54 protein-coding genes and 1 tRNA gene (1 of these 55 cut by a window edge) are annotated in these 46424 nt (G+C 63.5%); 46 read left to right on the forward strand and 9 right to left on the reverse strand.

Going from position 1 to position 46424, the window contains the following annotated elements; genetic code table 11:
• The 4 genes in view from AC0GNO_RS16105 to AC0GNO_RS16120 are tightly spaced (at most 57 nt apart) and all read left to right on the forward strand, a layout consistent with a single transcriptional unit that may run on beyond the window.
• A protein-coding gene (locus AC0GNO_RS16105; RefSeq protein ID WP_472904675.1) for a YiaA/YiaB family inner membrane protein crosses the window boundary here: on the forward strand, positions 1-205 show its final stretch. Its footprint begins 296 nt before the window's first position; 205 of the gene's 501 nt are visible here — the last part of the coding sequence; its start codon lies beyond the left edge, outside the window; its stop codon occupies positions 203-205.
• Positions 206-262: 57 nt separating this feature from the next.
• Positions 263-721, forward strand: coding sequence for a hypothetical protein (locus tag AC0GNO_RS16110; protein WP_472904676.1), 459 nt, complete (start codon positions 263-265; stop codon positions 719-721).
• Positions 722-734: 13 nt separating this feature from the next.
• Positions 735-1544 carry a DUF2145 domain-containing protein gene (locus AC0GNO_RS16115; protein WP_472904677.1) on the forward strand — a complete coding sequence of 270 codons (810 nt, stop codon included), beginning with the start codon at positions 735-737 and terminating at the stop codon, positions 1542-1544.
• Positions 1545-1590: 46 nt separating this feature from the next.
• On the forward strand, positions 1591-2667 hold the full coding sequence (locus AC0GNO_RS16120; RefSeq protein ID WP_472904678.1) for a serine endopeptidase: 1077 nt from the start codon (positions 1591-1593) through the stop codon (positions 2665-2667).
• Positions 2668-2670: 3 nt separating this feature from the next.
• Here the strand turns inward: AC0GNO_RS16120 and AC0GNO_RS16125 are convergent, their stop codons facing one another.
• The 5 genes from AC0GNO_RS16125 to AC0GNO_RS16145 form a co-directional block, all read right to left on the reverse strand.
• Positions 2671-3855 (reverse strand): MFS transporter, encoded by a 1185-nt coding sequence (locus AC0GNO_RS16125; protein WP_472904679.1) that lies wholly within the window; start codon positions 3853-3855, stop codon positions 2671-2673.
• A gap of 48 nt (positions 3856-3903) precedes the next feature.
• Positions 3904-5070, reverse strand: a complete 1167-nt coding sequence (gene tgt / locus AC0GNO_RS16130) for a tRNA guanosine(34) transglycosylase Tgt (RefSeq protein WP_472904680.1) — start codon at positions 5068-5070, stop codon at positions 3904-3906.
• A 150-nt stretch (positions 5071-5220) separates the two neighbouring features.
• Entirely contained in the window at positions 5221-5592 is a 372-nt protein-coding gene (locus AC0GNO_RS16135) for a c-type cytochrome (protein WP_472886825.1), read from the reverse strand.
• A 57-nt stretch (positions 5593-5649) separates the two neighbouring features.
• Positions 5650-5949: a hypothetical protein gene (locus AC0GNO_RS16140; protein WP_472904681.1), complete on the reverse strand. Its 300-nt coding sequence runs from the start codon at positions 5947-5949 to the stop codon at positions 5650-5652.
• A gap of 10 nt (positions 5950-5959) precedes the next feature.
• The gene (locus AC0GNO_RS16145; RefSeq protein WP_472904682.1) at positions 5960-6877 is read right to left on the reverse strand and encodes a LysR family transcriptional regulator; all 918 of its coding nucleotides are present in this window, start codon (positions 6875-6877) and stop codon (positions 5960-5962) included.
• A 110-nt stretch (positions 6878-6987) separates the two neighbouring features.
• On the opposite strand from AC0GNO_RS16145, the gene AC0GNO_RS16150 reads away from it, so the two are divergent.
• Genes AC0GNO_RS16150 through AC0GNO_RS16160 form a run of 3 tightly spaced genes read left to right on the forward strand, consistent with a single transcriptional unit; the run spans position 6988 to position 9109 of the window.
• Positions 6988-8289, forward strand: coding sequence for an aromatic ring-hydroxylating dioxygenase subunit alpha (locus AC0GNO_RS16150; RefSeq protein WP_472904683.1), 1302 nt, complete (start codon positions 6988-6990; stop codon positions 8287-8289).
• The gene (locus AC0GNO_RS16155) at positions 8286-8777 is read left to right on the forward strand and encodes an aromatic-ring-hydroxylating dioxygenase subunit beta (RefSeq protein ID WP_472904684.1); all 492 of its coding nucleotides are present in this window, start codon (positions 8286-8288) and stop codon (positions 8775-8777) included. Before AC0GNO_RS16150 ends, AC0GNO_RS16155 begins: the two co-directional genes overlap by 4 nt.
• Before the next feature lie 14 nt (positions 8778-8791).
• Complete coding sequence (locus tag AC0GNO_RS16160) at positions 8792-9109, forward strand: non-heme iron oxygenase ferredoxin subunit (protein ID WP_472904685.1); 318 nt, start codon at positions 8792-8794, stop codon at positions 9107-9109.
• Here the strand turns inward: AC0GNO_RS16160 and queA are convergent.
• Positions 9089-10204: a tRNA preQ1(34) S-adenosylmethionine ribosyltransferase-isomerase QueA gene (gene queA / locus AC0GNO_RS16165; protein WP_472904686.1), complete on the reverse strand. Its 1116-nt coding sequence runs from the start codon at positions 10202-10204 to the stop codon at positions 9089-9091. The two genes, AC0GNO_RS16160 and queA, sit on opposite strands and share 21 nt — an antisense overlap.
• Positions 10205-10283: 79 nt before the next feature.
• Between queA and recG the strand changes: the two genes are divergently transcribed.
• The 3 genes from recG (at position 10284) to AC0GNO_RS16180 (ending at position 14559) form a co-directional block, all read left to right on the forward strand.
• On the forward strand, positions 10284-12383 hold the full coding sequence (gene recG / locus AC0GNO_RS16170) for an ATP-dependent DNA helicase RecG (protein ID WP_472904687.1): 2100 nt from the start codon (positions 10284-10286) through the stop codon (positions 12381-12383).
• Positions 12384-12555: 172 nt separating this feature from the next.
• A complete protein-coding gene (locus tag AC0GNO_RS16175) occupies positions 12556-13515 on the forward strand; it encodes a hydrogen peroxide-inducible genes activator (RefSeq protein WP_305359907.1) in 960 nt (319 codons plus the stop codon).
• A 120-nt stretch (positions 13516-13635) separates the two neighbouring features.
• Positions 13636-14559: a 4-hydroxybenzoate octaprenyltransferase gene (locus AC0GNO_RS16180; RefSeq protein ID WP_472904688.1), complete on the forward strand. Its 924-nt coding sequence runs from the start codon at positions 13636-13638 to the stop codon at positions 14557-14559.
• A 136-nt stretch (positions 14560-14695) separates the two neighbouring features.
• Here AC0GNO_RS16180 and proC read toward each other — a convergent pair whose 3' ends face one another.
• Genes proC through AC0GNO_RS16195 form a run of 3 tightly spaced genes read right to left on the reverse strand, consistent with a single transcriptional unit; the run spans position 14696 to position 17848 of the window.
• Positions 14696-15523, reverse strand: a complete 828-nt coding sequence (proC, locus tag AC0GNO_RS16185) for a pyrroline-5-carboxylate reductase (RefSeq protein WP_472904689.1) — start codon at positions 15521-15523, stop codon at positions 14696-14698.
• 22 nt (positions 15524-15545) lie between these two features.
• Positions 15546-17039: a glycerol kinase GlpK gene (glpK, locus tag AC0GNO_RS16190; protein ID WP_472904690.1), complete on the reverse strand. Its 1494-nt coding sequence runs from the start codon at positions 17037-17039 to the stop codon at positions 15546-15548.
• Between the two features lie 26 nt (positions 17040-17065).
• Entirely contained in the window at positions 17066-17848 is a 783-nt protein-coding gene (locus AC0GNO_RS16195; protein ID WP_472904691.1) for a DeoR/GlpR family DNA-binding transcription regulator, read from the reverse strand.
• Between the two features lie 155 nt (positions 17849-18003).
• Between AC0GNO_RS16195 and AC0GNO_RS16200 the strand changes: the two genes are divergently transcribed.
• The 36 genes from AC0GNO_RS16200 to AC0GNO_RS16375 all read left to right on the forward strand — a co-directional run.
• Entirely contained in the window at positions 18004-19086 is a 1083-nt protein-coding gene (locus AC0GNO_RS16200; RefSeq protein ID WP_472904692.1) for an ABC transporter ATP-binding protein, read from the forward strand.
• Positions 19083-20153 (forward strand): ABC transporter ATP-binding protein, encoded by a 1071-nt coding sequence (locus tag AC0GNO_RS16205; RefSeq protein WP_472904693.1) that lies wholly within the window; start codon positions 19083-19085, stop codon positions 20151-20153. Before AC0GNO_RS16200 ends, AC0GNO_RS16205 begins: the two co-directional genes overlap by 4 nt.
• Before the next feature lie 61 nt (positions 20154-20214).
• On the forward strand, positions 20215-21108 hold the full coding sequence (locus AC0GNO_RS16210) for a carbohydrate ABC transporter permease (protein WP_177137277.1): 894 nt from the start codon (positions 20215-20217) through the stop codon (positions 21106-21108).
• Entirely contained in the window at positions 21101-21913 is an 813-nt protein-coding gene (locus AC0GNO_RS16215; RefSeq protein ID WP_472904694.1) for a carbohydrate ABC transporter permease, read from the forward strand. Before AC0GNO_RS16210 ends, AC0GNO_RS16215 begins: the two co-directional genes overlap by 8 nt.
• Positions 21914-22034: 121 nt before the next feature.
• A complete protein-coding gene (locus AC0GNO_RS16220) occupies positions 22035-22343 on the forward strand; it encodes a DUF2160 domain-containing protein (RefSeq protein ID WP_420047810.1) in 309 nt (102 codons plus the stop codon).
• 107 nt (positions 22344-22450) lie between these two features.
• Positions 22451-24184: an ABC transporter substrate-binding protein gene (locus AC0GNO_RS16225; RefSeq protein ID WP_472904695.1), complete on the forward strand. Its 1734-nt coding sequence runs from the start codon at positions 22451-22453 to the stop codon at positions 24182-24184.
• A gap of 69 nt (positions 24185-24253) precedes the next feature.
• A complete protein-coding gene (locus tag AC0GNO_RS16230) occupies positions 24254-25873 on the forward strand; it encodes a glycerol-3-phosphate dehydrogenase/oxidase (protein WP_472904696.1) in 1620 nt (539 codons plus the stop codon).
• Between the two features lie 171 nt (positions 25874-26044).
• Positions 26045-26413, forward strand: coding sequence for a 50S ribosomal protein L14 (rplN, locus tag AC0GNO_RS16235; RefSeq protein WP_472904697.1), 369 nt, complete (start codon positions 26045-26047; stop codon positions 26411-26413).
• Between the two features lie 9 nt (positions 26414-26422).
• Positions 26423-26743 carry a 50S ribosomal protein L24 gene (gene rplX / locus AC0GNO_RS16240; RefSeq protein WP_226464751.1) on the forward strand — a complete coding sequence of 107 codons (321 nt, stop codon included), beginning with the start codon at positions 26423-26425 and terminating at the stop codon, positions 26741-26743.
• A 2-nt stretch (positions 26744-26745) separates the two neighbouring features.
• Positions 26746-27285 (forward strand): 50S ribosomal protein L5, encoded by a 540-nt coding sequence (gene rplE / locus AC0GNO_RS16245; protein ID WP_177137283.1) that lies wholly within the window; start codon positions 26746-26748, stop codon positions 27283-27285.
• A gap of 8 nt (positions 27286-27293) precedes the next feature.
• Positions 27294-27599, forward strand: a complete 306-nt coding sequence (gene rpsN, locus AC0GNO_RS16250) for a 30S ribosomal protein S14 (protein WP_226466970.1) — start codon at positions 27294-27296, stop codon at positions 27597-27599.
• Positions 27600-27617: 18 nt separating this feature from the next.
• Positions 27618-28013, forward strand: coding sequence for a 30S ribosomal protein S8 (gene rpsH / locus AC0GNO_RS16255; RefSeq protein WP_177137285.1), 396 nt, complete (start codon positions 27618-27620; stop codon positions 28011-28013).
• 23 nt (positions 28014-28036) lie between these two features.
• Entirely contained in the window at positions 28037-28570 is a 534-nt protein-coding gene (gene rplF, locus AC0GNO_RS16260) for a 50S ribosomal protein L6 (RefSeq protein WP_177137286.1), read from the forward strand.
• An 11-nt stretch (positions 28571-28581) separates the two neighbouring features.
• Complete coding sequence (gene rplR / locus AC0GNO_RS16265) at positions 28582-28947, forward strand: 50S ribosomal protein L18 (protein WP_472904698.1); 366 nt, start codon at positions 28582-28584, stop codon at positions 28945-28947.
• 18 nt (positions 28948-28965) lie between these two features.
• Complete coding sequence (rpsE, locus tag AC0GNO_RS16270; protein WP_177137288.1) at positions 28966-29484, forward strand: 30S ribosomal protein S5; 519 nt, start codon at positions 28966-28968, stop codon at positions 29482-29484.
• Positions 29485-29495: 11 nt separating this feature from the next.
• Entirely contained in the window at positions 29496-29678 is a 183-nt protein-coding gene (gene rpmD / locus AC0GNO_RS16275) for a 50S ribosomal protein L30 (RefSeq protein ID WP_056268982.1), read from the forward strand.
• 16 nt (positions 29679-29694) lie between these two features.
• Complete coding sequence (gene rplO, locus AC0GNO_RS16280) at positions 29695-30126, forward strand: 50S ribosomal protein L15 (RefSeq protein WP_304923490.1); 432 nt, start codon at positions 29695-29697, stop codon at positions 30124-30126.
• 23 nt (positions 30127-30149) lie between these two features.
• Complete coding sequence (gene secY, locus AC0GNO_RS16285) at positions 30150-31469, forward strand: preprotein translocase subunit SecY (RefSeq protein ID WP_177137290.1); 1320 nt, start codon at positions 30150-30152, stop codon at positions 31467-31469.
• Between the two features lie 9 nt (positions 31470-31478).
• Complete coding sequence (gene infA, locus AC0GNO_RS16290) at positions 31479-31697, forward strand: translation initiation factor IF-1 (protein WP_177137291.1); 219 nt, start codon at positions 31479-31481, stop codon at positions 31695-31697.
• A 44-nt stretch (positions 31698-31741) separates the two neighbouring features.
• On the forward strand, positions 31742-31855 hold the full coding sequence (rpmJ, locus tag AC0GNO_RS16295; protein WP_084236402.1) for a 50S ribosomal protein L36: 114 nt from the start codon (positions 31742-31744) through the stop codon (positions 31853-31855).
• Positions 31856-31877: 22 nt separating this feature from the next.
• Entirely contained in the window at positions 31878-32243 is a 366-nt protein-coding gene (gene rpsM, locus AC0GNO_RS16300) for a 30S ribosomal protein S13 (RefSeq protein WP_177137292.1), read from the forward strand.
• 18 nt (positions 32244-32261) lie between these two features.
• Entirely contained in the window at positions 32262-32666 is a 405-nt protein-coding gene (gene rpsK / locus AC0GNO_RS16305; protein WP_066091821.1) for a 30S ribosomal protein S11, read from the forward strand.
• Positions 32667-32829: 163 nt separating this feature from the next.
• The gene (gene rpsD, locus AC0GNO_RS16310) at positions 32830-33453 is read left to right on the forward strand and encodes a 30S ribosomal protein S4 (RefSeq protein ID WP_177137293.1); all 624 of its coding nucleotides are present in this window, start codon (positions 32830-32832) and stop codon (positions 33451-33453) included.
• 93 nt (positions 33454-33546) lie between these two features.
• Positions 33547-34533, forward strand: coding sequence for a DNA-directed RNA polymerase subunit alpha (locus AC0GNO_RS16315; RefSeq protein ID WP_177137294.1), 987 nt, complete (start codon positions 33547-33549; stop codon positions 34531-34533).
• Between the two features lie 73 nt (positions 34534-34606).
• Complete coding sequence (rplQ, locus tag AC0GNO_RS16320; protein ID WP_177137295.1) at positions 34607-35002, forward strand: 50S ribosomal protein L17; 396 nt, start codon at positions 34607-34609, stop codon at positions 35000-35002.
• Between the two features lie 17 nt (positions 35003-35019).
• Positions 35020-35096, forward strand: a tRNA-Met gene (locus AC0GNO_RS16325).
• Positions 35097-35752: 656 nt separating this feature from the next.
• Entirely contained in the window at positions 35753-36199 is a 447-nt protein-coding gene (locus AC0GNO_RS16330; RefSeq protein WP_472904699.1) for a hypothetical protein, read from the forward strand.
• Between the two features lie 540 nt (positions 36200-36739).
• Positions 36740-38104 (forward strand): M41 family metallopeptidase, encoded by a 1365-nt coding sequence (locus AC0GNO_RS16335; RefSeq protein WP_472904700.1) that lies wholly within the window; start codon positions 36740-36742, stop codon positions 38102-38104.
• A 307-nt stretch (positions 38105-38411) separates the two neighbouring features.
• Complete coding sequence (locus AC0GNO_RS16340; protein WP_472904701.1) at positions 38412-39443, forward strand: helix-turn-helix transcriptional regulator; 1032 nt, start codon at positions 38412-38414, stop codon at positions 39441-39443.
• Positions 39444-39477: 34 nt separating this feature from the next.
• Entirely contained in the window at positions 39478-39921 is a 444-nt protein-coding gene (locus AC0GNO_RS16345) for a hypothetical protein (protein WP_472904702.1), read from the forward strand.
• A 101-nt stretch (positions 39922-40022) separates the two neighbouring features.
• Entirely contained in the window at positions 40023-40655 is a 633-nt protein-coding gene (locus AC0GNO_RS16350) for a hypothetical protein (protein ID WP_472904703.1), read from the forward strand.
• Positions 40656-40681: 26 nt separating this feature from the next.
• Complete coding sequence (locus AC0GNO_RS16355; protein WP_472904704.1) at positions 40682-42610, forward strand: DUF2779 domain-containing protein; 1929 nt, start codon at positions 40682-40684, stop codon at positions 42608-42610.
• Between the two features lie 32 nt (positions 42611-42642).
• Positions 42643-42918 carry a hypothetical protein gene (locus AC0GNO_RS16360; protein ID WP_472904705.1) on the forward strand — a complete coding sequence of 92 codons (276 nt, stop codon included), beginning with the start codon at positions 42643-42645 and terminating at the stop codon, positions 42916-42918.
• Between the two features lie 114 nt (positions 42919-43032).
• On the forward strand, positions 43033-43788 hold the full coding sequence (locus AC0GNO_RS16365) for a hypothetical protein (RefSeq protein WP_472904706.1): 756 nt from the start codon (positions 43033-43035) through the stop codon (positions 43786-43788).
• Between the two features lie 552 nt (positions 43789-44340).
• Positions 44341-44985, forward strand: a complete 645-nt coding sequence (locus AC0GNO_RS16370; RefSeq protein WP_472904707.1) for a hypothetical protein — start codon at positions 44341-44343, stop codon at positions 44983-44985.
• 107 nt (positions 44986-45092) lie between these two features.
• The coding region (locus tag AC0GNO_RS16375; protein WP_472904709.1) for an IS5 family transposase at positions 45093-46424 on the forward strand (1332 nt) is incomplete at its 3' end.

Below are 46424 nucleotides of genomic sequence, written 5' to 3' on the forward strand. Positions count from 1 at the left end.
GCTCTGGGGCCTGCTGCGCATGCAGATCGATCAGACCTACAAGGCCTATCTTGGCGTGAGCTGGCTTTACCTCGTGACCTCGGCGTTCACGCTGGCCAAGACGCTGCGCGACCGCCACGAGGCAGACCTGTCCGAGGCGCATGTGGCGGGCCGCCAGCAGGCGCTGGCCGAACGCTCGGTGGCTGCTGCTCAGGCGGTGGCCTGAAGCGGCTTTTCTTTCCCCCTCTTTGATTGACCCGGTTTCCTTTTCAGGAGCAATGACATGACACGTTCTTATCTGACCCAGACTTTTCTCGCCGCCGGCCTGGCGCTGGCTTTGGTCGCCGGCCCGGCGCGGGCGCAGAGCGAGGCGTCGCTGGTGCTCTCGGCTTTGCCGGTCGCCTCGGTGGTGGGGGTGGCGGGCAGTGCCGCAGCGGGCGCGGTGGCGGTGAGCGCGCTGCCGGTGGCGCTCACGGTGAGTGGCGCGGTGCTGGTGGTGAAGGCGGTCGAGGTGTCGGCGCGCGGCACGGTGATCGTGCTGGAGCGGGCGTCCGACGGCGCACGGGCCAGTGTGGAGCTGACGGGGCGCGCCGCCTCGGGCGTGGCGGCCAGCGTGGGCACGGCGGTGGCGGTGAGCGTGATCGGCACCGGCGTGTTGCTCTCGGCAGCGGGCGAGGTGCTGTGCTTCATCCCCAACGAACTGGGGCGCGCTCTTCTCCACAACGAACGCATCACTTATTGATGGAGGGAGCACCATGAACAAGACGTTTCAGGCGATTCCCACAGCGCTGGCCCTGGCCGCCGCGCTGCTGATGGCGCCTGTCGCACACGCCGGCCGCTCCTGTGAGCCGCGGCCGCTGACGCCACAGACCCTGACGCAGGGCCTGGCGCTGGCGCAGCAGACGGCGCAGGCGCTGGACGCGGAGTTCGCCCGCAGCGGCGCGCGCGTGGTGGTGCTGGGCCGCGCTGGGCAGGACCTGGGCAAGTACCAGCTGCGCTATTCGCACCTGGGCTGGGCCTACAAGACGGCCGAGGGGCCGTGGCGCGTGTTGCACAAGCTCAACCAGTGCGGCACTTCCACCGGCTCGATCTACCGCCAGGGCCTGGGCGAGTTTTTTCTGGACGACCTTTGGCGGCACGAGGCGGTGTGGTCGGTGCCGGCGCCCGCGCTGCAAGCGCCACTGCTCGCGCTGTTGACCGACCCGGCGCGCAGCCTGCGCCTGCATCAGCGCGACTACAACATGGTGGCCTACGCCTGGGGCACGCGCTACCAGCAGTCCAACCAGTGGGCGCTGGAGACGCTGGCCATGGCCGCCGAGCCGGGCCTGACCACGCGGCAGCAGGCGCAGGCCTGGCTCGGCTTCAAGGGTTACCAGCCGAGCACGCTGCGCCTGGGCGCGCTCACGCGGCTGGGCGCCAGCGCCAGCTCGGCGCACATCCGCTTCGACGACCACCCGAACGCCAAGCGCTTCTCGGACCGCATCGAAACTGTGACGGTGGACTCGGTGCTCGACTGGTTGGCGCGCACGGGCCTGGGCTCGGCGCCGCAACGGATCGCGCTGTGAGCGCGGTCACAATGCCTTCGATTACTTTGCACTGGAGGGAAACAACATGAGCAAGACCCTGCGTCTGTCCGAAAAGTGGTTCCACCGCGGCCTCTGGCTGGTGGCCTTCCTGTTTGCCTGGTTCCTGACCGGGCTGGGCAGCACCATCGTGGGTGACCTGCCGCAGGTGGAACAGACCCGCTCGCTGGAAGACTTCATGGACCCGCAGCGCACGCCCGCGCTCAAGGACTCCATCAAAACGGCAGAGCGTGCAGCCGAGGAAGCACAGGCCGAGCTGGAGCAGGCGCAGCTCAAGCTGCAGACAGCGCGCGCGGACAACCGCGCCGCGCGCGAAACCTTCGACAACTGGCTCGCCACGCGCAGCGTGACGCAGCGCTCGGAACAGGACGACGAGGTACTGGTGCGCACGCGCGAGCTCGACGGCTTGCGGCAGGCCGAACGCGCGGCGTTCTCGGCGGTCGAGCGGCAGCAACAGGCGGCGCTGGACGCGCGCCAGGCGCAGGAACGCGCGCAGGCCGAGCTGCGCACCCTGCAGAACGGTGCACGCGGCGCCTTTGTGGAGGCGCAGCGCGCGCAGGAGCTGCGCGTGTTCGGTTACCGGCTGGCGCTCACGCTGCCGCTGCTGGTGCTCGCGGGCTACCTGTTCAAGAAGCACCGCAAGGGCTCGTCGTGGCCGTTCGTGTGGGGCTTCATCTTCTTCGCGCTGTTCGCCTTCTTCGTCGAGCTGGTGCCCTACCTGCCGAGCTACGGCGGCTACGTGCGCTACATCGTGGGCATCGTGCTCACGGTGATCGGCGGGCGCTACGCGATCCAGGCGCTGCAGCGCTACCTGGAGCGACAGAAGCAGGCCGAGGCGCAACCGGCACAGACCCGCCAGCGCGAGATGGACTACGACCAGGCGCAGGCGCGCATGACGAAGAACATCTGCCCGGGTTGCGAGCGCATGGTGGACATGAAAGACGGCAAGACCGACTTCTGCCCGCACTGCGGTCTCTGCCTGTTTGACCACTGCGGGCACTGCAGCACACGCAAGAACGCGTTTGCGCGCTACTGCTTCTCATGCGGGACGTCGGCGAAGGAGCCTGTTGCCGAACCGGGGGGCCCCGAAGCAACCACGGCCTGACGCTCAGCGCGGGGTGCCTTGCTCTTCTCGGATCAGCCGTTTCATCGCCCACAGCCCGAGTGCCGGGCCGAGCGCCAGCCAGGGCAGCAGCGCGCCCAGGCTCACCGTCTGCGACAGCGAGACGAACAGCAGGATGCTCACGATGGAGATGCCGAAACCGATGCTGTTGGTGAGCGTGAGCACGCTGCCCACGGCCTGCGGCGGCGCGTTGCGCGCGGTCAGCGTGGAGAACTGTGGCGAGTCGCCCGAGACGGTGATGCCCCAGAGCACGAGCCAGCTGTAGAACAGCGGCGCGGGTGCGTCGATGACGAAGGGCGTGGCCAGGCAGCAGAGCCCGCTGGTGGCGAGCTGCGCCGAAGCCACGCGCGCGCTGCCCCAGCGCTGTGCCACCCAGCCGCCGCCAGCGCAGCCGATCGCGCCCGCGCCGAGCACCCAGAACGCGGCCCACGACAGATCGGCACCCTGCAACCGGGTGGCCAGCACCAGCGGCACCATCACCCACACGGTGTAGAGCTCCCACATGTGACCGAAGTAACCGAGTACCGAGGCGCGCACGCGGCCATCGGTCCACAGCGCACCGAGCGCGCGCCACTGCAGCGTGGTCACGCGGGCATGGGCGTGCGGCGGGTCGCCGGTGCCGAAGAACAGCAGCAGCCCACCCGCCGCCGCGAGCGCGGCCACGCCGAGCATCAGCGTGGGCCAGGGCAGGGCGCCGCTCAGCGCGCGCAGCGCGTGCGCGCTGGCCGAGCCGAGCACCAGCGCACCGATCAGCAGGCCGAGCGCGCCACCGAGGCCCTTGGTGTACCACTGCGCCGCGATCTTCATGCCCACGGGGTAGATGCCGGCGAGGAAGACGCCGGTGAAAAAGCGCCAGATCAGCAGGGCTTCGTAGTGCGTGACCATGGCCCAGGCGCCCACGGTGCAGGCCGCACCCGCGAGCGCGCAGAACAGGAACACGCGCCGGGGTGCAAAGCGGTCGGCAATCGCGAGCAGGGCAAAGACCAGGGTGCCGACGATGAAGCCGAACTGCAGCGACGACGTGAGCGGCCCCACGGCACTGGCCGGCCAGCCCAGCTCGCGCTGCAGATCGGGCATGACCGCGTTGACCGCGAACCAGAGCGAGGTGCCGGCGAACTGCGCCGTCACCAGCACGGGCAGGATGTGGCGGGGGACATGGGGCTGCGTCATGGCGCGCAGCTTAAACGCGCACTGCGGGAAGCATCTGCCGCGCAGGCGTCAGACCCCGCGCGCCCGATCGGCCCTGAACCGCCCGCGGAAGGCTTCGAAGCGCCCGGCGTCCAGCGCCTCGCGCACCTCGCGCATGAGGTTCAGGTAGTAGTGCAGGTTGTGGATGGTGGCCAGCATGGGGCTGAGCATCTCGCCGCAGCGGTCCAGGTGGTGCAGGTAGGCGCGGCTGAAGCCGTCGCGCCCGCCATCGTCCCAGCTCACGCCGGCCTTGCCCGCGCAGGCGTGGCAGGTGCAGGTGGTGTCCAGCGGCTGGTGGTCGGTCTTGTGGCGCGCGTTGCGGATCTTCAGATCACCGAAGCGGGTGAACAGCGTGCCGTTGCGCGCGTTGCGCGTGGGCATGACGCAGTCGAACATGTCCACACCGTCGGCCACGCCCTGCACCAGGTCCTCCGGTGTACCGACGCCCATGAGGTAACGCGGCTTGTGCGCGGGCAGGCGGTGCGGCGTGTGGGCCATGATCTGCAGCATCTGTTCCTTGGGCTCGCCCACGCTCACGCCGCCGATGGCGTAGCCAGGGAAGTCCATTTCCACCAGCGCTTCCAGCGATTCCTGGCGCAATTGCTCGAACATGCCGCCCTGCACGATGCCGAACAGCGCGTTGGGGTTTTCGAGCCGCTCGAACTCGTCCTTGGAGCGCACGGCCCAGCGCCGGCTCATCTCCATGCTCTTGCGCGCTTCGAACTCGGTGGTGAGATGGCCGTTGGTCTCGTAGGGCGTGCACTCGTCGAGCTGCATCACGATGTCGCTGTTCAGCCCGGTCTGGATCTGCATGCTGACCTCCGGCGACATGAAGAGCTTGTCGCCATTGACGGGCGAGGCGAAGTGCACGCCTTCCTCGGTGATCTTGCGCATGGCGCCGAGCGACCAGACCTGGAAACCGCCCGAGTCGGTGAGGATGGGTTTGTTCCATTTCTCGAAGCCGTGCAGGCCGCCGAAGCTGGCCATGACCTCGCGGCCGGGCCGCATCCAGAGGTGGAAGGTGTTGCCCAGGATGATCTGGGCGCCCATGTCTTCGAGGCTGGCGGGCATGACGCCCTTGACCGTGCCGTAGGTGCCCACGGGCATGAAGATGGGGGTCTCAACCACGCCGTGGTTGAGGGTGAGGCGGCCACGGCGCGCGTGGCCTTCGGTCTTGAGCAGTTCGAACTGGAGCATGGGGCGAATTGTCGCCGAGTGCAGCAACGCTCAAGCCCGGCACCGGGCGCGAGCCCGTGCCCGAACCAGCACACGCCGTGGAACCGGCTTTGCCGGGCCACCAGCGGGGTCCCCCTTTCGGGGGGAAGCCGCGGAGCGGCGCAGGGGGGGTTACTTCAACCCGAGGATCCAGGCGACGAGTTTGCCGGCGTCGGCTTCAGAGATGGCGACCTTGTTGGGCGGCATCGCCAGACCGCTGACCTTGTCTTTCCAGTGGCTCTCGTACGGGCTGGAGCCGGCGAGCACGGTGGTGGTCAGCTGTTTGTGCGCGTCGCTCTGGCCCTTGTATTTGGCGGCCACGTCGCGCCAGGCAGGTCCGATGGGCGGCAGGCCACCCGGGCCTTTGGCGCCCGGCTCGATGTGGTGGCAGGCCATGCAGCCGCTGTTGGTGGCGAGCTTCAGGGCCGCCGCGTCGTCGCCTGCAGCAGCCCAGACGGGGGCAAGCAGCAGGGTGGTGGTGAGGGTGAGCAGAAGGCGTTTCATGGGCCGTTTCTCCGGGTGCGTGAAGGGAATGCACGCAGGCTAGCAGGCCGAAATACCTCAAACTTGATCTTTGTCAATGCGGTTGGCGTGCGTCTCAAATCGAGACACGAACGCCGATTCTGGCGACGAACGGGTCGTCTCAGGGGCGTCACACGGGTGTTGGCATTGCGCGGGCTGCGAGAGCGGGGTGGGGTGGTCGTCGGAGCTGTCCCAGCCCCAGGCCAGCAGCACCGCCAGAACGAGTGACAGGAAAAGGGCCACACCCAGACGCACCAGCATTTCAATCACGAGACCACCTGCAGCAATATTTTTCGAAGCCCATGATTGTGACGGCAGCCTGGGTGGGGTGCCCTGCATGCCGCCGGAATCAAGCGCTTTCCGGTGCGCCAAAGTGCATCACGACCAGTGCACGCAGCCACTGGTGGCCGGGATCGCGGTGCAGCTGGGCGTGCCAGAGCTGGGCGATGTGGCTGGCGGGCAGCTTGAGGGTGAGCGGGCGGGCGACGAGGCCAAAGGGCGCGGTCACGCGATCGGCAAAACGCTCGGGCACGGTCGCGATCAGATCGCTGCCGCCCAGCACATGGCCCAGCGCCACGTAGTGCGGCACCGTCAACCGCACCGTGCGCGTCACGCCCAGCCGCTCCAGCGCAGCGTCCACCAGGCCGTGGCCGGTGCCGGTCGAGACCACACGCACGTGGCTGGCCTGGCGGTACTGCGCGGCGGTGATCTGCGCCCGCGCGGCCAGTGGATGACCGGCGCGCATGAGGGCCACGTAGTGCTGGCGAAACAGCGTCTGCTGGAAAAAGCCGGCCTGCAGCTGCGGCAGCAGGCCCAGCGCCAGATCGACCCGCCCACTGGCCATGTCGTCGCGCAGCGAGGCGTCGGCCACGGGAACGCACTGCAGGGTGACGCGTGGCGCCGCTTGCGCCAGCGCGTCCACCAGCACCGGCAGGAAATAGGTTTCACCGACGTCGGACATCGCCAGCGTGAAGCAGCGCTCGCTGGTGGCTGCCTCGAACGAGGCGCGCACGTTCAGGGCTTCGCGCAGCGTGTCCAGCGCCTGCGCCACCGGGCCGGCGAGCTGCAGGGCGTACGGCGTGGGTTCCATGCCGCCCGGCGTGCGCAGGAACAGCTCGTCGCCCAGCAGGCCACGCAGGCGGCGCAAGGCGTTGCTCACCGCGGGCTGGCTCAGGCCCAGCGCTTCGGCCACGCGCGAGACGCGGCGCTCGCGCAGCAGCCGGTGAAACACGACAAGCAGGTTGAGATCGAGGTCGGACAGTTCCATGGCGACCATTATTCCATTGGTGAATACAGGCTATCACCTGAATTCGATTGCCGGATGGCGGTAGCTTCGCCATCATGGCCCCCGTCAGCCACAAGATCAGGAGACAGACCATGGACACCGAAACCCGGCCAGCAGGCCCGGACGCCTTGCACTGGGAAGGCGGAGGCACCAGCCGCATCCCCTTCGCCGTCTACACCGATCAACAACGCCACCAGCGCGAGATGGAGCGCTTCTTCTACAAGGGCCACTGGTGTTACGTGGGCCTCGAGGCGGAAATTCCCAATGCGGGCGATTTCAAGCGCAGCGTGGTCGGCGAACGCTCGGTCATCATGACGCGCGCCGCCGATGGCGCGGTCCACGTGGTGGAAAACGTGTGCGCCCACCGCGGCATGCGTTTCTGCCGCAAACGCCACGGCAACCAGACCGAGTTTGTCTGCCCCTACCACCAGTGGAGCTATGCGCCCAATGGCGACCTGCAGGGTGTGCCGTTTCGCCGCGGCGTTCGGCAGGACGGCAAGGTCAACGGCGGCATGCCGGCCGACTTCAACCCCAAGGACCATGCGCTGACGAAGCTGAAGGTGGCGGTGCGCGGCGGCGTGGTGTTCGCTTCGTTCGATCACGAGGTCGAATCGCTCGAAGACTACCTGGGACCAACCATCCTCAAGTACTTCGATCGCCTGTTCAACGGCCGCAAGCTCACCATCCTGGGCTACAACCGCCAGCGCATCCCCGGCAACTGGAAGCTGATGCAGGAGAACATCAAGGACCCGTACCACCCCGGCCTGCTGCACACCTGGTTCGTCACCTTCGGCCTCTGGCGGGCTGACAACAAGAGCGAGCTGCGCATGGATGCGCACCACCGTCACGCGGCCATGATCTCCACGCGCGGCAGCATGGGCCAGGCCAGCGGCCAGGCGGCGCAGGTGACGCAGGTGTCCAGCTTCAAGGCGGCGATGGAGCTGGAGGACAAACGCTTCCTGGACATCGTGCCCGAGCCCTGGTGGCAACTCGGTGAACAAATGCCTACAGCGGTGATGACCACCCTGTTCCCCAGCGTGATCTTCCAGCAGCAGGTCAACAGCGTGAGCACGCGCCACATCCAGCCCGACGGCCACGGCGCCTTCGACTTCGTGTGGACGCACTTCGGCTTCGAGGACGACACCGCCGAGATGACCGAGCGCCGCCTGCGCCAGGCCAACCTGTTCGGCCCGGCCGGTTTCGTGAGCGCCGACGACGGCGAGGTGATCGAGTTTTCGCAGCAGGCTTTCGAGAGCAAGCCCCAGCACCGCGCACTGGCCGAGCTGGGCGGTCGCGAGGTGGGTGAGACCGATCACATGGTGACGGAGACGTTGATCCGCGGGATGTACGAATACTGGCGGAAAGTCATGGAAGCCCCGGAGGTCAAACCATGAGCGCGCTGGTCAAAGTCGAGTTCGATACCTGGCAGGCGCTGCAGCAGCTCTACAGCGACTACGCGGCCGCCGTGGACAGCGGGCAGTGGGCGCTGTGGCCCGACTTCTTCACGGTGGGTGGCGTCTACAAGCTGCAGCCGCGCGAAAACCATGAGCGGGGCTTTCCGCTGTCCACGCTGGCCTTCGACAGCCAGGCCATGCTGCGCGACCGGGTGTACGGCATCCAGGAGACGCTGTTCCACGACCCGTACTACCAGCGCCACGTGGTCGGCGCGCCGGTGGTGCGCGAGGTGGATGCGGAGGGGCGGTTGCATTGCGAGGCCAACTACGCGGTGTTCCGCACCAAACTCGATGGCTCGAGCACGGTGTTCAACGTCGGGCGTTACCTCGACATCGTCGTCAACACACCCAACGGGTTCAAGTTCGCTCAACGTCACTGTGTGTACGACAGCGAAATGATCCCCAACTCCATCATCTACCCCATCTGAACAGGATCACCTTCATGAGCAACTGGACCGACGTGGCCGCCGAGGCCGATCTGTTTGAAGGCGCTGGCATTCCGGTGGCGCCGGGCGGACGCGACATCGCGCTGTTCGCGGTGGATGGCGAGGTCTTCGCCACCGACAACATCTGCACCCACGGCCACGCCAGGTTGTGCGACGGCTTCGTGGAAGGGCACGAGATCGAGTGCCCCCATCATCAGGGCCGCTTCGATCTGCGCACCGGCGATGCCACGTTGGCGCCCTGCACCGAGGCCATCAAGGTCTGGCCGGTGAAGGTGGAAGGCGGGCGCGTGTTCTTAGACTTGACCCCGGCCTGACCGTTCCAGCAGCATGGCGTCGCCGTAGCTGAAGAACCGGTAGCCCTGCGCCACCGCGTGGCGGTAGAGCGCCATCACGTGGTCGTGGCCAGCGAAGGCGCTGACCAGCATCATCAGCGTGCTCTTGGGCAGGTGGAAGTTGGTCACCAGCACGTCCACCACCTGAAACTGAAAACCCGGGGTGATGAAGATGTTGGTGTCACCGCTCGTTTCGCCGGAGCGCGCCCAGCTTTCCAGCGTTCGCACGCTGGTCGTGCCCACTGCGACCACGCGGCCACCGCGCGCGCGGCAGTCGGCAATCGCATGGATGGTTTCGGGCGGGATCGCGTAGCGCTCGTGGTGCATCACGTGGTCTTCGATGCGCTCAGTCTTCATGGGCGCGAAGGTGCCCGCGCCCACGTGCAGCGTCACATTCGCGCGCTGAACGCCGCGCGCATCCAGCGCGGCCAACACGCCTTCGTCAAAGTGCAGCGCGGCCGTGGGCGCGGCGACGGCACCCGGCACGCGCGCGAACACGGTCTGGTAGCGGCGCTCGTCGTCGGCATCGTCGGTGTGCGTGATGTAGGGCGGCAGCGGCACGTGGCCGTGGCGCGCCATCAGCTCGTAGGGCGTTTCGCCCGCCGGGCCCTGCAGGCGCAGGCGGAAGAGTTGCCCTTGTTCATCGGGCCAGCGACCGATGAAGACGGCGTCGAAACCGCCTCCCTTCAGCCCACCGGCCAGGTGCAGCAAACCACCGGGCTGCGGCTTCTTGCTCACGCGGATATGCGCCACAACCTCCTGCCCCGAGCCGTCGCTGGCCTCGTGCGGCAGCAGCACGCGCTCGATCAGGATCTCGAACTTGCCGCCGCTGCCCTTCTCGCCGAACAACCGGGCCTTGACCACCTGCGTGTCGTTGAAGACCAGCAGGTCGCCGCTGCGCAACTGGCTCGGCAGCTCGCGAAAGATGCGGTCCACCGGCTGGGCTCCCGTGCCGTCGAGCAGGCGCGAGGCGCTGCGTTCGGCGGCGGGGTGCTGGGCAATCAGTGCGTCGGGAAGCAGGAAATCGAAGTCGGCGACGGTGAAGGCGCGGACGGCGGGAGGCGGGGAAGGATTCATGCTGCTTGAGGGCCGGACAAGGCCCGTTCCAAGTGAAAGTGACGAGAGGGGTGGATAAAAAGACAGGCAGAATTGTCCCATGCCCGACGCCAAGCCAGCCCCCGCCCAGGCGCTCTCTGCTCCGCAGAAAGCCCTGCACAAACTGGGGCTCACGCGCGACATCGACCTGGCGCTGCACCTGCCGCTGCGTTACGAAGACGAAACCCGCGTGGTACGTCTGACCGATGCGCGCGACGGCCAGACCGTGCAGGTCGAAGGCACGGTGACGCACCAGGAGATCACCATGCGCCCGCGCCGCCAGCTGCTGGTGACGCTGGACGACGGTTCCGACACCTGCACCCTGCGTTTCTTCAGCTTCTACCCCTCGCACCAGAAGGCGCTGGCCGTGGGCGCTCGCGTGCGGGTGCGCGGTGAAATCCGCGGTGGCTTCATGGGCCGCACCATGATGCACCCGGCCTTTCACGCGGCCGGCGGCGAACTGCCCGATGCGCTCACCCCGGTCTACCCCACCAGCGCCCAGTTGCCCCAGGCCTACCTGCGCAAGGTGGTGGCCAGCGGGCTGGCGCGCGCCGACCTGTCCGAAACCATCCCGCCCGAACTGCTGGGCAGCCTGCAGCGTGTGGTGCACGGCACCTGGACCCTGCGCGACGCGTTGCGCTACCTGCACCACCCGGGGCCGGACGTGTCGCTCGACGCGCTGGAAGACCGCAGTCATCCGGCCTGGCAGCGGCTGAAGGCGGAGGAGCTGCTGGCCCAGCAGCTCTCGCAGCTGACGGCCAAGCGCGAGCGCGATGCCCTGCGTGCGCCGGTGTTGCGCACGGCGCCGGGTGGGCTGCACGAACAGCTGTTGGCCGTGTTGCCCTTCGCGCTGACCGGTGCGCAGCGCCGCGTGGGCGAGGAGATTGCGCGCGACCTGGCGCGCCCCGTGCCCATGCACCGCCTGCTGCAGGGCGACGTGGGTTCGGGCAAGACGGTGGTGGCCGCGCTGGCCGCCGCCATCGCCATCGACTCGGGCTGGCAGTGCGCGCTGATGGCGCCCACCGAGATCCTGGCCGAACAGCATTTCGCCAAGCTCATCGGCTGGCTGGAGCCGCTGCTCGCGCCGCTGGGCAAACGCGTGGCCTGGCTCACCGGCAGCCAGAAGAAAAAGCAGCGCACCGAGATGCTGGCCCTGATCGCCAGCGGTGAGGCCGCGCTGGTGGTGGGCACCCACGCCGTGATCCAGGACCAGGTGGTGTTCCAGAACCTGGCGCTGGCCATCATCGACGAGCAGCACCGGTTTGGCGTGGCGCAGCGCCTGGCGCTCAGATCGAAGATGACCGAAGGCGACGACGGGCAATCGCGCGAGCCGCACCTTCTGATGATGAGTGCGACGCCGATTCCCCGGACCTTGGCGATGAGCTACTACGCCGACCTGGACGTCTCCACCATCGACGAGCTACCGCCCGGTCGCACGCCCATCGTCACCAAGGTCGTGTCGGACCAGCGGCGCCACGAGGTGATCGAACGCATCCGCGCGCAGGTGGCGCAGGGGCGGCAGGTGTACTGGGTATGTCCGCTGATCGAAGAGAGCGAGGCGCTGGACCTGTCGAACGCCACCGAGACCCACGCGGAGCTGAGTCAATCCCTTCCGGGCGCGCTGGTCGGCCTGCTGCACTCGCGCATGCCCGTGGCCGAGAAGAAGGCGGTGATGTCGCTCTTCACCAGCGGCCACATGGGCGTGCTCGTCTCGACCACCGTGATCGAGGTCGGTGTGGACGTGCCCAACGCCTCGCTGATGGTGATCGAACACGCCGAACGTTTCGGCCTGAGCCAGTTGCACCAGCTGCGAGGCCGTGTGGGGCGCGGTGCGGCGGCGTCGGCCTGCGTGCTGCTCTACACGCCACCCGACGGCGGGCGCCTCGGTGAAACCGCGCGCGAACGCCTGAAGGCCATGGCCGAGACCAACGATGGTTTTGAAATTGCCCGCCGAGATCTCGAAATCCGCGGCCCGGGCGAGTTCATGGGATCACGCCAGTCGGGTGCGGCAATGCTGCGTTTTGCCGACTTGGCCACCGATGGCCACCTGCTGGATTGGGCCAGAACGGCGGCGGCACAGATGCTGCAACGGCATCCCGGCGCCGCCGAACGACACATTGCTCGCTGGCTCGGCAGCAAGGCGGAATATCTGAAAGCTTGAGAACACCGGTCCGTGTCCGGCGAAAGTGCCTGCACCCAGGATGCCGTGGAACCGGCTCCGCCGGGCCACTGGCATCACCCCCTGGGGGGTGACACCGCAGGCGGCGCGGGGGGCAATGCCCGCGGCGCGGGGGGATCCCCTCCCCGTGGCGCGGGGAGAGCAAAATACCCATATGACGCTCACCGAACTCAAATACATTGTGGCCGTTGCGCGCGAGCGGCATTTCGGCAAGGCGGCCGAGGCCTGTTTTGTCTCGCAACCGACGCTCTCCGTGGCGATCAAGAAGCTCGAAGAAGAGCTGGAGCTCAAGATCTTCGAACGCAATGCGAGCGAAATCGCGGTCACGCCGCTGGGCGAAGAGATCGTGCGCCAGGCGCAGACCGTGCTCGAACAGGCCGCCGGGATCAAGGAGATTGCCAAGCGTGGCAAGGACCCGCTGGCTGGCCCGCTGCGGCTGGGGGTGATCTACACCATCGGGCCGTATCTGTTGCCGAATCTGGTGCGCCAGGTGATCGAGCGCACGCCGCAGATGCCCTTGATGCTGCTGGAGAACTTCACCACCAAACTGCTGGAGCAGCTGCGCCTGGGCGAGATCGATTGCGCCATCCTGGCCGAGCCGTTCCCGGACACCAACCTGGCCATCGCGCCGCTGTACGACGAGCCGTTCCTGGCGGCGGTGCCGGTCGGGCACCCGCTGGCGCAGCAGAAATGTGTCACCACCGAAGAGCTCAAGCGCGAGACCATGCTGCTGCTGGGCACGGGTCATTGTTTCCGCGACCATGTGCTGGAGGTCTGTCCCGAATTTGCCCGGTTTTCGAGTGACACCGAGGGCATCCGCAAGAGCTTCGAAGGCTCGTCGCTGGAAACCATCAAGCACATGGTGGCCGCCGGCATGGGCGTGACCCTGGTGCCGCGCCTGTCGGTGCCGAGCTCGGCGCTCGATGGGGCACCCAACGCGGGCCAGGACTTTGGCGATTCGTCCTTCGTGCGTTACCTGCCGTTTGAGGGCGAGGCCCCGACCCGGCGCGTGGTGCTGGCCTGGCGGCGCAGCTTCACGCGTTACGAAGCGATCGCCGAGTTGCGCAATGCGGTGTACGCCTGCGAGTTGCCGGGCGTCAAACGGCTGTCTTGAGTTGAACTCCCCCTGCGCCGCTTCGGATCTTCCCCCCAGGGGGACCACACCAGCAGCCCGGCGGAGCCGGTTCTGCGGTGTGCTGAATGATCCGGCGCGCCCACGCACTTGCTGAGTTTTATGTTGATGTCGCGTCTGAATCTCTATCTTGATCTGATCCGCTGGAACCGCCCGGCGGGCTGGCTGTTGCTGCTGTGGCCTTCGCTGGGGGCCCTCTGGGTGGCGGCGGGTGGCTTTCCCGGCCTGCACCTGCTGCTGGTCTTTGTGCTCGGCACCATCCTCATGCGCAGTGCCGGTTGCTGCGTCAACGACGTGGCCGACCGCGAGTTCGACAAACACGTCAAGCGCACCGCGCTGCGCCCGGTGACCAGCGGGCGTGTGGGCGTGAAAGAAGCGCTGGGCGTGGGCGCCGCGCTGGCCTTGGTGGCCTTCTTGCTGGTGCTGACCACAAACGTCACCACCATCGCCTGGTCGGTGCTGGGCCTGGTGCTGTCGATGGTCTATCCCTACGCCAAGCGGCACGTGTCCATGCCGCAGGCGGTGCTGGGCGTGGCCTTCAGCTTCGGCATCCCCATGGCCTTTGCGGCCGTGAATGGTGGGCCGGCACTGGAGCTGTTCTCCGGCGCGGCGCACTGGAACGCGCCGGGTTTCTGGACGGGCGTCTGGCACAGCGTGCCGCCGCTGGCCTGGGTGCTGATGGCGGGCAACCTGTTCTGGGTGCTGGCCTACGACACGGAATACGCCATGGTGGACCGCGATGACGACCTGCGCATCGGCATGAAGACCTCTGCCATCACGCTGGGCGACGCCGACGTGCCGGCGGTCACCGCGTTTTACCTGGTCTTCCTGGGCATCTGGACCGCTGCGCTGTGGTCCGTGGTGAACCCCTGGGTCTGGGGCGCCATGCTGGTTGTGGCATTGGCCCAGGTGGCCTGGCACTTCCACCTGATCAAGGACCGCACCCGGGACGGCTGCTTCAAGGCCTTCCGCCTCAACCACTGGCTGGGTTTCACGGTGTTCGTGGGGGTGGTGCTGGGGGTGTGAAGGTGCTTTGCGGGTGTGATCACGCTCGAGCGCGACGTGCCCCAACCCAGCATGCGGCGGAACCGGCTTTGCCGGGCCGCTCGCATGGCCCCCTTGAGGGGGTGACGCGCTGAAAGCGCGGCGCGGGGGTGAGCCTCTATTTGCCGAATTCGGCGCCCAGCTCCGCTGCGCGCTTCTGGGCCGCGAACAAGGCGCCCTCGAACTTGGCTTTCACACCGCTGGCCTCCATCGACGTGATCGCCGCGTAGGTGGTGCCGCCCTTGGACGTGACGCGCTCTCGCAGCGTCTGCAGCGGTTCGCTGGAACGTTGTGCCAGGGTGGCCGCGCCGATGAAGGTGCCGATGGCGAGCTGCTGCGCCACCTCCGGCGCGAGGCCCATGCGGGCACCAGCATCGCGCATGGCTTCGAGGAAATAGAAGACGTAGGCCGGGCCGGAGCCGGAGAGCGCGGTCACCGCGTCCAGGTCCGACTCCACGTTCACCCACACCAGCTCGCCGGTGGTGCGGACCACGCGCTCCACCAGCGCACGGTCGGCGTCCGAGACGGCGGCGCGGGCCATCAGCCCGGTCATGCCCAAGCTGACCAGGGCGGGCGTGTTGGGCATGGCGCGCACGATGCGCTGCGTCTGCAGCCAGCCGGCCATGCTCTCGCTGGTGATGCCGGCGGCCACGCTCAGGTGCAGGGCGTTGCCCAGGAACGGCTGGCTGGCGAGCGCCGCGTCCTTGAAGGTCTGCGGTTTCACCGCCCAGACCACGAGATTCGAGGGCTTCAGCTCAGCGCTGGCGGCAGGCAGGATGGACATGCCCGGGAACTGCTGCGCCAGCTTGGCGCGCTGCTCGTCCCAGGGTTCGACCACCTGCAGGGCACTGGTGGGGTGGCCCTGGCGGACCAGGCCGCCGATGATGGCGCTGGCCATGTTGCCGCCGCCGATGAAGGTGATGATGGGGTGGGTGGGTGCGTTCATGTCGCGATTGTCGCCCGAGGCTTCAAGCGGTCGTGGTCTGCCGCACGGCGCGTTCCCACTGCGCCATTTTTTCGGCCGCCCGTTCGCGCGACAGCGTGGGGTGGAAGGTGCGCTCGGCGCGCCACTGTTTGGACAGTTCGTCCAGCCCGGCGTACAGCCCGCTGTGCAGGCCGGCCAGGTAGGCCGCGCCCAGGGCGGTGGTTTCGATCACCGCCGGACGCACCACGGGAATGCCCAGCAGGTCGGCCTGGAACTGCATCAGCAGGTCGTTGACGCAGGCGCCACCGTCCACCCGCAATTCGCTCACGGGCACGCCGCCGGCCGCGATCGCGTCGCGGCTCATCGCTTCGAGCAGGGCCGCGCTCTGGAACGCGATGCTCTCCAGCGCCGCGCGCGCGATGTGGGCCATGGTGGTGCCGCGCGTCAGACCGGTGATGCTGCCGCGTGCGTCGGCTTGCCAATAGGGCGCGCCCAATCCGGTGAAGGCGGGCACCAGCACCACGCCGCCCGCGTCGGGCACGCTCTCGGCCAGGGCCTGCACCTCGCTGCTGGACTCGATGGCGCGCAGCCCGTCGCGCAGCCACTGCACCACCGCACCGCCAATGAACACGCTGCCTTCCAGCGCGTACTGTGGTGCGCCGGGGGGCTGTGCAGTGGCGGTGGTGATCAGGCCGTTCTGGCTGGTCTGGAAACGCTCGCCGGTGTGCATGAGCATGAAGCAGCCGGTGCCGTAGGTGTTTTTCGCCATGCCGGCCGAGAAGCAGGCCTGGCCGAACAGGGCGCTTTGCTGGTCGCCGGCCACACCGCCGATCGCCAGCGGCGCGCCCAGCCATTCGGCCTGGATGTCGCCGAAGTGCGCGCTCGATGGCAGGGCTTCTGGCATCAGGCTGGGCGGGATGTCGAGCAGGGCCAGGAGCTCGTCGTCCCAGCGCTGGCTGTGCACGTTGAACAGCATGGTGCGCGAGGCGTTGCTGATGTCGGTGACGTGGCGCGCGCCGCCCGTGAGCTGCCAGATCAGCCAGCTGTCGACCGTGCCGAAGGCCAGCTCGCCGCGTTCGGCCTGCGCGCGCGCGCCAGGCACGTTGTCCAGCATCCACTGGAGTTTGGTGCCGGAGAAATAGGCGTCGATGCGCAGGCCGGTTTTCTGCAACACGGTGTCGCTCAGGCCACGCTCGCGCAGCTCGGCGCAGGCGGCTTCGGCACGCCGGTCTTGCCAGACGATGGCGTTGTACACCGGCGCGCCGGTGCGCCGGTTCCACAGCAGCGTGGTCTCGCGCTGGTTGGTGATGCCCACGGCGCGGATGTCGCTCGCCTTCAGGCCGGCCTGGGCCAGCGCCTCGCGCGCGGTCTCCAGCTGCGTCGTCCAGAGGTCGCGCGGGTCGTGTTCCACCCAGCCCGGCTGGGGGTAGATCTGGCGGAACTCGCGCTGCGCCATGGCCACCACGTGGCCGTCGCGGTCGAACACGATGCTGCGCGAACTGGAAGTGCCCTGGTCCAGGGCGAGCAGGTAGGTCATGGTCTGTCTCGATAACTTTGTGTGAATCAGGCGGGGTCGTCCGAACGGTCGGCCACCACGCATTCGACGTGGCCCTGCGCCATCAGCTCGCCAAAAGGCGGGGGCGGCGGCGCGTCGGTGAACACCACGTCGATCTCGTCGAGCCGCGCCAGTTCCACCATGGCGGGCCGGTTGAACTTGCTGTGGTCGGCGGCGAGCCAGACCTCGCGCGACTGCTCGACGATGGTGCGCGCCACCTTCACTTCGCGGTAGTCGAAGTCGCGCAGCGTGCCGTCGGACTCGATGCCGCTGATGCCGATCAGGCCGATGTCCACCTTGAACTGGCGCATGAAGTCCACCGTGGCCTCACCCACGATGCCCTGGTCGGCGCCGCGCACCAGGCCGCCGGCCACGATCACCTCGCAGTCGGGGTTGGTGCTCAGCAGCGCGGCGATGTGCAGGTTGTTGGTGATCACCCGCAGGCCGCGGTGACGCAGCAGTTCGTGGCCCACCGCCTCGATCGTGGTGCCGATGTTGAGGATCAGCGAACAGCCGTTGGGCACCCGCTGCGCGATGGCGCGCGCGATGGCGCGTTTGGCGTCGGACTGCATGGCCTGGCGCTGCCGGTAGGCGATGTTTTCGGTGGTCGATCCCGGCAGGCGCACGCCGCCGTGAAAGCGCGAGAGCAGGCCGGCCTCGGCCAGGCGCTGCACGTCGCGGCGCACGGTCTGCAGGGTCACGCCAAACCGTTCGGCCAGGGCTTCGATGGTCTGCGGGCCGCGGGCGCGCACGTCGTCGAGCAGCTGGGTGTGTCGGGGTGCGAGGTTCATACGGGGGGATTCTGAAACAGGACAACCCGAACATAACGGAAATCAAATTTTTGCTCTTAAGGGTAAATACCGAATAAAAAAGAACATAAACGAACAATAGAATCGCCAAAACGAAAACGCCCGATCCGGGTGGCTGGCCTTCTTCTGGACCTGAAATGCAGCTCTCTCTGGAATACGTGGGGAAAACGGTCGGACCATCGGTCCACCTCTATCCCCAGAGCCTGACCCCGGTGCCCGGCGCGGTCACGGTGTTGCTGGGTGCGACCCAGGCCGGCAAGACCAGCCTGATGCGCCTCATGGCAGGGCTGGACGTGCCCAGCACCGGCCGGGTGCTGGTGGACGGCGTCGACGTGACCGGTGTGCCGGTGCGCGAACGCAACGTGGCCATGGTCTACCAGCAGTTCATCAACTACCCCTCGATGACAGTGGCCGACAACATCGCCTCGCCGCTGAAACTGCGTGGTCTGCCGCGCGCCGCGATCGACACCCAGGTGCGGCAGCTCGCCGAGCGCCTGCACATCGACATCTTTCTGGACCGCCTGCCGGCCGAGCTCTCCGGTGGCCAACAGCAGCGCGTGGCGCTGGCCCGCGCGCTGGCCAAAAACGCCCCCCTGATGCTGCTGGACGAGCCGCTGGTGAACCTGGACTACAAGCTGCGCGAGGAACTGCGCGAGGAACTGACCCAGCTGTTCGCGGCTGGCGACTCCACCGTGGTCTACGCCACCACTGAGCCTGGCGAGGCGCTGCTGCTGGGCGGCTACACGGCGGTGATGGACGCGGGCGAGCTGCTGCAATACGGGCCGACCGCCGAGGTCTTTCACGTGCCCAAATCGATCCGCGTGGCGCGTGCCTTCAGCGACCCGCCGATGAACCTGCTGGCGGCCGAGGTGGTCGACGGTGGCGTGCAGCTGGGTGGCGGGCCGCGCCTGACCGTGAACCTGCCCGAACGCGCCACCCGCGCGCTGACAGTGGGCGTGCGCGCCAGCGCGATGCGGGTGCACCGGCGCGAGGGCGATGTAACCCTGCCCGGCACCGTGGAGCTGGCCGAGATCTCGGGTTCCGACACCTTTGTGCACGTGCACACCGGTGTGGGCGAGGTGGTGGCCCAGCTCACCGGCGTGCACGACTTTGAGCTCGGCAGCGCCATCACCCTGCACCTGAACCCCGCGCAGGTCTATGTGTTCGACCAGGCGGGCGACCTGCTGGTCGCGCCCGAGCGCAAGGGAGCATCTCAATGAGCCGTATCGATCTGGATCTCGCGCACTCGTACAAGCCGAACCCGAAAGAGGACGGCGACTACGCGCTGCTGCCGCTGAAGATGAGCTTCGAAGACGGTGGCGCCTACGCCTTGCTCGGTCCCTCGGGCTGCGGCAAGACGACCATGCTCAACATCATGTCCGGCTTGCTGGTGCCGTCGCACGGCAGCGTCAAGTTCGACGGCCAGGACATGACCCGCGCCACGCCGCAGCAGCGCAACATCGCCCAGGTGTTCCAGTTCCCGGTCATCTACGACACCATGACCGTGGCCGAGAACCTGGCCTTTCCGCTGAAGAACCGCAAGGTGCCGGCGCACCAGATCCAGGCCCGCGTGGGCCAGATCGCCGAGATGCTGGAGATGAGCCACCAGCTCGACATGCGCGCCGCCGGCCTGAGCGCCGACCAGAAACAGAAGATCTCGCTGGGCCGTGGTCTGGTGCGGCCCGATGTGTCGGCCGTGCTGTTCGACGAGCCGCTGACCGTGATCGACCCGCACCTGAAGTGGCAGCTGCGCCGCAAGCTCAAGCAGATCCACCACGAGCTCAAGCTGACCCTGATCTACGTGACGCACGACCAGGTGGAGGCGCTGACCTTTGCAGACCAGGTGGTGGTGATGACGCGTGGCAAGGTGGTGCAGATGGGCACGCCAGAGGCCTTGTTCGAGCAGCCGGCCCACACCTTCGTGGGTCACTTCATCGGCTCGCCGGGCATGAACTTCCTGCCCGCGAACGTGACCGACGGCACCCTCAGTGTGGGCGGTCTCGGCCTGAGCGCGGACCGCGAGCTGCCCGCGGGCGATCTCAAGCTGGGCATCCGCCCCGAATACCTGCGGCTGGTGCCGGTCGGCGCGATCGGTGCCTTGCCGGCCACCGTGCGCCAGGTGCAGGACATCGGTACCTACCTGCTGGTGACCTGCGACGTGGCCGGCCAGACCCTCAAGGCGCGGCTCGCGCCCGACGCCACGCCGCCCGCGGTGGGCGACCACGTGGGGCTGCAGGTGCTGGGTGAACACACCTGCTATTACAAGAACGAGGAGCTCATGGCATGAGCGCAGCGCCGGGCCGCCCCAAGCCAGCTCGCACCGCAGTGCGCAGCACGAAGGAATCTCTATGAGCGTGACCACCAAACCCGTGAACCAGAAAGCCTGGTTCCTGATCCTGCCGGTCTTCATCTGCGTGGCCTTCTCGGCCATCCTGCCGCTGATGACGGTGGTGAACTACTCGGTGCAGGACATCATCTCGCCCGAGCGGCGCGTCTTCGTCGGCACCGAATGGTTCGCCGCCGTGATGCGCGACGAAGACCTGCACGCTGCGCTGTGGAACCAGCTGAAATTCTCGAGCGCCGTGCTGCTGGTGGAGATACCGCTGGGCATCGCGCTGGCGCTGTCCATGCCGGCCGCGGGCTGGAAGGCCTCGGCCACGCTGGTGATCGTGGCGCTGTCGCTGCTGATCCCGTGGAATGTGGTCGGCACCATCTGGCAGATTTTCGGCCGTGCCGACATCGGCCTGATGGGCGCCACCCTGCAGCGGCTGGGCATCGAGTACAGCTACACCGGCGACGCCCTGCACGCCTGGCTCACCGTGCTGCTGATGGACATCTGGCACTGGACGCCGCTGGTGGCGCTGCTGGCCTACGCCGGCCTGCGCAGCATCCCCGACGCCTACTACCAGGCCGCGCGCATCGACGGCGCCAGCAAGTTCGCGGTGTTCCGCTACATCCAGCTGCCCAAGATGCGCGGCGTGCTGATGATCGCGGTGCTGCTGCGTTTCATGGACTCTTTCATGATCTACACCGAGCCCTTCGTGCTCACCGGTGGCGGCCCCGGCAACGCCACCACCTTCCTCAGCCAGTACCTGACGCAGAAGGCCGTGGGCCAGTTCGACCTCGGCCCGGCGGCGGCGTTCTCGCTGATCTATTTCCTCATCATCCTGTTGTTCTGCTTCGTGCTCTACAACTGGATGCAACGCCTGGGACAAACCGAGAAGGAGGGCGGCCATGAATGATCGCCGGTTCAAGAAACGCACGATCTTCCTGATCGCCTACCTGGTCTTCGCCCTGTTGCCCATCTACTGGATGGTCAACATGAGCTTCAAGACCAACCAGGAAATCCTCTCCAGCTTCAGCCTGCTGCCGCAGGCCTTCACCTGGGACAACTACAAGACCATCTTCACCGACGAGTCCTGGTACTCGGGCTACATCAACAGCCTGATCTACGTGGCGATCAACACCACGATCTCCCTCACCGTGGCGCTGCCCGCAGCCTATGCCTTCAGCCGCTACAGCTTCCTGGGCGACAAGCACGTCTTCTTCTGGCTGCTGACCAACCGCATGACGCCGCCCGCGGTGTTCCTGCTGCCGTTCTTCCAGCTCTACACCACGGTCGGTCTGATGGACACCCACCTGGCCGTGGCGCTGGCCCACCTGCTGTTCAACGTGCCGCTGGCGGTGTGGATTCTCGAAGGCTTCATGAGCGGCATCCCGCGCGAGATCGACGAGACCGCCTACATCGACGGCTACAGCTTCCCGCGCTTCTTCCTCACCATCTTCCTGCCGCTGATCAAGGCCGGCGTGGGCGTGGCGGCCTTCTTCTGCTTCATGTTCAGCTGGGTCGAACTGCTGCTCGCCCGCACGCTCACCAGCATCAACGCCAAGCCCATCGTGGCCACGATGACCCGGACCGTGAGCGCCAGCGGCATGGACTGGGCCACGCTGGCCGCCGCAGGGGTGCTGACCATCGTGCCCGGCGCGATCGTGATCTGGTTCGTGCGCCACTACATCGCCAAGGGCTTCGCGATGGGACGCGTATGAGAGCCCCCCGCGCGCCCATGGCGCTACCCCCCCAGGGGGCGCCGCTGGCAGCCCGGCAAAGCCGGTTCCGCGGCGGCCTGGGATGGGTGGCACTTCGCTCGCAATAAATTGGAGATATCGCATGTTTGAGTGGATGGCGTGGACCACGCCCGTGGCCATATTTTTCACCTGCATTGTTTTGATGCTCGCCGGCATGACGGTGTGGGAACTCAAGTCGCCCACGACGATGCGCAAGGGCTTCTTGCCCATGGCCACCACGCGGGGCGACCGCCTGTTCATCGGCTTGCTCGGGGCGGCCTACATCAACCTCGCCTTTGTCGGTATGGCCGGGTGGATCACCGAGTGGATGTCGCTGGAGCAGGAGCCCAGCATCTGGATCTCGTTCGTGGTGTCCATGGTCTGGCTGGTCTGGACCTTGCGCAAGGGTTGAGCCGCAGTCGGGACCGTTTTCTCTTTCCGTTGAATTCGGCCCATTGCTTCCCCGGGGCCGAGCCTTCAGCGTCAACACCGGGGAAGCACATTGCTAGAGGAGACAACATGAAATTTCGTCATACCGCACTGGCCGTTGCGGCCATCGCGGCCCTGGGATGCAATCTGGCCTGGGCCGATGCCGCCGCGGCCAAAAAATGGATCGACAGCGAGTTCCAGCCCTCCACCCTGAGCAAGGACCAGCAGGCCGCCGAGATGAAGTGGTTCATCGACGCCGCCGCCAAGCTCAAGGCCAAGGGCGTGAACGAAATCTCGGTGGTGTCCGAAACCATCACCACGCACGAGTACGAGAGCAAGACGCTGGCCAAGGCCTTCAGCGAGATCACCGGCATCAACGTCAAGCACGACCTGATCCAGGAAGGCGACGTGGTCGAGAAACTGCAGACCTCCATGCAGTCGGGCAAATCGATCTACGACGGCTGGATCTCCGACTCCGACCTGATCGGCACGCACTACCGCTACGGCAAGATCATGAACCTGACCGACTACATGTCGGGCAAGGGCAAGGAGTTCACCAACCCCGGCATCGACATCAAGGACTTCATCGGAACCAGCTTCACCACCGGCCCCGACAAGAAGCTCTACCAGCTGCCCGACCAGCAGTTCGCCAACCTGTACTGGTTCCGCGCCGACCTGTTCGCGCGCCAGGACCTGAAGGACAAGTTCAAGGCCAAGTACGGTTACGACCTGGGCGTGCCGCTCAACTGGAGCGCCTACGAGGACATCGCCGCGTTCTTCAGCGAAGACGTGAAGACGATCGACGGCAAGCCGATCTACGGCCACATGGACTACGGCAAGAAGGATCCGTCGCTGGGCTGGCGCTTCACCGACGCCTGGCTGTCGATGGCCGGCACCGCCGACATCGGCATCCCCAACGGCAAGCCGGTCGACGAATGGGGCATCCGCGCCTCGGCCGACGGCTGCACGCCGTTGGGTGCGAGCGTCTCGCGCGGTGGCGCCACCAACTCGCCGGCCGCCGTCTACGCGCTGACCAAGTACGTGGACTGGATGAAGAAGTACGCGCCGAAAGAAGCCAGCGGCATGACCTTCGGCGAAGCCGGCCCCGTGCCGGCCCAGGGCCAGATTGCCCAGCAGATCTTCTGGTACACCGCCTTCACCGCCGACATGACCAAGAAGGGTCTGCCGGTCGTGAACGCCGACGGCACGCCGAAGTGGCGCATGGCCCCCGGCCCGAACGGCCCGTACTGGAAGCAGGGCATGCAGAACGGCTACCAGGACGTGGGCTCGTGGACCTTCTTCGAGAAGCACGACGAGAACAAGACCGCCGCCGCCTGGCTCTACGCGCAGTTCGTGACCGCCAAGACCACCTCGCTCAAGAAGACCATCGTCGGCCTGACGCCCATTCGCGAGAGCGACATCCAGAGCAAGGCCATGACCGACATGGCGCCCAAGCTCGGTGGCCTGGTCGAGTTTTACCGCAGCCCGGCGCGCGTGGCCTGGACGCCCACCGGCACCAACGTGCCCGACTACCCCAAGCTGGCCCAGCTCTGGTGGCAGAACGTGGCCCAGGCCGTGACCGCCGAGAAAACGCCCCAGCAGGCCATGGACAACCTGGCCGAACAGATGGACCAGGTGATGGCCCGTCTGGAACGCGCCGGCATGGACCGCTGCGCGCCCAAGCTCAACAAGAAGGAAGACCCGAAGAAGTGGTTGAGCGACAAGGGTGCACCGTGGGCGAAGCTGGCCAACGAGAAGCCCAAGGGTGAAACCATCGCCTACGACCAGTTGCTCAACGCCTGGAAGAACGGCAAGGTCCGCTGAAGACGCCTGATCGATCGAGTCGCAACCGCCCCTTGCGCCGAACCGGCGCAAGGGGCCACCCCCAACACCATGAAACGCGCAGAACTGCTCCAATCGCTGTCCCGAAACCCCCTGTTTGATCTGGCGGTGGTGGGCGGCGGCGCCACCGGCCTCGGGGTGGCGCTGGATGCCGCGCTGCGCGGCTTCTCCGTGGTGCTGCTGGAGTCGCACGACTTCGCTGGCGGCACCTCTTCCCGTTCCACCAAGCTGCTGCACGGCGGGGTGCGTTACCTGGCGCAGGGCAATGTGGCTCTGGTGCGCGAGGCGCTGGCCGAGCGCGCCACGGTGCTGCGCATCGCGCCCCACCTGGCGCAGCCGCTGCCCTTTGTCATGCCATCCTATGGCTGGTGGCAGACCCCGTTCTACGGCGTGGGGCTCAAGCTGTACGACCTGATGGCCGGACGCGCCGGGCTGGGGCGCACCGCATTCCTGAACCGCCGGCAGACCCTGGAGGCCTTGCCGGGGGTGAATCCCCAGGGGCTGCACGGCGGCGTGCAGTACTGGGACGGCCAGTTCGACGACGCCCGGCTGGCCCTGGCCCTGGCGCGCACCGCCGAAGCCGCGGGCGCGCTGGTGTTGAACTACGCCCGGGTCACGGCGGTGCGTCGTCTGGACGACGCCGGCCACCCGGTCTCCGAACTCGATGTGAGCGATCGCTTTTCCGATGAGCGCTACACAGTGCGGGCCCGATGCGTGGTCAATGCCACCGGTGTCTGGGTCGACGAGCTGCGGGCCCATTCCAGTGGCGCCAGCGTGCAAGACGCGCCCCAGCGCATGGTCAGCCCGAGCCAGGGCGTGCACGTGGTGGTGGACCGCGAGTTCCTGCCGGGCGACCACGCGCTGCTGGTGCCCAAGACGCGCGATGGCCGGGTGCTGTTTGCCGTGCCCTGGTTGGGCAAACTGGTGCTTGGCACCACCGACACGCCGCGCCAGGACCTGCCCCGCGAGCCCGATGCCTTCGCCGAGGAGCTGGATTTCATCCTGAGCGAGGCCGGTCACGTGCTGAGCCGCCCGGTCACCCGGGCGGACATCCGCAGCATCTGGGTGGGCTTGCGCCCGCTGGTGGCGCCCCCGGAAACCACCGAGGGAGGCACCAAGGTCCTGTCGCGCGAACACACCATCGTGGTGGACACCAATGGTCTCGTCACCGTCACGGGCGGCAAATGGACCACCTACCGGGCGATGGCCGAAGATGTGCTGGAGCGCTGCTTTGCCAGCGCGCTGCTGCCCCGGCGTCCAGGTGGCTTGAGCGAGCGTCACACGCTGATGGGCGCCCCCGCAGCTGCGGCGCCGGCGACGCCGATCTACGCCCCGCCAGGTCTGCATCTGTATGGAACGGAGAAGCCGCGGGTGCTGGACTGCCCGGGACACGACCGAACCTTGGGCATGGGGCTGACCGAGGCCATGGTGCGTTATGCCGTGCGCCATGAGCACGCCCACACAGTGGAAGATGTGCTGGCCCGGCGCTGGCGGGCCCTGTTCCTGGACGCCCGGGCAGCGGCGGGCATGGCGCCCGATGTCGCCGCGATCCTGGCTCAGGAGCAGGCCACGGACCCTGCGCTTGACCGCTTTCTGTCGCTGTGCGACCACTATTTGCCGAGCCGTACCGCCGTTTTCGCGCAAAAGTCGGTTGACAAGCCGAAGTTGTAGTGCAATAATCTGTGGCTTCGCTGTAAAAAAGCGAAGTTATCCGCCCACCGACGCGGGTTGTGTCCCCTCTGCAGCAGGTCTGCAGGGTTGATGCGGCTGGCAACGACGGGCCCAAGACTGATCACTCCCGGCCGTGGTGGCTGGGGGGATTCAAGTTGGGACTTAAATCAAATGATTCAAACGCAATCTCGACTCGATGTTGCTGACAACACGGGCGCCAAGTCCGTGATGTGCATCAAAGTGCTGGGCGGCTCCAAGCGCCGCTACGCCAGCGTGGGTGATGTCATCAAGGTCAGCATCAAGGAAGCAGCGCCGCGTGGCCGCGTCAAAAAAGGCGAGGTGTACAACGCTGTGGTGGTTCGCGCCGCCAAGGGCATCCGTCGTCAGGACGGCGCCTTGATCAAATTCGACGGCAACGCTGCAGTGTTGCTTAACGCCAAGCTGGAGCCTATCGGCACCCGCATCTTCGGACCGGTGACGCGCGAGCTGCGCACCGAGAAGTTCATGAAGATCGTGTCGCTGGCACCCGAGGTTCTCTGAGGAATCATCATGAACAAGATTCGTAGTGGCGATGAAGTCATCGTGATTGCCGGTCGCGACAAGGGCAAGCGCGGCAAGGTTGTGCTGCGCGCCGACGACAGCAAGCTGGTGGTCGAGGGCGTCAATATCGTGAAAAAGCATGCCAAGCCGAACCCCATGAAGGGCATCACCGGCGGCATCATCGAGAAAACCATGCCGATCCACCAGTCCAACGTGGCCATTTTCAATGGCGCCACGGGCAAGGCGGATCGTGTGGGCATCAAGCTCCTGGCTGACGGCAAAAAAATGCGCGTCTTCAAGTCCAGCGGCGAAGAAATCAAGGCGGCCTGAACATGACACGCTTGCAAGAAATCTACCGCGACAAGATCGCGCCTTCTTTGGTCGAAAAATTCGGCTACAAGTCGGTCATGGAAGTGCCCCGCATCACCAAGATCACGCTCAACATGGGTGTGAGCGAGGCGGTTGCCGACAAGAAGGTCATGGACAACGCCGTGGGCGACCTGACCAAGATCGCTGGCCAGAAGCCGGTGGTGACCAAGGCCCGCAAGGCCATCGCGGGTTTCAAGATCCGCGAGCAGCAGCCCATCGGTTGCATGGTGACCCTGCGCGGTGCCCGCATGTACGAATTCCTCGACCGTTTCGTCACCGTGGCGCTGCCCCGGGTGCGTGACTTCCGTGGTATTTCCGGCAAGGCGTTTGACGGCCGCGGCAACTACAACATCGGCGTCAAAGAGCAGATCATCTTCCCTGAGATCGAGTACGACAAGGTTGATGCCTTGCGCGGCCTCAACATCAGCATCACGACAACCGCCAAGAATGACGAAGAGTGCAAGGCTCTGCTGGTTGGTTTCCGTTTCCCGTTCAAGAACTGAGGTGGCGCGTGGCTAAACAAGCACTACTGCAACGTGAACTCAAGCGCGAAAAACTCGCGGCCAAGTTCGCCAAAAAATACGCTGAGCTGAAATCGGTGTCGACCAGCGCGAAGCACTCTGATGAAGAGCGTGATGCGGCCCGTCAGGCGCTGCAAAAACTGCCCCGCAACGCGAACCCGACCCGTCAGCGCAACCGCTGCGAGATCACCGGTCGCCCGCGTGGCACCTTCGCCCACTTCGGCCTGGCTCGCGCCAAGGTCCGTGAAATGGCGTTTGCCGGTGAAATCCCCGGCATCACCAAAGCCAGCTGGTAAGCCCTAGGAGAACCACAAATGAGCATGAGTGATCCTATCGCTGACATGTTGACCCGCATCCGCAACGCGCAGATGGTCGAAAAGGCCAGCGTAACGATGCCGGCCTCCAAGGTCAAAGCCGCGATTGCCCAAGTCCTGAAGGACGAGGGTTACATCGACGGATTCCAGGTCAAGAGCAATGACGGCAAGAGCGAACTCGAAATCGCTCTCAAGTACTACGCTGGCCGTCCGGTGATCGAGCGCATCGAGCGCGTCAGCCGTCCTGGCCTGCGTGTTTACCGCGGCCGAAACGCCATCCCCCAGGTCCAGAACGGTCTGGGTGTGGCCATCGTCACCACGCCGCAAGGTGTGATGACCGACCGCAAGGCGCGCGCTACCGGTGTCGGTGGTGAAGTCCTGTGTTACGTCGCCTGATGCGGGCATTGAGGAGCAACTGAATGTCACGTATTGGTAAACTGCCGGTCACCGTCCCAGCTGGGGTGGAAGTGGCCGTCAAAGACGACCTGATCAACGTCAAGGGTGCACTGGGTGCCTTGGCGCTGGCGCAAAATGCGCTGGTGAAAGTTGAAAACAACGCTGGCTCGCTGTCGTTCACCCCGGTGAACGAATCCCGCGAAGCCAATGCCATGTCCGGCACCATGCGTCAGCTGGTGAACAACATGGTCAATGGTGTGAGCAAGGGCTTTGAGAAGAAGCTCACCCTGCTTGGCGTGGGCTACAAGGCCCAGGCTCAGGGGACCAAGCTCAACCTCACCGTCGGCTACTCCCACCCTGTGGTGATGGACATGCCTGCTGGTATCAAGGTGGAAACCCCGACGCCGACCGAAATCCTGATCAAGGGTTCTGATCGTCAACGCGTGGGCCAGATCGCTTCCGAAGTGCGCGCTGTGCGCCCTCCCGAGCCCTATAAGGGCAAGGGCATCCGTTATGCGGATGAGAAGGTCGTGATCAAGGAAACCAAGAAGAAATAAGGATCAGGATCATGTTGACGAAAAAAGAGCAACGTCTCCGCCGGGCACGTCAGACGCGCATCCGCATTGCGCAGCAAGGCGCCGTCCGCCTGACCGTGAACCGCACCAACCTGCACATCTACGCCAACGTCATCTCCGACGACGGCGCCAAGGTGCTGGCCTCTGCCTCCACGGCCGAAGCCGAAGTGCGGGCCCTGATCGGTGGCGCTGGCAAGGGTGGCAACACCGCTGCTGCGCAACTGGTCGGCAAGCGCATCGCTGAAAAGGCCAAGGCCGCTGGCATCGAGAAGGTGGCGTTTGACCGTTCCGGTTTTGCCTACCACGGCCGGGTGAAAGCCCTTGCAGATGCGGCCCGCGAAGCCGGTCTGCAGTTCTGATCAAACGGAATACACAAAATGGCTAAATTTACGGCTAATGTAAAAAACGAAGCGAGTGACGACGGTCTGCGCGAGAAGATGATCGCGATCAACCGCGTGACCAAAGTGGTCAAGGGCGGTCGCATTCTCGGCTTCGCAGCGCTCACCGTGGTTGGCGATGGCGATGGTCGCGTCGGCATGGGCAAAGGCAAGGCCAAAGAAGTTCCGGTGGCTGTGCAAAAGGCCATGGAAAAGGCCCGCCGCAACATGATCAAGGTGTCGTTGAAGAACGGTTCCCTGCACCACAGCGTGCACGGCGAACACGGCGCTTCCAACGTCATGATGCTGCCCGCTTCCAAGGGTACCGGCATCATCGCAGGCGGCCCTATGCGCGCTGTCTTCGAAGTGCTGGGCATCACCGACGTCGTGGCCAAGAGCCATGGCTCGAGCAACCCCTACAACCTGGTGCGCGCCACGCTGGACGCACTGAAGAACTCGACCACGCCCGCCGACGTGGCTGCCAAGCGCGGCAAGTCGGTCGAAGACATCCTGGGCTGATTGGAGCGATCATGACCACACAAAACACCGTCAAGGTCCAACTGGTGCGCAGCCCCATTGGTACCAAGCAATCCCACCGCGACACCGTCCGCGGCCTGGGCCTGCGCAAGCTCAACAGCACCAGTGAACTGCAGGATACGCCTGCCGTGCGCGGCATGATCAACAAGATCAGCTACCTGGTCAAGGTACTCTGAACCGGAGTCGCAAGACATGGAACTCAATAGCATCAAGCCCCAAGAAGGCGCCAAACACGCCAAGCGTCGTGTCGGTCGTGGCATCGGCTCCGGCCTGGGTAAAACCGCTGGTCGTGGTCACAAGGGCCAGAAATCGCGTTCGGGTGGCTACCACAAGGTGGGCTTCGAAGGCGGTCAGATGCCTATGCAACGCCGTCTGCCCAAGCGTGGCTTCAAGTCGGCCCTGCTTCAGTTCAACGCTGAAGTGACCCTGACAGACATCAGTGCGCTTGACGTGGCTGAAGTCGACATCCTGGTTTTGAAGCAGGCGGGCTTGGTGGCCAACCTGGCCAAGCGCGTCAAGGTCATCAAGACCGGTGAAATCACCCGTGCCGTGATCCTGAAGAACATCGGCGCTACCGCCGGTGCGAAGCAGGCGATCGAAGCCGCTGGCGGCTCGCTGGTCTGACCGGACACAAGCGAAGGCAAGCTGTGGCAACTGGATCCGCAACTCTGGCCAAAACAGGCAAGTTCGGCGACCTGCGTCGCCGACTGGTGTTCCTGTTGCTGGCTTTGGTGGTTTACCGCATCGGGGCACACATTCCCGTGCCCGGGATCGACCCTGCGCAACTGGAGCAGTTGTTCAAAGGCCAGGCGGGCGGCATTCTGAGCCTGTTCAACATGTTCTCTGGCGGCGCCTTGTCACGGTTTACCGTGTTCGCGCTGGGAATCATGCCGTACATCTCCGCTTCCATCATCATGCAGCTCATGACGTACGTGGTTCCCACGTTTGAGCAGCTGAAGAAAGAAGGCGAAGCCGGTCGTCGCAAGATCACCTCGTACACCCGTTATGGCACGCTCGGGCTGGCCATCTTCCAGGCCATGGGCATTGCCCTGGCGTTGGAAGGGCAGCAGGGACTCGTGATCGATCCCGGCATGGCGTTCCGTCTGACGGCGGTGGTCAGCTTGGTCGCGGGCACGATGTTCCTGATGTGGCTGGGTGAGCAGATCACCGAGCGCGGTCTGGGCAATGGCATCTCGATCCTGATCTTCGCCGGCATTGCCGCCGGGCTGCCGAGCGCCATCGGTGGGCTGCTGGAACTGGTGCGCACCGGTGCGATGAACATCCTGGTGTCTCTTCTCATCATCGCCCTGGTGGTTCTGGTGACCTACTTTGTGGTGTTTGTCGAACGTGGTCAGCGCAAGATTCTTGTGAACTACGCTCGCCGCCAGGTAGGCAACAAGGTGTATGGCGGCCAGTCGTCCCACCTGCCGCTCAAGCTGAACATGGCTGGCGTGATTCCGCCGATCTTCGCATCGAGCATCATCCTGTTGCCCACGACCATCGTGAGCTGGGTGAGCACGGGTGACTCCACACGCTGGTTGCGCGACATTGCTTCGGCCTTGTCTCCAGGTCAGCCGATCTATGTGGGCCTGTACGCTGCTGCGATCATCTTTTTCTGCTTCTTCTACACCGCTCTGGTGTTCAACAGCCGCGAAACGGCGGACAACCTGAAGAAGAGCGGCGCATTCATTCCGGGCATTCGTCCGGGTGACCAGACCGCGCGCTATATCGACAAGATTCTGTTGCGACTGACTTTTGTCGGTGCGATTTACATCACTGCGGTGTGTCTGTTGCCCGAATTTCTGATTTTGAAATACAACGTGCCGTTCTATTTTGGCGGCACCTCTCTACTGATCATTGTGGTGGTCACCATGGACTTCATGGCCCAGGTGCAAAACTACATGATGTCGCAGCAATATGAATCGCTGCTGAAAAAGGCCAACTTCAAGACCTCCGTCGGCAACTGATTCAGTCGTATGTCCAAGGACGATGTGATCGAGATGCAGGGCGAGGTGATTGAAAACCTGCCCAACGCAACTTTCAGGGTCAAGTTGGAAAACGGCCATGTGGTCTTGGGGCATATCTCAGGGAAGATGCGGATGCATTACATCCGCATCCTGCCAGGGGACAAGGTCAAAGTGGAGCTCACGCCCTACGACTTGACCCGGGCGCGGATTGTTTTTCGATCGAAGTAACGAGCGGTTGTTTTGAGAATTTTTGGAATATCTAGGAGAAAACTATGAGAGTTTCAGCTTCGGTCAAGAAAATGTGCCGCAACTGTAAGATCATCAAGCGTCACGGGATTGTGCGGGTCATCTGCACCGACCCCCGTCACAAGCAGCGTCAAGGCTGATCGGTTCGTTTAGAGGAACATCATGGCTCGTATTGCAGGCATCAACATTCCGCCGCACAAGCACGCCGAAATCGGCTTGACGGCAATTTTTGGCATTGGCCGTACCCGCGCTCGCAAGATTTGCGAAGCTTGTGGTATCGACTACGCCAAGAAAATCAAGGACCTGACCGACGCAGAACTCGAAAAAGTTCGCGACCAGGTTGGCGTTTTCACGATCGAAGGCGATCTGCGCCGCGAAACGACCATGAACATCAAGCGTTTGATGGACATTGGTTGCTACCGTGGTTTCCGCCATCGCCGTGGCCTGCCAGTGCGTGGTCAGCGCACCAAGACCAATGCCCGCACCCGCAAGGGACCGCGCAAGGCAGCCCAGTCGCTGAAGAAATAAACGGTTTGAAGGACCCTCATGGCTAAGTCACCCAACAGCGCCGCATCCGCACGCGTTCGCAAGAAAGTCCGCAAGAACATTGCCGACGGCATTGCCCACGTGCACGCTTCGTTCAACAACACCATCATCACCATCACCGACCGTCAGGGCAATGCTTTGTCCTGGGCTTCGTCGGGTGGTCAGGGTTTCAAAGGCTCGCGCAAGTCGACGCCCTTTGCCGCCCAGGTGGCTTCCGAGGTGGCTGGTCGTGCTGCCATCGAGCAGGGCATCAAGAACCTGGACGTCGAGATCAAGGGCCCAGGTCCTGGTCGTGAATCTTCGGTTCGTGCTCTGGGTGCCCTCGGCATCCGCATCAACTCGATCGCCGACGTGACGCCCGTGCCTCACAACGGCTGCCGTCCGCAGAAGCGTCGTCGTATCTGACGCCGTACCGCTGAGCGCGGTATACTCAAAAGCTTTTCTCAGCGCCACCGCAGTCTCTGCGGTGGCATTTTTTGCTAAGCCCACCGCCATCCCATGCAGGGAATGGCTCCCGCAATGGCATCTTCGCGATGCCGGTTGTGGCAGATAACTCAAGGAACCCAACGTGGCACGTTACCTCGGCCCCAAGGCCAAACTTTCCCGCCGTGAAGGCTCTGACCTGTTGCTCAAGAGCGCCCGCCGCTCCATCAGCGACAAGGCCAAGTTCGACTCCAAGCCCGGCCAGCACGGTCGCACCTCGGGTCAGCGCACCTCCGATTTCGGCCTGCAGCTGCGCGAGAAGCAAAAGGTCAAGCGCACTTACGGTGTGCTGGAGCGCCAGTTCCGCCGTTACTTCGCGGAAGCCGATCGCCGCCGTGGCAACACCGGCGCCAACCTGTTGTTCCTGCTCGAAGCACGTCTCGACAACGTGGTCTTCCGCATGGGCTTTGCCTCGACCCGCGCCGAAGCGCGCCAGATCGTGTCGCACAAGGCGATCACCGTCAACGGCCAGTCGGTCAACATCCCTTCTTACTCGGTGAAGGCCGGTGACGTCATCGCCGTGCGCGAGAAGTCGAAGAAGCAGGCCCGCGTGATCGAAGCGCTGGAACTGGCCAAGCAGATTGGTTTCCCGGCCTGGGTCGACGTGTCCGTCGACAAGGCTGAAGGCGTGTTCAAGAAGTCGCCCGACCGCGACGAGTTCGCCTCCGACGTCAACGAATCGCTGATCGTCGAACTGTATTCCCGTTAATTTCGTTCCCGGTCACTGCTTCATGGCAGCGGCCGGGCCATGCTCCGTCTGCCTTATCGGTGTAACGAGCCGAGGGTACTGAAGGAAGTCTGAATGCTGAACAATCTGCTCAAGCCCAAAACCATCAACGTCGAGCAAATTTCGACCAATCGCGCCAAAGTGACCCTGGAGCCCTTTGAGCGTGGCTACGGTCACACGCTGGGCAACGCGCTGCGTCGCGTGCTGCTGTCTTCCATGACGGGCCACGCGCCCACCGAAGTCACCATCGCGGGCGTGGTGCACGAGTACTCTTCCATTGATGGCGTGCAGGAAGACGTCGTCAACATGTTGCTGAATCTCAAGGGCGTGGTTTTCAAACTCCACAACCGCGACGAAGTGACCCTGAGCCTGCGCAAGGATGGCGAAGGCCTGGTCACCGCGGCTGACATCCAGACGCCGCACGACGTCGAGATCGTCAACCCCGGTCACGTCATTGCCACCCTGTCGGCCGGCGCCAAGCTGGACATGCAGATCAAGGTCGAAAAAGGCCGCGGTTATGTGCCGGGCAGCCTGCGCCGCAACGACGACCAGTCGCGTTCACTGGGCCGTATCGTGCTCGACGCTTCGTTCTCACCTGTGAGGCGCGTGAGCTACACCGTCGAAAGCGCCCGCGTTGAGCAGCGTACCGACCTCGACAAGCTGGTTCTGGAAATTGAAACCAACGGTTCCATCGGTCCGGAAGAAGCCGTTCGTGCTTCGGCCAAGATTCTTGTGGAACAGCTGGCGGTGTTCGCTCAGCTCGAAGGCGTGGAACTGTCGGCATTCGACGCCCCTGCCCAGCGCAGCTCGCAGCAGTTTGATCCGATCCTGCTGCGTCCGGTGGACGAGCTTGAACTCACCGTGCGTTCGGCCAACTGCCTCAAGGCGGAGAACATTTATTACATCGGTGACCTGATCCAGCGCACCGAGAACGAGCTGCTCAAGACCCCCAACCTGGGTCGCAAGTCGCTTAACGAAATCAAGGAAGTGCTCGCTTCGCGCGGCCTGACCTTGGGCATGAAGCTCGAAAACTGGCCTCCGGCTGGTCTCGACAAACACTGAACTCGTCGATCAACGTCTGACGAACTCCCAGTACCTGACACGGCTGGGGGCAAAACACTGAAAGGAAATCACCATGCGTCACGGACACGGACTTCGCAAACTCAACCGCACCAGCGAGCACCGCCTCGCCATGCTGCGCAACATGATGAACTCGCTGCTCACGCACGAAGTCATCAAGACCACGGTGCCCAAGGCCAAAGAGCTGCGTCGCGTGGTTGAACCCATGATCACCCTGGCCAAAGTGGCCACTGTGGCCAACCGCCGCCTGGCGTTTGACCGTCTGCGCGACCGCGATGTGGTCGTCAAGCTGTTCAACGAACTCGGCCCGCGCTTTGCAGCACGTCCCGGCGGCTATACCCGCATTCTCAAGATGGGGTACCGCGTGGGTGACAATGCCCCCATGGCTTTGGTCGAACTGGTGGACCGCGCAGAAGATGCCGCTCCAGCGGCAGACGACGCCAAAGCGTGATAGAATACAAGGCTTGACGCGGAGTGGAGCAGCCTGGTAGCTCGTTGGGCTCATAACCCAAAGGTCGCAAGTTCAAATCTTGCCTCCGCAACCAATAAAATCAAGCACTTAGCTTGTCAAAAAGCCCACGGAAACGTGGGCTTTTTTGTTTGTGTCGAGGTTTGTGACGAGGTCTGTGCCGTCACAGACAGGCTGAACTCGGTTTGTGACCTTTGGGTACTATCTAGGATCGCCTCAGTGGTCATGACCATTGGGTAGATTTCGCTCCACGTACAAGCAAACGACGGTGCGCGAAATGGCCCTGTTTTGTCAATCCGGTTGCCACCATGGGTGGTTTCGATTGAGTCTCAGATATGTTGCTACTCAGCTGTGAGACTGGGTGGCTCTGGATCAACCTCGACGCTCAAGTCCCGGCAGAAGTTTGAGTCACGCACGATGCACATCACCGATCTCACACATTTCCTCGACAAGTCTGGTGCAATTGGCCCAGTCAAGGGTCCGGCCCTCGCAATGGCGCAGTTTCTTGTCAACGTGGTCGCACATGCCTCGGACGCCACAGGAAACACCTTGGCCGCTCCGACCTGCTTCAAATGCAAGAAAAACGCGGTCGAGGCTGTACGTGCCCATGATGACGCCATAGTGTGGGCCTGCCCCGCTTGCCGCACGGAGGGACGAATTTCGAACTGGAAGGGTAGCCTATGGAATTTGAGCAACCGCCCGCATACCCCCAGTATCTAATCCGAAGATCCCATGGGATTGTCCTCAAAGTTGTACCTGATCGCCGCTGACGACACAGTACACGCGCTGTCCAACGCGGCCTTCATGCGAATGTTGCGTCGGGAATCCGACACCCGCATTCCCGAATTCGCAGGACAGCGTGTTCGGCAGGCCAGTATCGTAATTTCCTTGGTGAGTCGTGAGCCAACAACGATAGTCCGCTGCACATACTCCATCTTGGACATCGATGAGAATGGTGTGCTTGATGTCGACCGATGGGACGCACAGCAAATCGCCCGCGTGGCTGACCCGTTCGCATCAGAGCGACCAGACCGTGGTGACATACCTCAAGTCATTGATGCCGCCCATCGTTTCATTGCTCGCGGTGGATCCTGGGTTCCGGAACAAGCATTGCTGAATCGCATTGAACGGGCTGCACTGCAGAAACTGGTTTGTCCTCGGGTAAAGGTTGTGCGCTGACCGCACAGACCCTTGGTGGTTACACCAAAATCAAGTTCAGCGTGCGGTTGAACATACCTGGGACATCCTGTTGTAGGTCAGCTTCTTGGAGCCGCCACTAACTCACGCAGTTGGCCATGAACGACCCCTGGGACCACCAACTTGAGTGGCAGCTCAAGGCTGGTTGCGGCCGTTCGCCAAACGCTGTGCAACGCGTTTTGCAAGACTGGGCTGCTGCCGGTTTCAAAGACACCTTGTTTAGAGCTGGAAGTGGCCGATCTGAGTCTCAACGACCACTAAACGATCGCCTGCGACGCATTTTGTCGCGCCGCTGCACACAATCCATTGGCATGTGCTGTCACATATCCCTGTTTCAGGCGGTTCAGGCAGAAAAACGCTGTCAACAGCCAACCCATGGAGGCCATGTATGTTCACGTCCGATGAGTCGCCGATCGCTGCCAGCGCTCGATCCCTGGCGCTGAGAAAGCAGCCTGAGGCGCCGCTTTCCCTCCCCAACAGCCGTCCGCACCGTTGACTGGTTTGCTCCCTGTGGACTCGGCCATGCACCGCTGGGCCCAGGAACTGCGCACACTGCTCGACAAAAGCTCCAGCGCCGATGAAACAGACTGGCAGTTGCAAGGACATGCGGTGTTGCTGGAGAGCGAAGTCCTGGAAGAAGTGCCTGCCCTGCTGGAAGAGGTTGTACTCATCGCTGGCCTGCCCCTGCACGTCTTTTCTGCCGCGAATGTGGTGGAGCAATTCCTGCCATGGATCGGAGAACTGCCCGACGACGCACCCACGCTGGTCTACCTCACTCCCGGGGAATGGATGGACCCGTCCTCTCCGGGGACAGACGGTGAGCCACCCGCCTGCGCAGGAGACTCCTGCGCAGATGCATTCCTGCGTGCCCTGCAAGACCTCATTCAGAGCCTGTCTACCCGGCCAGTGGTGCTGGTCACAGCGGGTCGCGGATTCGAGCAGCTGTGCGTTTGCCTGCGACAGGCAGCGTACTTCAATCGACGCATCCACGTCCCCGAATGGAATGCCGACAGCCGGGCGGGAAAGTTCCTACGTGAACTCGGTCCGGAGCTGGCCGACGAAAGCCTTTCCGCGAAGCCCCGGCGTCTGGGCGCCTTGCTCAAGGCCGTATTCCTGGACCGTCGCCAACGCCAACTGACCATACTGGCACTCAAGCGCCTGGCTCGACATCAACAGCGCAGGGTCGGTTTTACCGACCTCGTGCAGATGGCCACTCAGGGCACGACCGAAGAAGATCCGATGCCGACAGATTCCGCAGCGCGTTACCGGACCGCCGTGCACGAGGCAGGGCACGCCCTCATCTTGCACCTGGACTCGTCGGCGATGAGTGCGCCGGATTACTGCACGGCGATCCGGTCGAGAGACAGTCATGGACGAACAGTGGCGTCCTTTGAGGCCATCGAGTCACGAGGCGATGACCTGACGATCGACAACGTCCGGCACAAGATCCGTACCCATCTGGCGGGCCTGGCGGCCGAGCATCTCGTGCTGGGCGCCGACAAGGTCAGCGCAGGAGGATCGGGGAGCGATCTGGACGAGGCCACCCGGTTGGCCACCTACATGTTTGGCGACTGGGGGATCTCTCCCGACAGCAGCGCACCCGCTCTGCAAGCGTCGAACCTGGCCACGGTGATCAATGACCGCCACCCCGCCGACGACCCTCGGGTGACCCGAATGACCCGCCAGTACCTGCAAACCGAATACACCAAGGCGACGGAAATTCTGCGCAAGCACCTCGTCTACCTCGATAGCATCGTCGACGCACTGTGCCAGCAAGACGTGCTCATCCAGGAAGACTTCGAGCGGCTCTGGGCAGGATGTGCTGAACAGAGCGAGCGCACCCCGTTTGGAAGACCCATGAGGAACACGGCGCCCACCCAAGCGTGAACCGGTTTGGTCGCCCCCAAAACGTGACCACATGACCGGAGATTCGCACGTGGCTCTCACCCATCAAGACTTCCTGCTCAGTGACAAGCAACTCACAGAAATCAACCGCTACTTCGAGGCCCGCGCAAGCAGCGTGGCTCAATCGGGTGATCATCCTGTGCCCCACGCTCAACGTTCACTTTTCGTTTGCGCCGGTTTTTGGTCGCAGCGTCCACATTTCGTATGACAGTGAGACAACACCGCTTGAAATCGAATGCCAGTGGACCGATTCCCCCTGATACTGCGATGACCTGATTCATTAGCGCACATGCCCGCCCAGACAACCCGCCGCACGCTCTCTCGTCAATGGGAACTCCTGAAGCTGCTGCCAGCGCGCGGTGCCGGCAAGACGGCTGCCGAGCTCACCCGTGAGCTCAGCGCGCAGGGCTTTGCGGTCAGCAAACGCCAGATCGAGCGCGACCTCTGGGACCTCTACGAGGTGTTCCACCTCGAGTGCAATGGAGACAGCGCCCCGTACGGCTGGAAGTGGCCCAAGGGAGCCAGTCTGGATCTGCCGGCCATGGGGGTTGCTGAAGCCCTGTCCGTCTGCCTGATGCAGGACGCCATCAAACCGATGGTGCCGGCGGCGCTGCTGGACGTGCTGGAGCCCCGATTCACGCTGGCCCGACAGAAGATGACGGCACTGGCCGCGGACAACCAGGTGGTCAGCTGGTTGCAGAAAGTTCGCAACGTGCTGCCCACGCAGCCCCTGCTGCCCGCCACCGTCCGGGAAGACGCGCAGGCAGCGGTTCACGAGGCCTTGCTGATGGACCGGCAGTTGCAGGTCAGTTATGTGGCCAGCGACGAACGCGAGCCCATGGAGATGCGCTTGCATCCTCTGGGCATGGTCAACCGGGGCCACGTCTCCTATCTGATCGCCACCGCCTGGGACTACGCAGACATCCGCCTCTACGCCATGCACCGCATGGTCCAGGCGGAAGCCACGGAAGGAAAGGTTCAGCGGCCGGACAACTTTGATATCGATGCCTACATTGCCCAGGGCGCCTTGCACTTCGGTGGCGAACAGATGATTGAGCTGCGACTGAAGGTCAATGAATATCTGGCGCGGGTGCTCTCTGAGACACCACTATCGCTGGACCAGCAGATCGACGGCGAGGTATTGACCGCGACCGTCCGGGACACATGGCAACTGCGCTGGTGGATCCTGAGCCAGGGATTTGGAGTGGAAGTGTGTGGCCCTGACGCATTGCGAATGGCCATCGCCCGGGAACTTCAGCAGGCTGCTGAACGGTATGGCGCCTCGCCGCCAGTACCTGTGGAAAGGAATCGCAGTGACTGAGAGTCCGCAGACCACCCCAAAAACGGGACCACACATGACACCGGAAGTGCGACTGGAGGGCTTTCAGTGGAGCGGAACGTCTCACATCCCCGGCCCGCGCCCGCCCAGCCGACATGACCAGGACACCCCCCTGCTGTGGCTGACCCGCGTTTCCGCATCTCCCGGCGAACGAGGAAGCCTGCTCTTCCTCGTCAACGACACCGGCGAGGTGTTGCGCAAGGTCAGCGTCGAAGGCTTCGCCATCGCCACATTCGACGACGAAGCCTGTGCGCTGGGCGGCCCCAGCCTTGTGTACAAAGATGTGCCTCCCGGAGCCGCCGTGAAGGTCGATGCCTACGATGACTTTTATGATCTTGACTATTCGATCGGGTTGACTGTCACGGCGGAAGGGACAAGCTTCAGTGCACGCACTTTTTTTGTTGGGCCTGAAAAGGGCGGGCAAAGTAATGCGGTTATTTGGTGGAAAAACTTAGAATAAAAATATTGCATCTCAGCAATCCCGCAAACCACGACAGACATCTAAATATTTCATTCTCGACACCCGTTACAACTCCACACCCCACCTTTGCCAATCAATAAATGGCAATAAAACTACACAAATCGCGTTACAAAAATGTCTCGCCAGCAGCACTGATTGAAGAAGACATCCGACTTGGGTTGAGAGTTGCTGAAGTATACAAAGATGCCAAGTTCTACACCAAGCTAAAAGTAGAACGAGCAATCGCCAACATAATCAGAAGCAGCAATGGTGCGCTCGGATGTAGTGGAAGCAAAAAAAATGGATGTCTGTACAGAGAAAGGTCACTAAACGAGTTCTGGAAATCTGGAAATAACGAAGATGTTGTTTGTGATCACGCAGTCCCTGTAACAGAACTGGTTCGCCTCTATCTAGATTCAAACACGGATATCAGGGAACTAATTTTTTCACCGGTTGTCCGCATCTCAAAAGCCGCGGATCAAGAGCTTACCAAAAAGCATGCAAAATCTGGCACCAAAGAAAAAATCTTTCCGCTAAGTTTTCCTCTATACAGATACTCGCACATAGGTCTTGAAATAGTCACCCATACAAACCAGACAGTAGACCCGACAACATGGACATATGAAGATCACTGGAATCTTATCAACCAATCAACGCCGGAATTAACAGAAACCTTGCAAGCATTGTTCGGAGAAAACATTCCACTTAAGAAAACTCAATCACATACGCCTTAATCAAAAAACATTTCAATAACCAGCCAATGCGCTATCTCACCAAATCCCGCTTCAAGATCGCCCTGTCCTGCCCCACCAAGCTCTTCTATACGGGCAAAGCGGACTTCGCGAACACCATGGCCGACAATGACTTTCTGGCCATGCTCGCGGACGGCGGGTTTCAGGTGGGGGAGCTGGCCAAGATCCTGCATCCTGGCGGGCACGAGATCATCAGCAAGAACAACGCGGAGGCGCTGATTGAAACGGCGGAGTGGATGCGCCGGGACGAGGTGGTGCTGTTCGAGCCGGCGTTTGCTGTCGATGGCTGCCTGGTGCGGGTCGACATCCTGATCAAGCGCGGAATGAGCATCCAAGTCATCGAGGTGAAGGCCAAGTCCTTCGACTCGAACGAACCGGGCTTTGAGGGCAAGCGGGGCGGTATCGCCTCAAGCATGCTGCCCTATTTGCAGGACGTGGCCTTTCAGAAGCACGTGGTCTCGCGCGCTCTGCCCGATCACACGGTCACGGCCTCGCTGCTGCTGGCCGACAAGAGCCGCAAGGCGACGGTGAATGGCTTGAACCAGATGTTCAAGGTTCAGCGCAATGGCCGCAGCACACGGGTGATCGTCAAGCCCGAGGCCTACGCCCTGAACGAGCAGGATTCAGTGCTGAGCACGATATCGGTCGATCATCTGGTCAACCAGTTGCTGTCCGCGCCGTTCGAGTTTCCGGGCGGGGCCGCGCCTTTGCCGCATCTGATCGAGCAATGGGGTCATGCCTATGCGCAGGACGAGCGCATAGCGCCGGTGATTGGCAGCCACTGCGGGGGCTGCGAGTTCCATGCCGATCTGGGCAACCCGCTGCGCAGCGGCTTCCACGAGTGCTGGATGCAGGCGACGGGTTGGACGAAGGAGAACTTTCCCGAGCACACGGTGCTGGACATCTGGAACTTCCGGGGCAAACAGCGCCTTATGGAGGAAGGCAAACTCCGGCTGTCACAAGTCACCGAGGACGACATCCGACTCAAGGACGGCGACGCCGACGGACTGAGCCATTCCGAACGCCAGTGGATGCAGATCGCCGGTCTTCCCGCCGAGCATCAGGCGCGCGGCTTTTATCTGGACGACCAGGGGCTTCTGATGGAAATGGCCCGGTGGGGCTACCCCTATCACCTGATCGACTTCGAAACCGCTGCGCTGGCTCTACCAGTGCACAAGGGGCGGCGCCCATATGAACAGATGGCGTTTCAGTTCTCGCACCATGTGATGGAAGCGGACGGCTCGGTTCGCCACGAAGACGAGTTTCTTCTGACGGAACCCGGTGAGTTTCCCAACTACGCCTTTGTGAGAGCGCTGCGTGCGGCACTGTGCAAAGACGAGGGAACGGTCTTCCGCTGGAGCCATCACGAGAACTCCATCCTCAACGCCATTAAGCAGCAGTTGAGGGAAGACGAGGCGCCACCGGCAGACACGCCGGAGCTGATCGAATTCATCGACTCGATCACCAAGACGGGAGGCCGGGCCATGGTGGACCTGGCCGACGTGGCGCGGCGTCGCTACTTCCACCCTTACACGCAAGGCAGTTGCTCGATCAAGAAGGTATTGCCTTCGGTGATGCGCTCCAGCGCCTTCCTCGCGGCACGCTACGGCCAACCGATCTACGGAAGCGAAGCATCGGTGGGCATTCCCAGCCGCAACTTCAGCAACATGGTGTGGTGGTCCGGCAGCGGCGGCGAGGTGCAGGACCCGTACAAACTGCTGACCCAGCAGGACTTCGGGATTCCCCAGGCAGCCATCAACCAGGGCGGCGCGGCCACCACTGCCTACATGCTGCTTCAATTCGAAGACATGCCCGCAGAACACCGCACAGAAATGAACGCCGCCCTGCTGCGGTACTGCGAGCTCGACACACTCGCCATGGTCATGGTGCTGCAGGCGTGGCAGCACTGGGCCAGCGACGCAGCGCACGCGCTTTGAACGGCCACCCATATCCTTGCCAGGAGCCCCTTTTGAACACACAAGACGCTGCTGACCTGACCGTGCACATCTCGAAAGTGCTTTTCGAGTTGGATCCAATGAACACCTGCTGCAATGTGAATGAGGGGATGGAGGACGAGTACCTAACAGAAGCGCGCTCCATCGCAAGCCTTTTGCGTACAGGCATCGCCGTCCGGGACGCGGTCAAGCTCACGTTCGACGAAGCCTACTGGGTCGGGTGTCTTGAGGAGCCCACCCGGGCACAGGGACTTGACGCCGTGGTTGCGTCACTGGCGTCGGGTGAGTAGCCCGTGTTGGGCTGTCAGTCTCGAAGGGGCTGAGCGCGCCTCGGTTGGCGGCAGGGGGTCTGTCTTCCAGGGTGCAGTCCAAGCAGTCGAGTAATAAAAGGAACGGAACTCACCATGTCTAACGACGTTCACAGCGATCAGCCATCGGACAATGGTGTCAAGCCTTCACCTTCAACTTGTCCGGAGTTTTCGAGCGATATCATTGAGCGCGCGGACGAGATGGTTGCATTCGATGAGGCCTATCCAGTCTCTCTGTTGCAAAGAAAGCTGCGAATTCATTACCACGTCGCCCAGCGACTTCTCGATCAGATCAAGAAAAGGAGATCTCTCATGTCTCAAGACCTTCCAGGGGTGCTCAGAAAAGCGTGGGGCTACGCGATGAATATCTACTCAGCAGGGAAGGTCAACTCGGAAAGGACCTTGCACTCAATCATGTATTCGCAGTTGGTTGCAGCCTTGCCGGAATGCACGGTATTGTGTGAACCCCAGTTGCCAATCACTCAGCACGGGGTGTTTGTTCCTGATGTGGTGATCATCGACGACCAAAACCAAATCGTGGTTGCCCTTGAAATCAAGTTCGTCCCGCACGGATATCCGGTTTTCGAGGCCGATATCGCCAAGCTTCGTGCCATTGCCATTGATGGCGAACGATCGGCCTATGATCTGTTGCTGCAGCCTGCTACAGGGAAGTTCAAGGACAGGAAGACAACGATCAGCCCTGATTGCCTGTTTGTCTTTGCTGTTGTCGGTCGCTCGGATGCCAAGGCCGTTCACACCGAAACCGTGGAAAAAGCGTTCTTTGGCGGAGATCAAGGTGCGCTTGCCGAGAGATTTCTCGTACTGCCGTATGTGACCACATATCTTGGCTGAGGGGGAGCAAGAGAATCGATTGGTCTTGGAGACCTCGATGGCGCGGTCAGGTTTTCTGGATACGGCTGGCACCGTGAACTCAGCTCCCGGACGCGACCGACTGCAATCGCTGCACTGCCGAACTTGAAAAATCGAAGGTCACTTGAGGCTGGTTGCTGGCACTCAGTTTCTACGGCTGAGTCGAAAGGCGGCACCGCAACCGGTCTTTCACCGGTCAGGATCTCTAGCGACCGCTCGACCACCTGGACCGGTCTTTCGGCAGGGGCGACGGGTGCAAAGTTCAGGAATGGCCGCTCACGTTGCGCACGAACTGGTGCTCCCGACCCTTATCGGTCATCCAGGGACCCAAAGCGAAGCGGTCACTGTGTTAGAGCGGATGCCGGGTTTCGTGGTTTACTTATACCTGTAGAAAAAACGGGACCTAGCATCTAACCCGTTGACCTGTTTGTATTTTTGGGAGCTTTAGATGACCAGAATATCCCGCAGCTTCCAGCTTATCCCGCAGATTCTGCGGGATACATTACGTTAGGCTGCACAATCGGGAGCTACAGTATGCGAACGCCCGATTTTTCAAGCCCTGCAGTAATAGTCGCAATCGGCATTGCTGCCGCTGCGGCGCTCTGGGGTGTTGCCCAGCTCGTTCCCCCGATCTTTGATGGCGTTGGAGTACTGATCAAGGCGATCGGTGCCGCTGGCGGATTGGCCGTTGCTACCGCTACGACTGGCTTTGCCACAGCGGGTACCGTAGCAACTTGGCTCGCACCTACTGCTGCAGCAGGCCTCGCAGCAACCGGCATTGGAGTGTCCTATGTGGTGCTGCACAAAGTCGTTGAACAAGCGAAGGAGAAGCCGTATGAATGGCTACTTCCAGCCCTTGGGCTCCTAGCAGTCTTCTTTGTTGACTTGTCGAAGGACGAACTACTCGCAACCGGTACCGAGCGAGCGCTGTATGCACTAACGACAGGATGTTGCGCAATCGGCGGAGGAATTCTGCTGCTGAATCAGCGCATCTGGGTTCGCGTTCTTGGGTTCCTCATACCATTCCTTCCAACTTTTGTCCTGTGGGGCGCGCTCGTGCGGGAAGGGCAGATGACGAGGGGTCTCGATGACTTCCTTCGCTCTGGTAGCGCGGGGGCACTTGGACTGATCGGAGTGCTTGTACTTGGGGCCGTGATCGCACTACTTGGTCGCCCCTGAAGAATCCCCGGAACCCGCATAAACACAGGGCTTTCGGGGTGATTGCGGGTAGCCGGAACTCCCAGTTTGATTTCCAATAGGGGCAGTTTTCTGGGAGTTCTGCCGTGCTGTTTGCCTGCCCCGCCACCGACGATTTCTTCCGCTCGCGCATCGATCACATGATCGATCTGCGCCATCCGCTGGCGGTGTTGGCCTCGCGCATGCCCTGGCAAGAGATCGAAGCGCGGGTGGCTCAGGTCTTCTCCCGCAAAGGCCGCGCTGGTGTGGTCATGCCCGACCTGGACCTCTTCGGTGAGCAGGTGCAGCGTGCAGCAGTGGCCAGCAACGCAGGACGCCCCCGCATACCGCTGCGCATCATGATCGCGCTGCTGTACCTCAAACACGCCTTCAACGAGTCCGACGAGGGTGTCGTCGAGCGCTGGGGCGAGACGCCGACCTGGCAATTCTTCTCGGGCCAGGCGTACTTTGAACACCACCGCCCCTGCGACGCCACCACCCTGATCAAGTTCCGCCAGTTGCTGGGCGAAGAAGGTGTGGAAGAACTGCTGGCTCAGACCATCAACGTGGCCGTGGACCTCAAGCTGATCAAGCCGCAGGAGCTCACGCGCGTGATCGTGGACAGCACCGTGCAGCACAAGGCCGTTGCGCATCCCACCGACAGCCGACTGTTGGAGACGGCGCGCGCCAAGCTGGTGGAGGCGGCCAAGGACGCCGGCATCGAGCTGAAGCAGACCTTCGCCAAGGAAGGCCAACACCTCAGCCACAAGGCCGGGCGCTATGCCCACGCCCGCCAGTTCAAGCGCATGCGCCGGGCCATCAAACGCCAGCGCACCATCGTCGGCCGACTGCAGCGCGAGATTGATCGCAAGGCCAGCGCCATCGGGGCTGCCGTGCGGGATGCGCTGGGCGAGACCTTGAACAAAGCCCGGCGCATCGTGGCCCAGAGCGGCCAGCGCAAAGCCGCCGAAGGACAACCCAAGCTCTACGCCTGGCACGCGCCCGAGGTGGATTGCATCAGCAAAGGCAAGGCCAAACAGCCCTACGAGTTCGGGGTCAAGGTGGGCATCGCCAGCACCTTCAAAGGCAACCTGATCGTGGGCGCCCGGGCGTTCCACGGCAACCCGTACGACGGGCATACGCTGAGCGAGCAACTGGAGCAGGCCACGATCCTGATGCAGGACAGCAGGGCAAAACCAGTGACGGCGTTCGTCGACTTGGGCTATCGGGGTGTGGATGCGGACAACCCGGATGTGCACATCGTGCACCGGGGCAAGGCCAAACGGATCAGCGAGCAGGAGCGACGCCAGCTCAAGCGGCGCCAGGCCATCGAACCCATCATCGGCCACCTCAAAGCCGATCACCGCATGGACCGCTGTCACCTCAAAGGTGAGCGGGGTGACCGGCTGCATGCGGTGCTGTGCGCTGCCGGTTTCAACATC

The organism is Hydrogenophaga sp. L310, from assembly GCF_055703065.1.

Excerpts from the sequence above, each read along its gene's own strand:
- rpmD (WP_056268982.1), top strand. The coding sequence starts at position 29,496 with ATGACCACACAAAACACCGTCAAGGTCCAACTGGTGCGCAGCCCCATT.
- rplE (WP_177137283.1), top strand. The coding sequence starts at position 26,746 with ATGACACGCTTGCAAGAAATCTACCGCGACAAGATCGCGCCTTCTTTG.
- tgt (WP_472904680.1), bottom strand. The coding sequence starts at position 5,070 with ATGCTCCAGTTCGAACTGCTCAAGACCGAAGGCCACGCGCGCCGTGGC.
- glpK (WP_472904690.1), bottom strand. The coding sequence starts at position 17,039 with ATGACCTACCTGCTCGCCCTGGACCAGGGCACTTCCAGTTCGCGCAGC.
- AC0GNO_RS16205 (WP_472904693.1), top strand. The coding sequence starts at position 19,083 with ATGAGCCGTATCGATCTGGATCTCGCGCACTCGTACAAGCCGAACCCG.
- AC0GNO_RS16220 (WP_420047810.1), top strand. The coding sequence starts at position 22,035 with ATGTTTGAGTGGATGGCGTGGACCACGCCCGTGGCCATATTTTTCACC.
- AC0GNO_RS16345 (WP_472904702.1), top strand. The coding sequence starts at position 39,478 with ATGACACCGGAAGTGCGACTGGAGGGCTTTCAGTGGAGCGGAACGTCT.
- AC0GNO_RS16150 (WP_472904683.1), top strand. The coding sequence starts at position 6,988 with ATGGACACCGAAACCCGGCCAGCAGGCCCGGACGCCTTGCACTGGGAA.
- AC0GNO_RS16210 (WP_177137277.1), top strand. The coding sequence starts at position 20,215 with ATGAGCGTGACCACCAAACCCGTGAACCAGAAAGCCTGGTTCCTGATC.
- AC0GNO_RS16365 (WP_472904706.1), top strand. The coding sequence starts at position 43,033 with ATGTCTAACGACGTTCACAGCGATCAGCCATCGGACAATGGTGTCAAG.
- rplF (WP_177137286.1), top strand. The coding sequence starts at position 28,037 with ATGTCACGTATTGGTAAACTGCCGGTCACCGTCCCAGCTGGGGTGGAA.
- AC0GNO_RS16370 (WP_472904707.1), top strand. The coding sequence starts at position 44,341 with ATGCGAACGCCCGATTTTTCAAGCCCTGCAGTAATAGTCGCAATCGGC.
- recG (WP_472904687.1), top strand. The coding sequence starts at position 10,284 with ATGCCCGACGCCAAGCCAGCCCCCGCCCAGGCGCTCTCTGCTCCGCAG.
- rplO (WP_304923490.1), top strand. The coding sequence starts at position 29,695 with ATGGAACTCAATAGCATCAAGCCCCAAGAAGGCGCCAAACACGCCAAG.
- AC0GNO_RS16335 (WP_472904700.1), top strand. The coding sequence starts at position 36,740 with ATGCACCGCTGGGCCCAGGAACTGCGCACACTGCTCGACAAAAGCTCC.
- AC0GNO_RS16350 (WP_472904703.1), top strand. The coding sequence starts at position 40,023 with ATGGCAATAAAACTACACAAATCGCGTTACAAAAATGTCTCGCCAGCA.
- rplX (WP_226464751.1), top strand. The coding sequence starts at position 26,423 with ATGAACAAGATTCGTAGTGGCGATGAAGTCATCGTGATTGCCGGTCGC.
- AC0GNO_RS16175 (WP_305359907.1), top strand. The coding sequence starts at position 12,556 with ATGACGCTCACCGAACTCAAATACATTGTGGCCGTTGCGCGCGAGCGG.
- AC0GNO_RS16115 (WP_472904677.1), top strand. The coding sequence starts at position 735 with ATGAACAAGACGTTTCAGGCGATTCCCACAGCGCTGGCCCTGGCCGCC.
- AC0GNO_RS16135 (WP_472886825.1), bottom strand. The coding sequence starts at position 5,592 with ATGAAACGCCTTCTGCTCACCCTCACCACCACCCTGCTGCTTGCCCCC.
- proC (WP_472904689.1), bottom strand. The coding sequence starts at position 15,523 with ATGAACGCACCCACCCACCCCATCATCACCTTCATCGGCGGCGGCAAC.
- infA (WP_177137291.1), top strand. The coding sequence starts at position 31,479 with ATGTCCAAGGACGATGTGATCGAGATGCAGGGCGAGGTGATTGAAAAC.
- AC0GNO_RS16145 (WP_472904682.1), bottom strand. The coding sequence starts at position 6,877 with ATGGAACTGTCCGACCTCGATCTCAACCTGCTTGTCGTGTTTCACCGG.
- AC0GNO_RS16315 (WP_177137294.1), top strand. The coding sequence starts at position 33,547 with ATGCTGAACAATCTGCTCAAGCCCAAAACCATCAACGTCGAGCAAATT.
- rpsK (WP_066091821.1), top strand. The coding sequence starts at position 32,262 with ATGGCTAAGTCACCCAACAGCGCCGCATCCGCACGCGTTCGCAAGAAA.
- AC0GNO_RS16155 (WP_472904684.1), top strand. The coding sequence starts at position 8,286 with ATGAGCGCGCTGGTCAAAGTCGAGTTCGATACCTGGCAGGCGCTGCAG.
- rpmJ (WP_084236402.1), top strand. The coding sequence starts at position 31,742 with ATGAGAGTTTCAGCTTCGGTCAAGAAAATGTGCCGCAACTGTAAGATC.
- rplN (WP_472904697.1), top strand. The coding sequence starts at position 26,045 with ATGATTCAAACGCAATCTCGACTCGATGTTGCTGACAACACGGGCGCC.
- AC0GNO_RS16195 (WP_472904691.1), bottom strand. The coding sequence starts at position 17,848 with ATGAACCTCGCACCCCGACACACCCAGCTGCTCGACGACGTGCGCGCC.
- rpsE (WP_177137288.1), top strand. The coding sequence starts at position 28,966 with ATGGCTAAATTTACGGCTAATGTAAAAAACGAAGCGAGTGACGACGGT.
- AC0GNO_RS16140 (WP_472904681.1), bottom strand. The coding sequence starts at position 5,949 with ATGCAGGGCACCCCACCCAGGCTGCCGTCACAATCATGGGCTTCGAAA.
- AC0GNO_RS16225 (WP_472904695.1), top strand. The coding sequence starts at position 22,451 with ATGAAATTTCGTCATACCGCACTGGCCGTTGCGGCCATCGCGGCCCTG.
- AC0GNO_RS16180 (WP_472904688.1), top strand. The coding sequence starts at position 13,636 with ATGTTGATGTCGCGTCTGAATCTCTATCTTGATCTGATCCGCTGGAAC.
- AC0GNO_RS16125 (WP_472904679.1), bottom strand. The coding sequence starts at position 3,855 with ATGACGCAGCCCCATGTCCCCCGCCACATCCTGCCCGTGCTGGTGACG.
- AC0GNO_RS16340 (WP_472904701.1), top strand. The coding sequence starts at position 38,412 with ATGCCCGCCCAGACAACCCGCCGCACGCTCTCTCGTCAATGGGAACTC.
- AC0GNO_RS16160 (WP_472904685.1), top strand. The coding sequence starts at position 8,792 with ATGAGCAACTGGACCGACGTGGCCGCCGAGGCCGATCTGTTTGAAGGC.
- rpsM (WP_177137292.1), top strand. The coding sequence starts at position 31,878 with ATGGCTCGTATTGCAGGCATCAACATTCCGCCGCACAAGCACGCCGAA.
- AC0GNO_RS16200 (WP_472904692.1), top strand. The coding sequence starts at position 18,004 with ATGCAGCTCTCTCTGGAATACGTGGGGAAAACGGTCGGACCATCGGTC.
- AC0GNO_RS16120 (WP_472904678.1), top strand. The coding sequence starts at position 1,591 with ATGAGCAAGACCCTGCGTCTGTCCGAAAAGTGGTTCCACCGCGGCCTC.
- AC0GNO_RS16230 (WP_472904696.1), top strand. The coding sequence starts at position 24,254 with ATGAAACGCGCAGAACTGCTCCAATCGCTGTCCCGAAACCCCCTGTTT.
- rplR (WP_472904698.1), top strand. The coding sequence starts at position 28,582 with ATGTTGACGAAAAAAGAGCAACGTCTCCGCCGGGCACGTCAGACGCGC.
- rplQ (WP_177137295.1), top strand. The coding sequence starts at position 34,607 with ATGCGTCACGGACACGGACTTCGCAAACTCAACCGCACCAGCGAGCAC.
- AC0GNO_RS16355 (WP_472904704.1), top strand. The coding sequence starts at position 40,682 with ATGCGCTATCTCACCAAATCCCGCTTCAAGATCGCCCTGTCCTGCCCC.
- rpsH (WP_177137285.1), top strand. The coding sequence starts at position 27,618 with ATGAGCATGAGTGATCCTATCGCTGACATGTTGACCCGCATCCGCAAC.
- AC0GNO_RS16110 (WP_472904676.1), top strand. The coding sequence starts at position 263 with ATGACACGTTCTTATCTGACCCAGACTTTTCTCGCCGCCGGCCTGGCG.
- AC0GNO_RS16330 (WP_472904699.1), top strand. The coding sequence starts at position 35,753 with ATGGGATTGTCCTCAAAGTTGTACCTGATCGCCGCTGACGACACAGTA.
- AC0GNO_RS16215 (WP_472904694.1), top strand. The coding sequence starts at position 21,101 with ATGAATGATCGCCGGTTCAAGAAACGCACGATCTTCCTGATCGCCTAC.
- queA (WP_472904686.1), bottom strand. The coding sequence starts at position 10,204 with ATGAATCCTTCCCCGCCTCCCGCCGTCCGCGCCTTCACCGTCGCCGAC.